Origin of the sequence: Microbulbifer sp. MCCC 1A16149, from assembly GCF_050368945.1 — a bacterium.
Classification (GTDB): domain Bacteria; phylum Pseudomonadota; class Gammaproteobacteria; order Pseudomonadales; family Cellvibrionaceae; genus Microbulbifer.
Map to the genome: position 1 here is coordinate 57672 of NZ_CP185959.1, position 57671 is coordinate 115342.

50 protein-coding genes (2 of these 50 cut by a window edge) are annotated in these 57671 nt (G+C 57.8%); 29 read left to right on the forward strand and 21 right to left on the reverse strand.

Features of this window, described 5'->3' with window-relative positions:
* On the forward strand, positions 1-789 hold the 3' portion of the coding sequence (locus ACONT6_RS00235) for a winged helix-turn-helix domain-containing tetratricopeptide repeat protein (protein WP_428819902.1). Its footprint begins 1065 nt before the window's first position; 789 of the gene's 1854 nt are visible here — the last part of the coding sequence; the start codon falls outside the window, past its left edge; its stop codon occupies positions 787-789.
* Between the two features lie 28 nt (positions 790-817).
* Here the strand turns inward: ACONT6_RS00235 and ACONT6_RS00240 are convergent, their stop codons facing one another.
* Positions 818-1963 (reverse strand): beta-ketoacyl-ACP synthase III, encoded by a 1146-nt coding sequence (locus ACONT6_RS00240; protein ID WP_428819903.1) that lies wholly within the window; start codon positions 1961-1963, stop codon positions 818-820.
* Between the two features lie 470 nt (positions 1964-2433).
* On the opposite strand from ACONT6_RS00240, the gene ACONT6_RS00245 reads away from it, so the two are divergent.
* On the forward strand, positions 2434-2976 hold the full coding sequence (locus ACONT6_RS00245) for a hypothetical protein (RefSeq protein ID WP_428819904.1): 543 nt from the start codon (positions 2434-2436) through the stop codon (positions 2974-2976).
* Entirely contained in the window at positions 2976-5915 is a 2940-nt protein-coding gene (locus ACONT6_RS00250) for a prolyl oligopeptidase family serine peptidase (RefSeq protein ID WP_428819905.1), read from the forward strand. Before ACONT6_RS00245 ends, ACONT6_RS00250 begins: the two co-directional genes overlap by 1 nt.
* 28 nt (positions 5916-5943) lie before the next feature.
* Here ACONT6_RS00250 and ACONT6_RS00255 read toward each other — a convergent pair whose 3' ends face one another.
* On the reverse strand, positions 5944-6645 hold the full coding sequence (locus ACONT6_RS00255) for a ComF family protein (RefSeq protein WP_428819906.1): 702 nt from the start codon (positions 6643-6645) through the stop codon (positions 5944-5946).
* A gap of 197 nt (positions 6646-6842) precedes the next feature.
* Here ACONT6_RS00255 and bioB point away from each other — a divergent pair, with 197 nt between their 5' ends.
* Genes bioB through bioC form a run of 3 tightly spaced genes read left to right on the forward strand, consistent with a single transcriptional unit; the run spans position 6843 to position 10699 of the window.
* Positions 6843-7910, forward strand: coding sequence for a biotin synthase BioB (bioB, locus tag ACONT6_RS00260; protein WP_428821531.1), 1068 nt, complete (start codon positions 6843-6845; stop codon positions 7908-7910).
* A gap of 15 nt (positions 7911-7925) precedes the next feature.
* Positions 7926-9128 carry an 8-amino-7-oxononanoate synthase gene (bioF, locus tag ACONT6_RS00265; protein ID WP_428819907.1) on the forward strand — a complete coding sequence of 401 codons (1203 nt, stop codon included), beginning with the start codon at positions 7926-7928 and terminating at the stop codon, positions 9126-9128.
* Complete coding sequence (gene bioC, locus ACONT6_RS00270) at positions 9125-10699, forward strand: malonyl-ACP O-methyltransferase BioC (protein WP_428819908.1); 1575 nt, start codon at positions 9125-9127, stop codon at positions 10697-10699. Before bioF ends, bioC begins: the two co-directional genes overlap by 4 nt.
* Before the next feature lie 43 nt (positions 10700-10742).
* Here the strand turns inward: bioC and ACONT6_RS00275 are convergent, their stop codons facing one another.
* Positions 10743-11558 (reverse strand): cyclase family protein, encoded by an 816-nt coding sequence (locus tag ACONT6_RS00275; RefSeq protein ID WP_428819909.1) that lies wholly within the window; start codon positions 11556-11558, stop codon positions 10743-10745.
* A gap of 135 nt (positions 11559-11693) precedes the next feature.
* Here ACONT6_RS00275 and ACONT6_RS00280 point away from each other — a divergent pair, with 135 nt between their 5' ends.
* Positions 11694-12800, forward strand: a complete 1107-nt coding sequence (locus tag ACONT6_RS00280) for a winged helix-turn-helix domain-containing protein (RefSeq protein WP_428819910.1) — start codon at positions 11694-11696, stop codon at positions 12798-12800.
* A gap of 17 nt (positions 12801-12817) precedes the next feature.
* On the opposite strand, the gene ACONT6_RS00285 is transcribed toward ACONT6_RS00280, so the two are convergent.
* From ACONT6_RS00285 to ACONT6_RS00310, 6 genes are all read right to left on the reverse strand, one after another.
* Positions 12818-13480 (reverse strand): DUF6515 family protein, encoded by a 663-nt coding sequence (locus ACONT6_RS00285; RefSeq protein ID WP_428819911.1) that lies wholly within the window; start codon positions 13478-13480, stop codon positions 12818-12820.
* Positions 13481-13670: 190 nt separating this feature from the next.
* The gene (gene speB, locus ACONT6_RS00290; RefSeq protein ID WP_428819912.1) at positions 13671-14675 is read right to left on the reverse strand and encodes an agmatinase; all 1005 of its coding nucleotides are present in this window, start codon (positions 14673-14675) and stop codon (positions 13671-13673) included.
* Positions 14676-14905: 230 nt separating this feature from the next.
* Positions 14906-16099: a carboxynorspermidine decarboxylase gene (nspC, locus tag ACONT6_RS00295; protein WP_428819913.1), complete on the reverse strand. Its 1194-nt coding sequence runs from the start codon at positions 16097-16099 to the stop codon at positions 14906-14908.
* A gap of 64 nt (positions 16100-16163) precedes the next feature.
* Complete coding sequence (locus ACONT6_RS00300; RefSeq protein WP_428819914.1) at positions 16164-17357, reverse strand: saccharopine dehydrogenase family protein; 1194 nt, start codon at positions 17355-17357, stop codon at positions 16164-16166.
* Between the two features lie 39 nt (positions 17358-17396).
* Positions 17397-19319, reverse strand: a complete 1923-nt coding sequence (speA, locus tag ACONT6_RS00305; protein WP_428819915.1) for a biosynthetic arginine decarboxylase — start codon at positions 19317-19319, stop codon at positions 17397-17399.
* 397 nt (positions 19320-19716) lie between these two features.
* Positions 19717-20463, reverse strand: coding sequence for a DUF6515 family protein (locus tag ACONT6_RS00310; protein WP_428819916.1), 747 nt, complete (start codon positions 20461-20463; stop codon positions 19717-19719).
* Between the two features lie 238 nt (positions 20464-20701).
* Here ACONT6_RS00310 and panC point away from each other — a divergent pair, with 238 nt between their 5' ends.
* The 8 genes from panC (at position 20702) to ACONT6_RS00350 (ending at position 30335) form a co-directional block, all read left to right on the forward strand.
* Positions 20702-21550 carry a pantoate--beta-alanine ligase gene (gene panC / locus ACONT6_RS00315; RefSeq protein ID WP_428819917.1) on the forward strand — a complete coding sequence of 283 codons (849 nt, stop codon included), beginning with the start codon at positions 20702-20704 and terminating at the stop codon, positions 21548-21550.
* Between the two features lie 12 nt (positions 21551-21562).
* Positions 21563-21949, forward strand: a complete 387-nt coding sequence (gene panD / locus ACONT6_RS00320; RefSeq protein ID WP_428819918.1) for an aspartate 1-decarboxylase — start codon at positions 21563-21565, stop codon at positions 21947-21949.
* A 201-nt stretch (positions 21950-22150) separates the two neighbouring features.
* Positions 22151-22846, forward strand: coding sequence for a Crp/Fnr family transcriptional regulator (locus tag ACONT6_RS00325; RefSeq protein WP_428819919.1), 696 nt, complete (start codon positions 22151-22153; stop codon positions 22844-22846).
* 132 nt (positions 22847-22978) lie between these two features.
* A complete protein-coding gene (locus tag ACONT6_RS00330; protein ID WP_428819920.1) occupies positions 22979-25201 on the forward strand; it encodes a TonB-dependent receptor in 2223 nt (740 codons plus the stop codon).
* A gap of 166 nt (positions 25202-25367) precedes the next feature.
* Positions 25368-26672 carry a serine hydrolase domain-containing protein gene (locus tag ACONT6_RS00335; RefSeq protein WP_428819921.1) on the forward strand — a complete coding sequence of 435 codons (1305 nt, stop codon included), beginning with the start codon at positions 25368-25370 and terminating at the stop codon, positions 26670-26672.
* A gap of 137 nt (positions 26673-26809) precedes the next feature.
* Positions 26810-28690, forward strand: coding sequence for a GNAT family N-acetyltransferase (locus tag ACONT6_RS00340; RefSeq protein WP_428819922.1), 1881 nt, complete (start codon positions 26810-26812; stop codon positions 28688-28690).
* A 3-nt stretch (positions 28691-28693) separates the two neighbouring features.
* Positions 28694-29620, forward strand: a complete 927-nt coding sequence (locus ACONT6_RS00345; protein ID WP_428819923.1) for a histone deacetylase family protein — start codon at positions 28694-28696, stop codon at positions 29618-29620.
* 148 nt (positions 29621-29768) lie between these two features.
* On the forward strand, positions 29769-30335 hold the full coding sequence (locus ACONT6_RS00350) for a hypothetical protein (protein WP_428819924.1): 567 nt from the start codon (positions 29769-29771) through the stop codon (positions 30333-30335).
* Between the two features lie 68 nt (positions 30336-30403).
* Here the strand turns inward: ACONT6_RS00350 and ACONT6_RS00355 are convergent, their stop codons facing one another.
* On the reverse strand, positions 30404-30757 hold the full coding sequence (locus ACONT6_RS00355; protein ID WP_428819925.1) for a cupin domain-containing protein: 354 nt from the start codon (positions 30755-30757) through the stop codon (positions 30404-30406).
* A 304-nt stretch (positions 30758-31061) separates the two neighbouring features.
* On the opposite strand from ACONT6_RS00355, the gene acs reads away from it, so the two are divergent.
* The 6 genes from acs to ACONT6_RS00385 all read left to right on the forward strand — a co-directional run bounded on the left by acs (position 31062) and on the right by ACONT6_RS00385 (position 36858).
* On the forward strand, positions 31062-32999 hold the full coding sequence (gene acs, locus ACONT6_RS00360) for an acetate--CoA ligase (RefSeq protein WP_428819926.1): 1938 nt from the start codon (positions 31062-31064) through the stop codon (positions 32997-32999).
* Between the two features lie 517 nt (positions 33000-33516).
* A complete protein-coding gene (locus ACONT6_RS00365) occupies positions 33517-34368 on the forward strand; it encodes a universal stress protein (protein ID WP_428819927.1) in 852 nt (283 codons plus the stop codon).
* 52 nt (positions 34369-34420) lie between these two features.
* Complete coding sequence (locus ACONT6_RS00370) at positions 34421-34918, forward strand: YciI family protein (protein ID WP_428819928.1); 498 nt, start codon at positions 34421-34423, stop codon at positions 34916-34918.
* 33 nt (positions 34919-34951) lie between these two features.
* Positions 34952-35368, forward strand: a complete 417-nt coding sequence (locus ACONT6_RS00375; protein WP_428819929.1) for a hypothetical protein — start codon at positions 34952-34954, stop codon at positions 35366-35368.
* Positions 35369-35472: 104 nt separating this feature from the next.
* Positions 35473-35847 carry a VOC family protein gene (locus tag ACONT6_RS00380; protein WP_428819930.1) on the forward strand — a complete coding sequence of 125 codons (375 nt, stop codon included), beginning with the start codon at positions 35473-35475 and terminating at the stop codon, positions 35845-35847.
* Positions 35848-35871: 24 nt separating this feature from the next.
* A complete protein-coding gene (locus ACONT6_RS00385; protein WP_428819931.1) occupies positions 35872-36858 on the forward strand; it encodes a TIGR00341 family protein in 987 nt (328 codons plus the stop codon).
* Here ACONT6_RS00385 and ACONT6_RS00390 read toward each other — a convergent pair.
* Positions 36845-37408 (reverse strand): PadR family transcriptional regulator, encoded by a 564-nt coding sequence (locus ACONT6_RS00390; RefSeq protein ID WP_428819932.1) that lies wholly within the window; start codon positions 37406-37408, stop codon positions 36845-36847. The genes ACONT6_RS00385 and ACONT6_RS00390 overlap by 14 nt on opposite strands.
* Before the next feature lie 321 nt (positions 37409-37729).
* On the opposite strand from ACONT6_RS00390, the gene alaE reads away from it, so the two are divergent.
* The 3 genes from alaE to ACONT6_RS00405 all read left to right on the forward strand — a co-directional run bounded on the left by alaE (position 37730) and on the right by ACONT6_RS00405 (position 40593).
* Positions 37730-38302 carry an L-alanine exporter AlaE gene (gene alaE / locus ACONT6_RS00395; RefSeq protein WP_428819933.1) on the forward strand — a complete coding sequence of 191 codons (573 nt, stop codon included), beginning with the start codon at positions 37730-37732 and terminating at the stop codon, positions 38300-38302.
* 388 nt (positions 38303-38690) lie between these two features.
* The gene (locus ACONT6_RS00400; RefSeq protein ID WP_428819934.1) at positions 38691-40133 is read left to right on the forward strand and encodes a hypothetical protein; all 1443 of its coding nucleotides are present in this window, start codon (positions 38691-38693) and stop codon (positions 40131-40133) included.
* A gap of 109 nt (positions 40134-40242) precedes the next feature.
* Positions 40243-40593 carry a DUF4870 family protein gene (locus tag ACONT6_RS00405; RefSeq protein ID WP_428819935.1) on the forward strand — a complete coding sequence of 117 codons (351 nt, stop codon included), beginning with the start codon at positions 40243-40245 and terminating at the stop codon, positions 40591-40593.
* 120 nt (positions 40594-40713) lie between these two features.
* Here the strand turns inward: ACONT6_RS00405 and ACONT6_RS00410 are convergent, their stop codons facing one another.
* From ACONT6_RS00410 to ACONT6_RS00440, 7 genes are all read right to left on the reverse strand, one after another.
* Positions 40714-41973 (reverse strand): DUF945 family protein, encoded by a 1260-nt coding sequence (locus ACONT6_RS00410; protein ID WP_428819936.1) that lies wholly within the window; start codon positions 41971-41973, stop codon positions 40714-40716.
* A gap of 112 nt (positions 41974-42085) precedes the next feature.
* Positions 42086-43006 carry a hydroxymethylglutaryl-CoA lyase gene (locus ACONT6_RS00415; RefSeq protein ID WP_428819937.1) on the reverse strand — a complete coding sequence of 307 codons (921 nt, stop codon included), beginning with the start codon at positions 43004-43006 and terminating at the stop codon, positions 42086-42088.
* Between the two features lie 2 nt (positions 43007-43008).
* On the reverse strand, positions 43009-45012 hold the full coding sequence (locus ACONT6_RS00420) for an acetyl-CoA carboxylase biotin carboxylase subunit (protein ID WP_428819938.1): 2004 nt from the start codon (positions 45010-45012) through the stop codon (positions 43009-43011).
* A 210-nt stretch (positions 45013-45222) separates the two neighbouring features.
* Positions 45223-46020: an enoyl-CoA hydratase/isomerase family protein gene (locus tag ACONT6_RS00425; RefSeq protein WP_428819939.1), complete on the reverse strand. Its 798-nt coding sequence runs from the start codon at positions 46018-46020 to the stop codon at positions 45223-45225.
* Positions 46021-46220: 200 nt separating this feature from the next.
* A complete protein-coding gene (locus ACONT6_RS00430) occupies positions 46221-47828 on the reverse strand; it encodes a carboxyl transferase domain-containing protein (protein WP_428819940.1) in 1608 nt (535 codons plus the stop codon).
* 197 nt (positions 47829-48025) lie between these two features.
* A complete protein-coding gene (locus tag ACONT6_RS00435; protein WP_428819941.1) occupies positions 48026-49195 on the reverse strand; it encodes an isovaleryl-CoA dehydrogenase in 1170 nt (389 codons plus the stop codon).
* A 51-nt stretch (positions 49196-49246) separates the two neighbouring features.
* On the reverse strand, positions 49247-49636 hold the full coding sequence (locus ACONT6_RS00440) for a MerR family transcriptional regulator (protein ID WP_428819942.1): 390 nt from the start codon (positions 49634-49636) through the stop codon (positions 49247-49249).
* A 239-nt stretch (positions 49637-49875) separates the two neighbouring features.
* On the opposite strand from ACONT6_RS00440, the gene ACONT6_RS00445 reads away from it, so the two are divergent.
* The 3 genes from ACONT6_RS00445 (at position 49876) to ACONT6_RS00455 (ending at position 51401) form a co-directional block, all read left to right on the forward strand.
* Positions 49876-50373: an RNA polymerase sigma factor gene (locus ACONT6_RS00445; RefSeq protein ID WP_428819943.1), complete on the forward strand. Its 498-nt coding sequence runs from the start codon at positions 49876-49878 to the stop codon at positions 50371-50373.
* Positions 50374-50378: 5 nt separating this feature from the next.
* Positions 50379-51017 (forward strand): hypothetical protein, encoded by a 639-nt coding sequence (locus ACONT6_RS00450; RefSeq protein WP_181254478.1) that lies wholly within the window; start codon positions 50379-50381, stop codon positions 51015-51017.
* Between the two features lie 81 nt (positions 51018-51098).
* A complete protein-coding gene (locus ACONT6_RS00455) occupies positions 51099-51401 on the forward strand; it encodes a superinfection immunity protein (protein WP_428819944.1) in 303 nt (100 codons plus the stop codon).
* Positions 51402-51480: 79 nt separating this feature from the next.
* Here the strand turns inward: ACONT6_RS00455 and hutH are convergent, their stop codons facing one another.
* The 3 genes from hutH to hutC form a co-directional block, all read right to left on the reverse strand.
* Positions 51481-53031 (reverse strand): histidine ammonia-lyase, encoded by a 1551-nt coding sequence (hutH, locus tag ACONT6_RS00460; RefSeq protein ID WP_428819945.1) that lies wholly within the window; start codon positions 53029-53031, stop codon positions 51481-51483.
* Positions 53032-53159: 128 nt separating this feature from the next.
* Positions 53160-54845 (reverse strand): urocanate hydratase, encoded by a 1686-nt coding sequence (gene hutU / locus ACONT6_RS00465; protein WP_428819946.1) that lies wholly within the window; start codon positions 54843-54845, stop codon positions 53160-53162.
* A gap of 238 nt (positions 54846-55083) precedes the next feature.
* A complete protein-coding gene (gene hutC / locus ACONT6_RS00470) occupies positions 55084-55821 on the reverse strand; it encodes a histidine utilization repressor (RefSeq protein ID WP_428819947.1) in 738 nt (245 codons plus the stop codon).
* 179 nt (positions 55822-56000) lie between these two features.
* On the opposite strand from hutC, the gene hutI reads away from it, so the two are divergent.
* Together hutI and hutG are read left to right on the forward strand one after the other, a co-directional pair.
* Complete coding sequence (hutI, locus tag ACONT6_RS00475) at positions 56001-57230, forward strand: imidazolonepropionase (RefSeq protein ID WP_428819948.1); 1230 nt, start codon at positions 56001-56003, stop codon at positions 57228-57230.
* On the forward strand, positions 57214-57671 hold the beginning of the coding sequence (gene hutG / locus ACONT6_RS00480; RefSeq protein WP_428819949.1) for a formimidoylglutamase. 496 nt of this gene lie beyond the right edge of the window; only the first 458 of its 954 coding nucleotides appear in the window; its start codon is at positions 57214-57216; its stop codon lies beyond the right edge, outside the window. Before hutI ends, hutG begins: the two co-directional genes overlap by 17 nt.

Here is a 57671-nt window from a genome sequence, read left to right on the forward strand (position 1 = left end):
GGTTTCTACGATTACCTGGCGCCGTCGGAGGCATTCACCCGCGCGCGCGGCGCAGCCCGCCGGACACTGCAGCTGGATCCCGCCAACGCGTCGGCAGAGGCCAACCTGGGCTACGTGGCCCTGTATTACGACTGGGACCTGGAACAGGCCGAATCCCATTTTCTGCAGGCGATAGCGTTCAAACCGGATTCCTCCAAAGCGCATCAATGGTATGCCAACCTGCTGGTGGCCGCCGGTCGTTTTGGCGAGGCGGAGCGGGAAATGCGCAGGGCCACGGAGCTCGATCCCCTGTCGTTGATTGCCAATGCCGCGCTGGGATGGGTGCTGTATCACGCGGGGCAATACCATATGGCACTGGAACAGCTGGCGCTGGCGCAGGAACTGGATCCGGATTTCGAGCTTGTTTACCTGTGGCGCGGCTGGACCCTGGAAGCCATGGGCGACCTCGATGGTGCCAAGGCTTCCCTGCAGGAAAATGTATCCCGCTCACAGGGGAGTGCGATCGGCGTGGCATCCCTGGCGCGGGTGCAGGCTCTCGGTGGCCAGGCCGCAGAGGCGCGCGCGCTGCTCGCTGGACTCGAGTCCGGGGACGGGTATATCCCATCCTATGAAATGGCAAAGGCCTATCTGGCCCTTGGGGATCTGTCGGCGGTAGCTCATTGGCTGCAGCGGGCGGCTGCGCAGAATTCCCATTCCATGGTATTTCTGAACGTGGACCCGCAGCTGGCGGACTTCCGCGAAACCGCTGCCTACACGCCGCTCGCCGAGCAGGTGGCCTCCGGCCATTGATCAGCCGGAGGCGAGAGGTTTACGGTTTTCAGACGGCGATCTTTTCCAGCGCCAGGCTGCCGATAGAGTAGCCTGCACCGAAAGAGCAGATCACACCCTTGCTGCCCACCGGCAGGTCATCGCTGTGCAGGTTGAACGCGATCACCGAGCCCGCTGAAGCGGTGTTGGCGTAACTGTCTAGAACCACTGGCGCGCGCTCTGCGGAGGCCTCGTCGCCCATCAGTTTCTTCGCGATCAGGTTGTTCATATTGATATTGGCCTGGTGCAGCCACCAGCGGTCGATCGCGGCGGGCTGCATGCCCAGCTCTTCAACCTGGGTCTCCAGGTGGGATGCCGCCATCGGGCAGACTTCCTTGAATACCTTGCGCCCGTTCTGGCGGAACAGTTTGCCGGGGCCGAAAGGGTCGCTGTCTTCGGCGCGGGCCACGTAGCCAAAGTTCGAGCGGATATTGTTGGAGAAGAGGGTCTTCGCCTTGGTGCCCAGCACTTCCCACGCGGATTCCGCATTGCAGGTATCGCGGCGTTCCACCACGCTGGCCACGGCCACATCGCCAAAAATGAAATGGCTGTCGCGATCGGTGTAATCCACCTGTGGCGAGGCCAGTTCCGGGTTGATCACCAGTACCGCTTTCGCCGAGCCGCCGCTGATGGTGTCGACCGCGCGCTGCAGAGAGAAAGTGGCCGAGGAGCAGGCGACTTCCATATCGAAAGCAAAGCCGTCGATGCCGAGCTGCGCCTGGATTTCGATGGCGATTGCCGGATAGGCGCGCTGCAGGTAGGAGGCGCCAACGATCACCGCATCGATGTCCTGCGGGCTCTTGTTGGCTTTTTCCAGCGCCAGCTTTGCCGCCTTCAGGCCCATTTCCGCCTGCAGACTCAGCTCGTCGTCACCGCGTGCCGGCAGGTAGGGGCGCATGCGTTCGGGATCGAGGATGCCTTCCTTGCTGACCACGTAGCGGCTTTTGATACCGGAGGCCTTCTCGATAAATTCGGCGGAGGAGTGGGGCTTGGCCTGCAGCTCACCGGATTCGATCGCGTCGGCATTTTCGCGGTTGTATTTGTCCGCGTAGGCGTTGAGCGCCTGTACCAGCTCTTCATTGCTGATGGCGTCCGGCGGCGTCCACAGTCCGGTGCCGCTGATCACGATGCCGCGGGGCATTTGGAATTCACTCATGTTCACTATCCCATCATCCTGTGCTGTACACCTGTGAGGGCGCGCGGCCGGATCAGGTGGACTTCTTTTATAACGTTAGCAGCCGGTGGATTTTTGCGCAGCCGCAGAAAAGGGCGACTATTGTGCCGATAGTGGTCATGCCGGTCTATAAACAGGCACGGCAGTACCGATCGGTCTCTCTGGTGTTTTGGCCGAAAATGTTGTTATTTTGGCCTGCTTCAGTTTTTGCTCCGTGGTCGTCTTTGGCTAACTGCTGTTTTTCACTGAAGTCCACCGGAATCCTTGCTTGACCACCTTTCTGTCTCAGAGGCCAAGCACCATCCGGCCATCGGAAGTGATTTAAGTGGGGCTATCAATATTTCCTGTATCAATTCATCATCATATAAATGGAAGTATTTACCTTCTCCTCTTATTTCCGCTTGCTACTAATGGCTGTCGTATAAAAAACCGCAATGGGTATAGGGATAAAAATGATAAGACTGATGTTTTTTGCTGCATTGGCAGTTTTTCTTGTCGGGTGCGTTACCCGCGTCGAATCAATCCAGAGAGATGTCGATTCTGGCCTGGAGTCAGAGCAGGGCTACCTTCTGATTGCAGTGGATACTAACCGCGAACTGAATGAAATCCATATCGATGGCCCCAGAAACCTTGTTTTGACCGCCGCCGACCTAGATCAGGACGAAAATTATATTTTGTTCAAGGCGCCTGCAGGGGAGTACGAGATAAAAAAAATCGATCTAAGTAAATACTTCGGTTTCCGTCTGCAACGTGGCGACTGGACATTTTCGGTACAGCCGGGAGTGATTAGTTATGTCGGCGATTTGAAAGTGCGACTTAATCGTTTTTCTTTCGGCGGATCTTTTGAGCTTGTCAATGAAGCATCTGAGGCTCAGGAGTTTCTGGAGCGAAAGTTCCCGTCGCTGATTTCTAGTCGCGAAGTCCATTATTTCGGGCCGGGAGAAGATGACTTCTTTCAGGCGGTAAAGCGCTATGACCGCGGGGAGGAAAAGTAATGAAAGCAATAGGCCTGTTTGCCATTCTCGCAATTACAGCTGTTCTTTCCGTAGCTGAAGCTAAAAGCATAGATCCTGAGCTTCTCTTCGATAATCCAAATATCGTTTCACTTGAAATGAGCCCTGATTCAGAACAGATCGCAGCCCATATCTTGGATGGGACGGAATCTCTCGGAATTTTCGATTACGAGACCTCAAAGTTTCTGGGGTTAATTAATTTCAACCGAAAAAAAATGAAGTTGGTGGGCTATGGATGGGTTGATAACGATACGCTACATTTTAATTACAAAAGTACCAGCAATGGGCATTCGAAGCATGCTTTTGTTGATCTGGTTTTCAATGGAGGAAAAACCGAGTTTGATGTCCGATATGTGGATCAGGAAGGCTATATTGTTGACTACCTTCCTGCTTCGGACGGGCAGTTGCTGTTCTCGGCTGTCTCCGGTAGAGCTCGGGAGCAGCGCGTCTACCTTCTCACAGTAGATCAATTAATTGAGCAGGATTTCAATAGAAAAAATCGTTTTCGACGACATTTGGAAGATGCTTTCTACTATGTTTGGGATGACGCTAGTGAGAGTCTGATTGCGCTTTCCAATACCGATGAGGCTATTGATATATGGTTGCTGAGAAAAAGAGCCGATGACTGGCAGAAAGTCTACGCCATAAAAGACTCCGTCGAAGAGTTTGTCCCCGTTGCAATGTTGAATTCGTCGATAATGGCTGTCCTCAGTAACAAAATCACGGACAAGGTCTCATTGGTTGCCTTTGATATCGAAAGTGGGGAATTTGAAAGCATCCTCTATCAGCACAAGCAGTATGACCTTATCGATGCGGATGTCGACACCGGGACTGGGGGGCGCGAATCGAAAATCAAATCTGTTACTTTCTATGATCACGGAAAGAGATCTGATCGATATTTCCAGAGTCATGATATAAGTGAGAATGAACGTCTAAAAAAGGCCTTTCCTGGCAAGGATGTGGCCATAGTTTCACAGGGTACTGACGTCCAAAAGAAGGTTGTTTTTGTTTCTTCCTCTGCCGATCCCGGCGCCTTCTACCTTTACGATGGTAAGTCGCTCGAAGCCAAGCTGATTAGCAACCGATTTCTCGATCTCGATATTTCAATTTTTTCAGAATCCGAAGTCCTGATTTCGGGTACGAAAGAAGGCAGCAGGATCGAGTCGATTTTGACGAAACCCCGCTTCCAATCCAATGGGGTACTTCTCGTGATGCCACATGGTGGCCCGGTGGGTGTAAGGGATGATATGCACTTTGATCCCCGGGTTCAGTACCTGGTTGGACGGGGATACTCGGTACTACAAGTCAATTTCCGTGGGTCTGCAGGCTTTGGCAAGGCGTTCGTTTCCAGCGGTAGAGGACAATGGGGCAAGGCGATTGAGCGGGATATATCTTGGGTTGTAGATCAGGTTAGGTCGAAGAGCGACTTTAAAAATATTTGTTCTATCGGTTCCAGCTATGGTGGTTACTCAGCGCTGATGTTGGCGATCGATAATCCCGGCGTTTACGATTGTGCAGTTGCAATGTATGGCGTTTTTGACCTTCCATTGCTGTTTAATTCCAGCAACCTTCGTATGGACGACGATTACCTTGAGGCGGTAGAGAAGGTGGTTGGCCCTCTCAGTGAAGATATGAAGGAGCGATCACCCTTCCGCCTAGCTGACAAGGTAAATGTTCCGGTACTTTTGCTGGCGGGTAAAGAGGATATGGTATCCGGCTTCGAGCAGAGTAATCGGATGAAATATGCGCTTCGACGTGCTGGCGCCGACATGGAATTTCTTGCCTACAACGGAGTCGGTCATGGCCATCAATTGTGGATTGGAGAGCGGCATCAGGCGGCGCTGGTCAATGATTTTTTGATGCGTAAGCTGGGTCTGCCCGAGCAAGATTTTGTGGACGCATCCATTCGCGCGAAAGAGTATTTGTTGCTAGCAGATACCTTTCGGTTTGGCCGTCTGGTCGACGAGGATCTGTCGCGCGCGGTTGCATTTTATCAAATGGCGGCAGACCTGGGCAGCGCTCGCGCGGTATATGACCTCGCCGAATATTATCGTCGGCCGGGCGACGACAATGATCTGGAGCTATCCCAACACTTGTATGAACAAGCTGCCACTCAAGGGTTCGGTGCAGCCTCGTATCGATTGGCGCAGCTTTCCGAAGACGGTATTTTTAAAAAGAGAAGTGATGCGGAGTTGTTGGCGCTTTATTCGCAGTCCGACGAACTTGGTTATGAGTATGCATTTTTGGATGTCGCACGCTTGAAGTGTCTTGGGATTGATGAGAGTGGTGGTCACTGGGATGGCTCGAATTGTTTAGAGCTACTGGCGCAAAAACACCCGACTGTCAAGCTGGATAAAAAGCAAGACGCCGATGTGTTGGCGGCTGAAATTTTGAAGCGCAAGAGAACAATACTGGCAGAAATTGCCAGCTCTCCGCATTTGAATGCACAGTCTTTAATGGCAGTAAAAGAGGTGCTGAAAGACAGTTTTTCGGTCAACCTGTTCGATTTTTCCGTGGAGCTTGAAGACTATGGCGATGTCTCAACGGGATTCAACCGTAGGGGAAAATCACCTTATATTGCTTCTACCCTGGATTCGTTAGATTTAAACCAGCATTCGAAATTTGGGGTGAAAATCCGTATCGAGGATCTGCCGGAAGACATTAGTGAAGAATCCAAGGCGGCGATGGTGGTGAAATGGAGCTTTCCACCACAGACCGATAAGTACGGTAATATTTACACCCATGACCAGAATGTTGTTTTCCCTTCTCTGAAAGGGGGCCGCATTTACTACTACCAGATTCAAAGTGACTGGGAGAGGGTGCCTGGTATCTGGAAGATTGAAATCCTGGCGGTAGATGGTACTCGACTGGCGGCAAAGGAGTTTGTGCTTGGGTCGTTCGACGGAACAGCGTCCGATTAAGTGCCTGTGTCCGGAAATTGCATGATATTTAGGGGGTTCTGGCCAGCGCGTAAGCGCTTACCCGGATTGCCCCCGCTGCAAGCAGAGCTCGGCAGGCGACTTCCAGGGTTGCCCCGGTGGTGATTACATCATCCACCAGGCCGATATGCAGGCCGTTTACGTGCGGGTTGCAGGCAAAACTGTCGGAAAGGTTCTTCAGGCGCTCGCTGCGGCGCAATTCCTGCTGGCTGTCGGTGGGGGTGACCTTGCGCAGGGCGCGGTTATCTACAGGGATACGCCAAGAGTGACCCAGGGTCTCGGCGATCAGCTGCGCCTGGTTGTAACCCCGGGAGAGCTGCTTGCGCCAGTGCAGCGGCACGGCTACCAGCAGGTCTGGCCGCTCTGACCCCGGATCTAGCCGCTGCGCCGCCAGTTCCGCGAGGGTGCGCCCGGCGGCGAGGTCCCGCTGGTATTTGAAGCGCTGGATCAGTTGTGCCACCGGGTAGGCGTAATACCAGCAGGTGCGGCTGGAGGATTGTGGCGGTGGCTTTTGCAGGCATCGGGGGCAGTGGCGATCGGCGGGATTCGGCAGGGGTAGGGCACAGCTGGCACAGGCGTGGCCAAGGGCTGGTAGATCCCCGCGGCACGGGGCGCAGACCCCGGATTCAATATCGGTGCCGCTGCGGCACAGGACGCACACCGCCAGATGGCGGTCGATCGAGCGCTCCAGCAGCTGTCCCAGCAGACGCATGACCATTCTTCTCTTCCCTGATTCTCCCGGTCCTCGGGACTTGTAAACCTGAAACGGTTCTGTTGGTTGACAGCCAGGTGGCCCCCGCTAAACTGGCTGCCTTGATGGAAACCCGGTTGTACAACCGATCCCGGCGCCGCAACCAATCCGTTCCCGCGCCCCCGAGGAGAATAATTCCTGTGACTGCCAACCCGCAAATGCCCCAAGCCACCGCCGTTTACGGTGAGGTGCGCCACGACTGGAGCCGCCAGCAGGTCCTGGACCTGTTCGCGCTGCCGTTCAATGACCTGCTGTTTACTGCCCAGCAGGTGCACCGCCAGCACTTTGACGCCAACCGGGTACAGGTGAGCACTCTCTGCTCCATCAAGACCGGCGCTTGCCCGGAAGATTGTACCTATTGTCCGCAGAGTGCCCGCTACGACACCGGTCTCGAGCGCGAAAAGCTGATGAAGGTGGAAAAGGTGGTGGAAGAAGCCCGCGCGGCCAAGGCCGGTGGCGCCACCCGCTTCTGCATGGGCGCCGCCTGGCGCTCACCGAAGAAAAAAGACATGCCCTATGTCACCCAGATGGTAAAAGAGGTCAAGGCGCTGGGCCTGGAGACCTGTATGACCCTGGGGATGCTCACCGACGAGCAGGCCAAGGACCTGGCGGACGCAGGTCTGGACTACTACAACCACAACCTCGATACCTCCCCGGAATACTACGGCGAGATCATTACCACCCGCACCTATGAAGATCGCCTGACTACCCTCGGCAATGTGCGCGCGGCGGGCATGAAGGTGTGTGCCGGTGGCATCATCGGCCTGGGTGAAGGAGAGAAGGATCGCGCCGGGCTGCTGATGCAGCTGGCAAATCTGCCGGACCATCCGGAATCCGTGCCCATCAACATGCTGGTGAAAGTGGCCGGTACTCCGCTGGCAGAAAACGAAGACCTGGACCCGTTCGAGTTTATCCGCTGTATTGCCGTGGCCCGCATCATGATGCCGAAATCCCATGTGCGCCTGTCCGCCGGTCGCGAGTCCATGAACGACGAGATGCAATCTCTCGCATTCCTCGCCGGTGCCAACTCCATTTTTTACGGGGAAAAACTGCTCACCACCGGCAACCCGGAAGCCAACAAGGACATGCAGTTGTTTGCGCGCCTCGGTATCAAGCCGGAGGAATACCAGCAGTATCAGGACGAAGCTTCGGTAGAGGCGGACCTGCAGGCGCAGATCACCGAGCAGCAGAACGATCCCTTCTTCTACGACGCCGCCAAGGCGTAACCCCGGTCAGCGGTTTTGACCACGAGTCTCCAATCCTACGTACAGCAGCGCCTCGACGAGCGTCGGGCGCAGCAGCTGTATCGCGAGCACAAGATCCTCGCCGCGGCACCCAATCCGGCCGCAGTGGTGGATGGCCGTGAACTGATTACCTTCAGCAGCAACGATTACCTGGGCCTCGCAGCGCACCCGGAGGTCATCCGTGCGCAGCAGCGCGGCGCCGAGCTCGGTGCCGGTGCCACCGCCTCCCACCTGGTGAATGGCCACCTAGAGATCCACCAGCAGCTGCAGCAGAAAATTGCCGAGCTCACCGGCCGCGAAGCGGCGCTGTTGTTTGGCAGTGGCTATATGGCCAATGTGGGGGTAATCGGTGCGCTGGTGGGGCGCGGTGATTTTGTGGTGCAGGATCGGTTGAATCACGCGTCGCTGATCGATGGCGGCCGCCTGTGCGGCGCGCAGTATCTGCGCTTTGCCCACAACGACCTCGATGCCCTGGAGCGTCAGTTACAGCGCGCCCGTTCACAGTGTGGTGACGACGGAAAAATCCTGCTCGCGGTGGACGGGGTTTACAGCATGGACGGTGACACGGCGCCTCTCGCCGCAATGGCTGCCCTGTGCGAGACCTACGACGCCTGGTTGATGGTGGACGAGGCTCACGGGTTTGGCGCCATGGGCAGTGTGCAATTCCCCAGTGCCGGCAGCGTTGCCGCCGCCGGACTGGATCAGGATGCCGCGCCGGTGGTGATGGGCACGCTCGGCAAGTCGGCGGGTAATGGCGGCGCCTTTGTTGCCGGTTCCCGCGAACTGATCGATTACCTGGCCCAGTTTGCCCGCACCTACGTGTACACCACTGGCATGCCGCCGGCAGTGGCGGCGGGCAGCCTGCGCGCACTGGAACTGATGCAGGAACTGCCGCTGCAGCTGACCCTGAACGAGCGCATCGCCTATTTTCGTGCGCGCGCCGCAACACTTGGCCTGTCTCTGGAAGCTTCCACTAGCGGGATTCAACCGCTGGTGCTCGGTTGCGAGAAGACCGTGCTGCTGGTTGCGGAGCGGTTGCGACAGGCGGGGTTTCTGGTCGGCGCCATACGCCCACCCACGGTGCCGGTGGGCACCGCGCGTTTGCGGATCACGCTTTCGGCGGCGCACTCGGAATCCCAGATTGACGCATTGCTGGCTGCGCTGATGGCGGCACTGGAAAGCGTGGAGTTACCCGCATGAGTGCCATCCGGAATATCGCGCTGATACACGGCTGGGGAGGGGACTCCCGCTGCTGGGAGCCGCTGCTTGAAGCCATGGGCACAATGACGCAAGCGGTGCACTGTATTGACCTGCCGGGTTTCGGCGAGCGCGCGGCACAACCGTGGCCGCAGACCGAACAGCTTGTGGCAGAGCTCGAGGCGCAGCTGCCACAAGACTGCCTGTTAGTGGGCTGGTCCCTGGGCGGTATGCTGGCGGTGCAACTGGCCGCGCGCTCGCGCAAAGTGCGCGCGCTGGTGACCATCGCCGCGAACGCCAGTTTCAGCGAGCGCGACCAGTGGCCCGGCATGCCGCAAGCCGTATTTGAAAATTTCTGTGTAGCGCAGCAACAGCAACCGGAAAAAAACTGGCAGCGCTTCTGCGGACTGGAGGCGCGCGGCGATAGTGAAATGCGCGGCCTTCTGAAAACCCTGAAAAGCTGGCAGCCCACCGAATTTCCGCTGAGCTGGAATCGCTCGCTGACCTGTCTGGGAGAAATCGACAACCGTCATCTGCTGCCGGCACTGGAAATACCCGCATTACATATCTTCGGCGAACAGGATGCACTGGTGCCGGCTGCCGCCGCACAACAGCTGCGCAACCTGAAGTGTCCGGTAACCATGGTGCAAGGCGCGGGGCATTGCCCGCACCTGAGCCGCCCGGCGGAAGTGGCAGCGCTGGTTAAAGGTGTGCTCGACGAAGGCGAATCTGTCCCGCTGGATAAATCCGCGGTAGCCCGGGCATTCGGGCGCGCAGCCCACAGCTATGACGCTGCAGCGCATTTGCAGCGCGCGGTATGTCGCGCGCTGCTTAATCGCGTTGACGAACACTGCAAACCGAAGCGAATTCTCGACCTCGGCAGTGGCACCGGTTATGGCAGCGCCCTGTTGCGCAAGCGCTTCCCCGATGCGGAAATCATTGCTCTGGACATTGCGCCGGCCATGCTCGCGTTTGCGCGGGAAAATCGCCCCCAGGCCAACGCATATATTGCGGCCGATGCGGAACAGTTACCGCTGCAGGATGGCTGTATCGATCTGGTGTTTTCCAGTTTCGCGTTGCAGTGGTGCTACAAGCTGCCGCAGCTGTTTGCCGAGATACAGCGTATTCTTGCCGACGACGCGCGGGTGCTGATTTCCACGCTGGTCCCGGGCACACTGCAGGAACTTGAGGACAGCTGGTCCGCGGTGGATGGGGATATGCACGTGAACCGTTTTCTGCCCGCCGGAGATTGGCAGCAGGCCTGCGCGAGCAATCAGCTGGGCGGCCTGTTGCATACGGAGCAGCGGGTACTGCACTTCGATACGGTAACCACGCTGATGCGGGAGCTGAAGAGTATCGGTGCGCACAACGTGAACCGCGCTGCGGGCAAGGGGTTGCTCAGTCGGGCGCGCCTGCGCCAATTGACCGAGGCCTACGAAGCAAAACGCACCGATTCGGGGCTGCCGGCGACGTATCAGGTGTTGTATCTCAATCTCGCCCGGTCGGTTAATGGCGCCACCGCACAGCCGGAACTCGGCAACCTGCACGTGGCAACGGGATCGGATCCCGCCTGAATTATTTCCTTTCAACGTTCATTTTCTGGCGCTGGCAGTAAGCTCAGTCTTCCGGCACAAATGCCACCACGCGGGTGGGGCCGCCGCTGCCACCACGGATCTTCATCGGCAGTGCGATCACGGTAAATCCCCGGTCCGGTAGTGCCTCCAGGTTTGCCACATTCTCCAGCGCCGGGATATTGTGCCGGAACAGTATCCGGTGGGTTTTAAACAGGCGCGAAGCGCCGTAATCAATACTCGGGGTGTCCAGCCCCACGGCCTTGATCTTGCGTTTTTCCGCGAGGAATTCTGCGGCCTCTGGTGCCAGCCCGGGGAACTGCAATTTTTCCACTGCCGCCTCGCCCCGCTCCGCGGTACCCATATATTTCATCGGATCCGGCCAGTAGCGGGCGCTGCCGGTATCCAGCAGCACGATACTGTCCACGGGAATTTTTCCGTGCGTTTTTTCCCAGCGTTCAATATCCGCAATGGAAACCAGGTAGTTGCGATTTTCGCCGATGCGGTCCGCCACGCGGATCACGATTGCGGGACCGATCAACTGTTCCAGCGGCAGCTTGTCCACACTGAGCTTGCCGCGGGCGAAATGTACCGGTGCGTCCACGTGAGTGCCGCCGTGTTCCGCTGCTGCGAGGTTATAGGCGGAGTAGAAATATCCCTTGTCGGTTTCACCGTCGAAAACCGTGGACTTGGCAAACTTGTCCGCGGTGGGCCAGTAAATGGTGTCGTCGGCAAAGTCGTGGGAGAGGTCCACCCAGCGTCCATTGCCAAACAGTTCCGGCTGCGCCTGTGCGGGGAGATTCCATCCGAGCAAGAGTATTAACAGTGACACTGTATGCAGCAGGCGTTGCAAAGCAGGCATGAAAATCTCCCTGTTTTCTGTGCATTGCGTATTCGGTGGCAGGTGCTTGAACCCGGGCGCCCAGCGGTGGATAGTAGTCCGCCGGAAGCAAGGCAGACTTCCGCGCAAACCCGCCATCCACGGAAGCCTCGATACTTGAAAGCCTATACCAAAGCGAAGCCGCTGCCAGCGGATTTTATCCGCGCACTGGTGCTGTCACGCCAACAGGTACAGCACCCCTGGACTGGAGATGTGGCCGGTCTGGTGGAACATCTTGGCGCGTTACAGCTGGACGCCATACAGGTGATCACCCGTGCCCATCACCATCAATTATTCACCCGCCTGCCGGGATACCGCGAGGCGCAGCTGGCGGATGCAGAGCAGGCGCGACAGGTCTTCGAATACTGGTCTCACGCGGCTGCCTACCTGCCGATGAATCACTATCGGTTCGCGCGGGTCCGCATGGACAGAATCCGCGAAGGCCAGAAACACTGGTTTGAGAAAAACGACCGGCTCTGCCGCTTTGTGCTCGATCGTATCCGCGCCGAGGGACCGCTCACCGCCAGTGATTTTGTGCGCGCCAAGGGTGGCTGGTGGACGTGGTCCGATGAGAAAAAGGCACTGGAGCAGCTGTTCCACGAAGGCGAGCTGATGGTCAGCCGCCGCGAGGGATTCCAGAAGGTGTTCGATCTGCCGGAGCGGTTGTTGCCATCGGATGTAGAGGCCTCTGCCGCAACGGAACGGGAATACGGAGAACAGCTGGTCCGGGGATTTCTGCGTGCCCACGGCGTAGGGCGGGTGGAGGAAATGCACTACCTGCGTCGCCCGGACAGGGAGCTGGTAAAGAGCGCGGTGGCGGCAATGCTGAAAAGCGGTGAGCTTGTCCCCGCTGGCGATGAGTTGATCCTGGCGGTGGACCGGAAGGCGGATGTGCCGACGCCGCGGCGTATGGTGCGCTTGCTGTCACCATTTGATCCGGTGGTAATACAGCGCAAAAGACTGAAGCGCCTGTTTGATTTTGAATACCAGCTGGAGTGCTACGTGCCCGAGGCAAAGCGTCGCTTCGGCTACTTCTGTCTGCCGATTCTTTACCGGGATCGGTTTGTCGGGGTGGTGGATTTGAAAGCGGATCGCGCTGCCGGCGTATTGCGGATCAAGGCGCTGCACTGGCAGGCGCCGCCCACAAGCGGCCTGGAGACAGGGTTCAACAAGGCGCTCGGCGACTTTGCCCGTTTTCACGGGCTGATCGCCGAGCCGGTATAGGTCTTATACCTGAACGTTTACACCTGAACCACTACGTACACTTCACGGCCGTCGCGCTGGGTGGGCATAAAGTAGTGGCCGCCGTAGCGGTAGTACTGGATGCCGTTGATCACTTCAGCGGTGTAGCCGGCGGGCAGTTCATTGACCACCTGGCCGGGGGAGTAGGCCGGCTGGGTCGCGCCGACCACGGGGGCACTCGCCACCACGGTATTAGCCGGCGGCGGTACCACCACATAGCGGTTTACCCGCGGCTGCCACTGGTAGTAGGAGCTGCCGTACTGGTAGTAAGTGAGCCCGCCGATCTGCACGCGCACTGCACTGCCGGGCAGGGTGAGCACGGCGGCACCCAGGGGAGCCTCCACAACCACGTAGCCGGTGGGTGCCGGGCGGTAGTAATAGCCACCGTGGTAGTAATAGGGGTTACCACCCACGGCCATGGTCATATAGCCGGCAGGCAGAATGGGTACGGTGAAGCCAATGCCGATACGCGGCCCATGGAAGCGCGGTCCCCAATAGCCACGGTGGCGGTAGCCGTGACGGTATCCGTGACGATATACGGGTTTGTGGCCGTGATGGTGACCGCGATGCCCCGAATGCGCGTCAGCCGGAGCTGCAAACGCAAAGGACAGCAGTGCGGCGAGGCCTGTGCTGAACAAAAGGAATTTGAACGTGTTTCTCATGGATCCCCCGCGAGCGAGTACTTACTATCTGTGCAAATAATAACCGTAATCGCCAATCTGCGCTACGCAATCCCCCCGGTTCACCGTTAAGAATTGTCAGCTGGTCGCTCCAGTTATCCACAGAACCTGGGCTATGGATAACTGGACGGGCGCCCAGTAGGTTGTGTGGCGCCCCTGTACAGCCTTGCTACTAGGGATGACGGTTGCGCTGCACGATACCCATGAGCTTGTAGAGCAGCTGCGCGGCGCCAAATTCGTAGGCGTGGAAGCCCTCGATGGGGGCGAACTCGAGCAGGTCAAAGCCGATGATTTCCCGCTGTTTTGCCACGGACTCAAACAGGTTGAGCGTCTGGTACCAGCCGAGACCGCCGGGTACCGGGGTGCCGGTGGAGGGGAAGACTGACGGGTCCATGCCATCGATATCCAGGGTAAAAAACACCTGCCTGGGGAAGTCGTCCGGCAACTGGATGGACTGTACCTGGTTGGGCACCAGCTGGTGGGCATCCATATAGCGCACGTTGTACTCGCGGCGTGCTTGCACCTCTTCTTCACAGTAGGCGCGGATACCCAGCTGGTAGAGGGGCACGCCGGCCTCGCACACCAGACGCATGACGCTGGCGTGACTGTGCCGGTGACCTTCGTAGCGATCGCGCAGGTCGGCATGGGCGTCGATCTGCACTACGCCGAAGTCGGTATAACCGGCATCCAGATAGCCCTTGATGATGCCCCAGGTGACGGAGTGTTCACCGCCAATACCCACGGGCATTTTTCCCAGGGTGAGTACTTCACGGGTGGCGTTGGCGATATTGTCCATCACCTGTTCGGCCGGCCCGCTTACGTCCACGGCTTCCCGGGTGTAGATGCCGAGGTCGCAGGGGGTGGAGAAGTTGTCGAAGGTTTCCAGCTGGTGGGAAGCTTCGATGATGGATGACGGTCCCTTGCCGGTGCCGCCGCCGTAGGAGACGGTTTCCTCGTAGGGGATCGGGATAATATGGAACAGGGCGTCCTCGGGCTGGGGCTGCTCGATTTCGGAGCCGAGGAAAATGTTGGGGTCTTCGGTATGCATGGGTTCTTTATAACCGTTTGTGGCGGCGGAGTGACGGGTGCAGGTTTTCAGGACCGCGGTAAACCCATCCCTGGCCGCTGCGTCGCAAACATCCTGTTTGCGACGCTCCTGAAAACCTGCACCCGCCACTCCACCTTCGCTTCATGTTTTCAGCTTCGTAGCATTTGAGTACGCATCCATCTCAAGTGGCTTACGAAGCAATAAGGCCAGATATTAAGGTGAAGTAGCGGGGGAAAGGTTTCAAAAGCGTCGGCGACAGGGACGTATTCCCAGGGGGGCGCCTAGCTCGGTTTTGAAACCTTTCCCCCGGTGCTTTACCGCCACCGCAACTGCTTCAGAGGTCCTGCGGTGGGCTGGCGTCACGAGAGACGAGTTTTAAAGTCCTCGTATCCAAATTCTTTAATCATACGCAACTCATCGGTATCCGAATTCCACAACGCAATCGAAGGCAGTGGAATCCCGTTGAATGTGTTGGTTTTGACCATGGTGTAGTAGGCCATTTCCTCAAACACAATCCGATCACCGATATGCAGCGGCTCGGGAAAGCTGTATTCGCCAATCCTGTCACCGGCCAGGCAACTTTGACCGCCCAACTGGTAGCTGTGCGGCAGTTCTTCCGGCAGCGAGGCACCGGTGATCTCCGGGCGATACGGCATCTCGATTACGTCCGGCATATGGCAGGTGGCGGATACATCCAGAATTGCCTGCTGCTTTCCGTTCCATGTCAGGTCAACTACTTCGCCCACGAGTACACCGCAAAAGAGTGCAACCGCCTCGCCCGGCTCGAGATACACCTGAACATCGTGTTTCTCGGAAAACGCCTTCACCGCGGTAATAAGCTCTTCCACCTGATAGTCGCAGCGGGTGATATGGTGGCCACCACCAAAATTGATCCATTCCAGCTGTGGAATCAGGTCGCCGAACTTTTCCTCTACTGCTTTGATCGTGCGTTCAAGAGGTTTGAAATCCTGCTCACACAGGGTGTGAAAGTGCAGGCCGCTGATACCCGTCAGGTCTTCGCCTTCAAACAGCGAGCGCACGATACCCAGACGCGAACAGGGTGCGCAGGGGTCGTAAATTGCGGTGTGCCCCTCGGAGTGCTCGGGATTAATACGCAGGCCAAACCGCAGTTCCGGACGTTTCTTTTGCGCTTCCAGACAGGTCTGTTTGTAACGCTTCCACTGTGAAAATGAATTGAAAATCACATGGTGTGCGAAGCCCAGGATTTCTTTCAGCTCCTGTTCTTTATAACCGGCACTGAATACATGGACTTCTTTATCGAGGTCTTTTCCTCCGTACTCCTCGAAACCCAGCCTTGCCTCGTTGATCCCACTGGCACAAGTTCCAGAAAGGTATTCGGCAACGATGTGACCGACACTGAACATGGAAAATGCCTTGAGCGCCGCCAGCACTTTTGCACCGCTGCGTTTCTGGACATCCGCCAACACTTCGAGATTGTCGCGCAGGGCAATCTCGTCCACCACGAAACAGGGCGTGGGAACGCGGCTTGGGTCAAAATCACCGAAATAATCTTTGCGGGGCGTCAGATCCATTTAACAATCATCGCTTCTTATATTTGCAAAAATCCCGGATCTCGCGATCCGGGATTGATGGGCATTACACGAAAGGCTTATCCAGCCAGGTTTCCTGCCAGGGCAGGCCGTACTTGTTCAGGTCATCCATAAACGGATCCGGGTCCAGCTGTTCCATATTCCACACGCCGGGTTTCATCCACTTGCCTTCCATCATCATCTTCGCGCCGATCATGGCGGGCACGCCGGTGGTGTAGGAAATGGCCTGGGACTGGACTTCCTTATAGGCTGCCTGGTGGTCGCAGATGTTGTAGACGTAGTAAATCTTGTCTTCTCCGTCTTTGACACCCTTGATAATGTTGCCGATACAGGTCTTGCCCTTGGTCAGCGGGCCCAGGCTTGCCGGGTCTGGCAGCAGCGCCTTCAGGAACTGGATGGGTATAATTTCCTGTCCCTGGAATTCGATCGGTTCGATACTGGTCATGCCGACATTCTGCAGCACCTCAAGGTGCTTGAGGTAGCTGGCGCCGAAGGTCATCCAGAAGCGCGCGCGCTCGATTTCCGGGAAGTGCTTGGACAGGGATTCCAGCTCTTCGTGGTACAGCAGATACAGATCCTTTTCACCAATGCCTTCCGGGAATTCGAATACCCGCTTTTCTTCCATGGGCTTGGTGGTGACCCATTTGCCATCTTCCCAGTAACGGCCATTCGCGGTGATTTCGCGGATGTTGATTTCCGGGTTGAAATTGGTGGCAAACGGCAGGCCGTGATCACCGGCATTGCAGTCAAGAATGTCCAGGGTCTTGATGCGGTCAAAGTGGTGCTTCTTCGCATACGCGGTAAATACACTGGTTACACCGGGGTCAAAACCGCTGCCCAGCAGTGCCATCAGCCCCGCTTTCTCGAACTTGTCCTGGTAGGCCCACTGCCAGCTGTACTCGAACTTGGCCTCTTCCGGCGGTTCGTAGTTGGCGGTATCCAGGTAGTGCACGCCGGTTTCCAGGCAGGCATCCATGATGTGCAGATCCTGGTAGGGCAGGGCCACGTTGATGACCATGTCCGGCTTGACCTTTTCGATCAGCGCGACCATTTCCCCGACGTTATCGGCATCCACTTCCGCGGTGTTGATTTTGCGCGGCAGCATATCGGCGATTTTGTCGCATTTCGATTTGGTGCGGCTGGCGAGGGTAATATTTTCGAAAACTTCCTCAACCTGCGCGCACTTGTGTGCAACCACCTGACCGACGCCACCGGCGCCTACTATCAGAACGTTGGCCATTTTTTTCTCCCTGATCCTGATATTGGGGAAACCAATACATTATTTCTCGAAGTAGGTGTACCCACTCATGCTCGCAGTGTAGGTGTGCAAAATATCCTTACGCTGCTGCGCGGTAATGCGCTTTTCCTTCACTGCCTTTTCTGCCAGCTTGCGGAAACGCTCGAACAGATCCTGCGGTGAGTACTCCACGTAACTCAACACATCGGCAATACTGTCGCCGTGAATTTCGCGACTGTAATCCACTTGTCCCTCATCGTCGATACGCACGCTCACCACATTAGTATCGCCAAACAGGTTGTGCAGATCTCCCAGGGTTTCCTGATAAGCGCCCACCAGGAAGGTACCCAGGATATATTCTTCGCCTTCCTTCAGCGGGTGCAGCGGCAAGGTCTTGCGCACGTCCTGTCGATCGATAAACCGGTCGATCTTGCCGTCGCAGTCGCAGGTGATGTCCGCAATGATCGCCGAGCGGGTCGGCGCTTCGTCCAGACGGTGCACCGGCAGCAGCGGGAACAGCTGATCGATTGCCCAGATATCCGGTAGCGACTGGAACACACTCACATTCGCGTAGTAAATATCGGACAGCACCTCCGGCAGTGCCTGCAGGTCCACCGGAATCTGATCCACTTCGTCCAGCAGTTTGCGGATGCGCTGTGCGCACTGCAAAAACAGGTTCTCCGCCAGTGCGCGATCTCGCAGGCTCACCTGGCCGTGCAGGTAGAGCGCGCGAATCTCATCGCGGTAGTAAAGACCGTCGTTGTAGCTCTCCTGCAGATTCTTCGGTGTCACACTCTGCAACGCATCCTGCAGGTTCTTCAGCATCGGGTGTGCGTCGTCACCGATACTGTCTTCTTCCAGCTCGATCGGCTCGAAACTGGTGGTATCCAGAATGTTGAACAGCAACACCGACGAATAGGCTACCGTGGCGCGGCCGGACTCGGTAATGATCACCGGGTGCTCCACGCCCTCGCTATCCAGGGTACCCATAATGGCCTCGACCACATCCACGCAGTACTCGTCCAGCGAGTAGTTTTTGGAGTGGGTGTAGTTGGTCTTGGAGCCATCGTAATCCACCGCCAGGCCGCCACCCAAGTCCAGATAGCCCATGGCGGCGCCTTCTTCTACCAGATCGGCATAGTAGCGACAGGCTTCGAGAACCCCGGTGCGGATGTCGCGAATATTCGGTACCTGCGAGCCCAGGTGGTAGTGCAGCAGTTTCAGGCAGTGCAGCATCTTGTGGTCGCGCAGCTTGTCGACCATCGCAATCAGGTCGTTACTGCCGAGACCGAAGATGCTGCGGTCGCCGCTGGTGGCATTCCAGTACCCGCCCACTTTACTGGCGAGTTTGACCCGCACACCAATATTGGGCTCTACCTGCTCGCGCTCGGCACAGTGGATGATGGTGTCCACTTCCGACGGAGTTTCCACCACAAAGAAAACCTGCACGCCAAGGCGCTGGGCCTGCAGGCCCAGGTTGATGAACTCTTCATCCTTGTAGCCGTTGCACACGATCAGCGCGTCGGTATTGTCGAGAATCGACAGCGCCGCGATCAACTCCGCCTTGCTGCCGGCTTCCAGACCATGGCCGAACTGGCGACCGGCGCGGGCAATCTCTTCGATTACCTGGCACTGCTGGTTCACCTTGATCGGGAAAACGCCGCGGAATACGTTCTTGTAACCGCTGCTCTCAATCGCGCTGCGGAAAGAGTTGTTGATGCGCGCCACCTGCGCGTCCAGCAAATTCTCAAAACGCACCAGCAGCGGCATGCCGAGGCCGCGTTCGGTAGCACCGTGGGCAATGTCCAGCAGGGAAACAGCATGCAGATCACCGGCGTCGTTTTTTACCTCAACCGTGATCTCACCAGACTGGTTCAAATTGAAATAACCAGCACCCCAATTGCGGATGCCGTAGAGCTCTGCGGAGTCTTCGCAGGTCCAGTTTTCGATCTGTTGTTGTTTCATGGCGCCTTTTTAAGTTGGGGAATCCTTGGGTGCTCTGAGAGTGTATTCCGGAAACAGTTCCCGGGGTGCGTCAGGGGCGCGAATCTTGGGGCCAGTCTTAGTTGAAAGCAATAACTATAGAAAAGAAATTTTGCCTTTTTTAAAAGGTAAAAATTAAATTTTTATTCGGTTTTGTGCTCTGTTTATTTATGCGCAACTTACTGGCGTATAAATTGCCAAGTCTGACTGGAATGGCAGGGTGGGGGTCGGTTGGGAAGTTGGCGTGTGGGGTGGTTGAAAGGCGGGAATAAAAAAAGCGACTCCGGAGAGTCGCCAGGGGTAATAACCGAATTTTCATTCGGTTGTTGGGGTTGGGAGAAATACGATTCCTGTGAGAACGGTTTGCTGCGCTTCCGGTTTAGAAAAATCCGGGGTTGGCGACGACCATATAGCCGCGGCGACGATGATCCCAGCGGTAGTAAGTGTCGTAGGCCACGTAATAACTCAGGCCGTTAAAACTCACACTCATGGCTGCGCCGGGCAGGGTGCGAACAAAGGCGCCGATCGGGGCCTCGGCGACCACATAGCCTGCGCCGTAGGGGCGGTAGAAGATGCCATCGCTGAAGTAGTAACCGAGACCGCCGAAGGTCAGGCTGATATAACTTGTGGGCAGGCGCTTCCAGCGATAGCCGTAGCCGTAGTGTGCCGGACGCCAGCGGTGCTTGTGCGGACGATGGTGCGGACGGTGCGGTCTGTGATGGCCGTAATCTCCCCCCCTGTAACCGTGATCGTGCCCCCGCCCATGTTTGCGATCATGTTTACGATCGTGACGGTTTTTGTCGTAGCGGCGGTCGTAGCCCACGTACTTCAGGTATTTGTGATCATCTTTGCCACGGTGATGGTCGCGGTTGCCACCCTGTCGGTTCTGGTTTTGGCGGCGGTCGTCACGGGCATGGGCGCGGTCCTGGCGACGGTTGCGTTCATCCCGGCGCTTGTTCTCGATATCCCGGATCTTGTTGTGGTGCCGCTCGTTGCGGTCCCGCTGTTGCTGAACGAACTTGCGGCTGTGGTCATTCTTGTGGTGGCGATCGTCCCTGTCCGCCAGTACCGGCCCGGCGGTCAGCAGCAGGCTGGCGGTGGTGATGGCAGTTATCAGTGTTTTCATGGTCGCTCTCCGCAGCCGCTGGGGCGGCTTTCAGGCCCGTTGCCGGGGCTTTCTGTGAATATGGGAGCCAGTTTGCCCTGTGTACACTGAATCCTTCCTGAACCGGATAGAGCGAATTGTTAACTGCGTCGCGAAAACCGAATCTGACCAATGTTTTCAGCGGCAGTCATGCAATTTGTTCCCGCTGGCGGCGGGAGGTAATATGCCGCCCGTGTAAACCTCTGGCGGAACCCCGGCAATGCAAGTCTTTCACCATGTGGCCAGCCTGCGCGATGCGCTGGGTCAGGCCCGCCGCGATGGCAAGACCATCGGTTTCGTGCCCACCATGGGCAACCTCCATGCCGCGCATATCGAGCTGGTTAACCTGGCCCGGCAGCAGTGCGACGTGGTGGTCGTGTCTATCTTCGTCAACCGTCTCCAGTTCGGCCTGAACGAGGACTGGGATACCTATCCCCGCACCATGCAGGAAGATATGGCAAAGCTCCGCGCCGCGGATTGTGACTTCCTGTTCCACCCGGAAGAGAGTGAGATCTACCCCAACGGCATGGATCAGCAGACCCGTGTGGTGTGCCCGGCCATGACCGACGTGCTGTGCGGAGCCAGTCGCCCGGGGCACTTCGAGGGCGTGACCACGGTGGTGGCAAAGCTGTTCAATATTGTGCAGCCGGACAAAGCGGTATTCGGCATCAAGGATTTTCAGCAGCTGGCGGTGATCCGCCGTATGGTGGAAGACCTGTGTATTCCGGTGGAGATTGTTGCGGCGCCGGTACATCGGGAAGACGATGGCCTGGCGATGAGTTCGCGCAATGGCTATCTCACCGAGGAGGAGCGTCCGAAGGTGGCGATACTCAACCAGTCGCTGAACTGGGCGCGTACTGAAATCGAAAATGGCCGCCGGGATTTTTCCGCGCTGGAAGATGCGGCGAAAGCGCGGATCGAGGATGCAGGTTTCAAGGTCGATTACTTCTCTATCTGTAACAGCAAAGATCTGCAGCCAGCGGCACACGATGATCGTGAGATTACGCTGCTGGGCGCCATGTATACCAGCGGCGCGCGTCTGATCGATAACGTTTCTTTGAGTATGTGAGGGCATTCCGTTATGCAAATTGAGATGCTGAAAGGCAAGCTGCACATGGCTGCGGTGACTCAGGCAGAGCTGTGGTATGACGGTTCCTGCGCAATCGATGAAGATCTGGTTGAACTGGCGGGTTTACGCGAGTTCGAGAAAATCGATATCTACAATGTTTCCAACGGCGAGCGTTTTCACACCTATGTGATTCTGGCGGAGCGCGGCTCCGGCATCATTTCCATGAACGGGGCAGCCGCGCGGCGGGTACAGGTTGGCGACCGGATTATCATCGCGGCTTACGCGCAGATGTCCGAGTCCGAGGCGGATGCCTTCAGGCCGAAGCTGGTTTACCTGGATGAACAGAACCGGGTTGAGCGCAGTACCAATACCATTCCGGTGCAGATGGCCGAAGCCTGATCGCGTTCAAGTACCACACCCTCCGGAGCGGCGGCTGTCTGCCGCTGCTCCAAATACCCAGTCCACTGTTTCCCCGACAACCTGATTCGCCATGCCGAAACGTGACCGTTGCAGCCAATTCAGTGCAGGTATCGCTATCCCGGCAGTTTTGTTGCAAGCGACGGTAAGATAGAACACCTCAATACCCATGGAGCGCAGTTTGTGGAACGCGAACGCATAAAACAAACCTTGCTGGATAGTCACTGGTTTCAGGGCCTGCCGGACGATGTGATTGAGCGGATGATTTCTGACGCAAAAGTAAAAACCTATGCAGACGGACAGTACCTGTATAGCAAGGGCGATGAACCCGATGGCTTGTACGCGATCTTGCAGGGCGCGGTCGTGGCGGAAATCAACAGCAAAGAGGGCAAGTGCGCGGTACTGGGGATTCTGGAGAAGGGCAGCTGGCTGGGGGAGATTTCGGTCTTCGATGACAGCCCCAGACCCAGTGACGCGGTGGCCAGGGGGAGCGCCCAGCTGCTGTTTATTCCCCGAGACAAGTTCCAGGGATTACTGGATGCCCAGCCGCAGCTATACAGTCATTTTATGAAACAGGTGTGCAAGCGCTATCGCAGTGCGCTGCGTATGCTTGAGGCCAGCCTGATACGTTCACTACCGGAGCGACTGGCCTTACGGCTTCTGGATCTGGCTACCGGCTACAGCGAGTACCGCGCCGGTGTTGCGGGCGTCACCCTGAGTGTCTCCCAGGAGGAGCTGGCGCTACTGGCCGGCACAACGCGGCAGCGGATTAACCAGGAGCTGAAAATCTGGGAGAAGGCCGGCTGGGTCAGCCTGGGTTACGGCAGCTTAACCATCCATGATTGCGAGGCTCTGGAGAACCTGTTGTCCACGAGCTGAGGTGGATCTTTCTGGAGTGTCCGAATTGGGACAGTTACGCCCGGAACGGGCGTATTAGCATCGAGCACATTGTCGGGCTGCGCCCTGACAAAATTCTACAGATAACAATAAATTAGCTGAGAGAAAGTGCCGATGAAAACCCGTTTAGCTATTTCCCCGTCTCCTCGCCTGCTGGCATTGGCGATTGGCGGCGCCACACTGATACCGTCACTGTCGTCGGTCGCGCAGAATGCGGCACTCGAGGAAGTCACGGTCACCGCACAGAAGCGCCAGGAGCGCGCACTGGAAGTGCCAATCTCCATTGCCGCACTGAGCGCCAACGCCATGGAGCAGAGCGGTATCAAGGAGGTTAAAGACCTCGGTGAGATGGCCCCCAATATCCAGATTAGCCAGGACAGTGACTTCTCTTCCCGCATAACCATTCGCGGTGTCGGCGCCAACAGCCGCAACATCGGTTTCGATACGCGTGTGGGGGTATACCTGGATGGCATTTATCTGGGGCAATCGCCGGCGGTCAACCAGGGACTGCTCGATCTGGAGCGAGTGGAAGTTCTGCGCGGCCCACAGGGCACCCTGTTTGGGAAAAACACTGTGGCTGGCGCCGTGAACCTGATTTCCCGCAAACCGGGCAATGAAAAGGCGCTGGATCTCGGTATCAATATCGGTAACTTCAATAACCGCGAAGTACAGCTGCGCGGCAATATGCCATTGACCGATGACACCGCCCTGTCACTCAGTCTGAACAAGACAGACCGCGATGGCTACATTAAAAACCTGTACAACGGTGACGAAGTCAATGGCCGTGATGCCACTTCCGGACGCGTTATGCTGCGCTCGGACCTTGCCGATAACCTGACACTCAACCTCGCCGCCGATTACATGACCCAGGATCGCTGGGGATTCAATGGCGAGCCGGTTACCTACGTATTTGCTTCGGGTTATCCCGTCGAGGGCAACGACAAATACGAGATGTACCAGAACCGCACCGTTCCAGAGGACAAAGAACTCTGGGGCACGTCGGCGACAGTCGATTACGACATGGACAACGGTTTTTCCCTCAAGTCGATTACCGCCTTTCGCAGCACCGATATGGTCTACGGGACCGATGTGGATTTCACCGAGCTGGACCTGGTGAACACTGCCTATCACGACACCTACGACCAGATTACCCAGGAGTTTCAGCTCACCTCACCGGCGGATTCGGCGCTGTCCTACGTAGTGGGCTTTTACTACTTTTCCCAGGATAGTGACACCGAGCGCTATGCGCTGGCCGGGGAGCATGCGGGCATGCTGGGATTAACCCCGTTTTCTACCGCAGTTGCCTACGGCGGAACCGTCGATACGGAAAGTTTCGCTGTATTTGCCAATGGTAACTATGACCTCACCGACCGCCTGAACCTGGGCTTTGGTGTCCGCTATTCCCTGGAGACCAAAGACGTCGACTGGGCAATCGATGGCAGCGCGTCCGGTGTCTTCAATATTGCTACAGGCGAGGTAAAGGATTCTCGCAGTGACCGGGATTTCTCCCCAACCATCAGCCTGAATTACTCGATGGATGACAACAACTTTATCTACACTCGCGCCTCAACCGGCATCAAGAGCGGCGGCTACAACCTCGATTTTATCAACGCCAATCAGTTTACCGGTAGCCCTGAGGATATCGAGTTCGATACCGAGTCGGTGCTGAGCTACGAGCTGGGCTACAAGGCGGAACTGCTCGATCGTCGCCTGCGACTGAATGCGGCGCTGTTCCACTCTACCTTTGATGACTATCAGGTAAACCAGTACATCGAGCTGGGTGGCGGTGGCACCGCGTTGACGATTACCAACGCGGCAGAGGTAGAGAGCAAGGGCGCAGAACTGGAGGCCACCTATGTGGCGACCGACAACCTGCAACTGACCGCTGCGCTGGGCCTGCTGGATGCACGCTTCACACACTTCCCCGGTGGCGGTGATAACGGCGCTGACGCGACGGGTAACGACCTGCCTTATGCCCCGGAGGTGACCGCTTCCCTGGGGGTTCAGTATTACGTTCCCGTGCCCGCACTGGCGGCTACTGTGCTGCTGCGCACCGATTACAGCTATACCTCGGAGCGCTACATCAACCCCAGCAATAATGACGGTTTCAGTAACGGCGTAGTGGATGTCGAATTCGATCGTATGGAGAGCTTCGACCTGATTAATGCCCGTGTTGGCCTGCTGGACGATGCCGATAAATGGGAAGTGTACCTTTGGGGCCGCAATCTGGCGGACAGTGATCACATGAATTACAGCTTCCGCGATTTCCTCGGCACCTATGTGGCCGGTTACGCGATGCCGAGAACCTATGGTGTGGAAGCGAAGTATCGCTTTTAAAAAGTACCGCTTTTAAATCGACGCTGCGCGTGGCGACTAAATGGAAAAGGGCTGTTGATCTGCGTCGGATCAATGGCCCTTTTATTGCCAGCGTTGTGCGTCGCCAGGAAAACACAACCTACTTTTCGCTATCTCTATATAAGTTGTTTGGGAGAGGGGAAAAATCATGAAGAAAATTTTACACGGCTGTTGCGCAGGGTTATTGCTTGCGATGAGTGCCGCATCGGCAGAAAGCAGCAATACCTATCTGCGTGCGGTTGCCGGCGGCTATGCTGCGGATACCGCTTACCAGTTACGCGCAGACTGGAGCCTGCCGAAGTTCCTGACCGTGACACCGGCCGGAGCCTATTCCTATCTGCACCTGGCGGAAAGCTTTCCCCACGCGACCATCTATCGAGCGGGGCCTGTGGTGGAGTTGCCGCGAGAGCCCGCAACCTGGCTCAACTCATTTGAAGTCAACTGGCAGGACAAAACCCGGAATTTTAACGATCTGGTTACTGCACAGGACTCTCCACTGCAGGGTGTAATGGTGGTTCACCGCGGCAAGGTGATCTATGAAGAATACCCGGGCATGCGCCCGTTCGATAACCATGTGTGGATGTCCAATGCGAAACCCGTGGCCAGCCTGCTGATTGCGCAGCTTGAAGAGCAGGGGCTGGTCGACGTGCACAAGACCGTGGCGGACTATGTGCCGGCCGCGAAGGGGACCGCCTGGGAAGGCATCAAGCTGATCGATGTACTGAATATGCAGACCGGTCTGGACCTGGAAGAGGGGCCGGAACAGCGGGCCAACCCGAATTCCAGCTTTGCCCGTTTTATGGTGGCCGAGGCGGGTCTGCCCAACGCGGATGGCGAGTTGCAAACCCATAACCAGGCTTTACTGGCCATCGAAAAGCTGCACCAGCCCGGCAAGGCCTTTGAGTACTCATCGGCAAATACGCAAATGCTTGGGTTGATCATCGAGGCGGTGACCGGGCAGCGTCTTGCGGATGTGATTGCCGAGCGTATCTGGATGAAGGTGGGGATGGAAGGCGACGCACAGATTGGCCTTTCGCCGCAGGGGAACGCCATTATCCACGGCCTGATTTCCTCGCGCCTGATCGACATGGCCAAGTTTGGCATGTTGTATACCCCGAGCTGGAGTGAGGTGTCCGAGACGCGGCTGGTCTCGGCTGCGATGTTGAAGGATATCCAGACTGCGGGACAGCCGGGAAATTATCTCAAGGGCGACATTGGTCCGAAGCTGAAGCGGCTATTTGATGAGATCCCACGCGCCAACGCTTACCAGTGGGACGCAGTATTTCACGATGGCGATCTGTACAAGGGCGGCATGAACGGTCAGGGCCTTTATGTCTCTCCCGACAACGACCTGGTGGTTGCCTGGTTCGGCAACGGATTTTCTTCGGTGCCCATGGAGAGGGCTGCCCGCGCCGTCGCCAATGCGGTAGAAAGCAGGCTGGCGCAAAACTAGTAGCTTTGGGTTGCTGAGCCCGTCCGGATTCCAGCCTCGAATACAGGGCTGGTTCCCGGGTAAAAGTTGCACTCGCTGGTGGCTCCTGCGAGTCTTGCATACTATTGCGAGATTCGACAGGAGGCACCATTTCCCGCATGTCATCCCTGACCCACCCCAAGACCGGAGAGCCGCGGAGTTGGGACAAGCTGCTGAAAAGCGGCTGTCGCATATTCCTCGGTTCCCACGCCGCCGTGCCCGATGCGCTGATGGCAGACCTGGTGGCCAACTGTCGCGGCCTCAATGATATTGAGGTGACGCATGTATTTACCCTGTCCGACAATTTCTGGGCCGAGCGCAAATACGCCGAGCTATTTACCGTCAATGCGCTGTACATCGGCGGTACCGCAGTGCGTAATGCCGTGGCGGAGGGGCGCGCGGACTACACGCCCACCTTTCTCTCCGAAGTGCCGAAACTGTTCAGCGATCATGTACTGCCACTGGACGCGGCGCTGATCATGGTCAGTCCACCCGATGAGATGGGTTACTGTTCCCTCGGTGTGAGCGTCGATGTGGTGTCATCCGCAGTAAAACATGCCACCACTGTGATCGCCCAGATCAATCCGAGCATGCCGCGCACCAACGGACATACCTTTATCCACCGCGACCAGATTCACGCCTGGATGGCCGCCGACGCTCCCATCCCGGAATCACCACCACCGGAGATGGACCAGGCGGTGGAGCAGATCGGGCAGTATGTGTCGGTACTGGTGGAAAATGGTTCCACTCTGCAGATCGGTATGGGGAAAGTGCACGATGCCGTGCTGCGCTACCTGGGAAACCACAAAGATCTGGGCGTGCACTCGGAAATGATTTCCGATGGGGTTGCCCAGTTGATGAAAAGTGGTGTGATCAATAACCGCAAGAAAACCTTTCACCAGGGCAAGACCATCACCAGCTACTGTATGGGATCGAAAATGTTGTACGACTTTGTCGACGGTAATCCCCATGTGGAGTTGTATCCGGCAGAGCACGTAAGCTCGCCGGTGAAAATTGCCCGCAACGACAAGATGGTCGCCATCAATAGTGCCATTGAAGTGGATCTAACAGGGCAGGTCGTTTCCGATTCCATCGGCAGTGTGCTGTACAGCGGCATCGGCGGTCAGGTGGATTTTATTCGCGGCGCAGCGCTCAGCAAGGGCGGCAAGCCGATCATCGCACTGCCGTCGACCGCGCGGGATAAAACTGGCAAGTTGATCTCCCGCATTGTCGCCTCGCTTACTCCTGGAGGTGGCGTTGTCACTTCTCGCGCCCATGTGCACTATGTGGTGACCGAATACGGTATCGCCTCCCTGCGCGGAAAAAGTGTACGTGAGCGAACCCTGGAAATGATCCGTATCGCCCATCCCGATTTTCGTCGTGAACTGCTGGAAAAAGTCCGTGAGTTTTACTGGGTGCCGGAGTATCAGGAACAGGCGCCGACCCGGGTACCCGAGCTGGGTCCTCTGGAGCAGAAGCGCTATACGTTTGGCGGTATCCGTTATACATTGCGTCCCCTGCGCCCCGCGGACGAGCGTCGCCTGCAGGAATTCTTTTACACCCACAACAAAGAAACCCTGATGATGCGTTACAACCACCATGTAACGCAGATGTCGCGGGAAAAGTCCTGCAGCCTGGTGAGTGTGGATCAGCAGCGTGATCTGGCGCTGTGTTTTATCGACAACGATGGCGGCCGCGAAGTGATTCAGGGGGTCGGGCGCTATTATTTTTACGAAGCGGATAACAGCTGTGAAGTGGCTTTTGTCATCAAGGAAAGCCGCCGCGGCAAAGGCATCGCCACCACCCTGCTGAAAGAGATGGAAGCCATCGCGCGCGCGCGGGGGATCGGCAAAATGTTTGCCTGTGTGCGTCGGGATAACAAGCCCATGCTAGCAATTTTTGAAAACAACGGCTTTGTTGCCCGCAGGGGAGATAGCATGGACGAACTCTATCTGGAGCTGGATCTCACCGACGCTTCCATTGGTGACTTAAAGGATTGAACAATGCCTATCGTCGGATTTATTACCAGCCCCGCCTGCGGCCTGCACGACATGGGTGCAGATCACCCGGAAAGCCCGGCGAGGCTCGATGCCATTCAGGATCAGTTGCTGTCCAGCGGCATGGAATACGTACTGCGTTTTTACGACGCGCCCAAGGCAACGCGCAGCCAGCTGGTGCTGGTACATACCCCGGATTACGTGGATTCGATTTTCGCCCGCGCGCCCAGCGAAGGCTTCGAAGTGCTCGATGAAGATACCCGTATGTGCCCCGAATCACTGGACGCGGCCCTGCACGCCGCGGGGGCGGCCGTGGATGCGGTGGACAGGGTGATCGCGGGCGAAGTGAATTCCGCCTTCTGCTCCGTGCGCCCCCCGGGCCACCACGCCGAACGCGATAAGGCCATGGGCTTCTGCCTGTTCAACAACATCGCTATCGCCGCCGCCCACGCCCGCGCGCAACACGGACTGGAGCGCGTTGCCATTCTTGACTTCGATGTACACCACGGGAACGGCACGGAGGATTTTGTTGCCGGTCGCGAGGGCTACCTGCTGTGTTCCAGTTTCCAGTCTCCCTATTACCCGTTCAGCGGCACCGGTGAATTGCCGGATAACATCGTAAATACACCGCTGGAAGCGGGTGCCGAGGGCGATGCGCTAAGAGATCTGGTGACTAACCAGTGGCTACCGGCACTGGAAAAATTCAAGCCACAGATGCTGTTTATCTCCGCAGGCTTCGACGGACATATCGAAGATACGATGGCGCAGCTGCGCTTTCGCGAAGACGACTACCAGTGGGTGACCGAAAGGCTGCGAGAGTTTGCCGATGAGCATTGTAACGGCCGTATAGTTTCCGCGCTGGAAGGCGGCTACGCGCTATCTGCGTTGGGGCGCAGTGTGGTGGCGCACCTCAGAGGAATGATTGGTGGTTGAGTACGGCCCTTTTGATCGATAGCTCTTGCTGTCTCCTGACGGCAAAGCTTCACTTGCCGTTTGTTTTTATACTTAATCCGTTTCCGGTATGGTATTTGCCTGAAGAATGGAATTCTCAATAAAAACAAAGTTTGGTTAAGGTCTCGGTATGAAAAAATTTCTTTTTGCTTGCGGAATGCTTTTGGGGGCAGTGAATTGTTGGGGGCAAAGTATTCTGGAAGTCACGAACTTCCAGGTCGATCCGAGCATCGCGGAAAGCCCGTGGGATATGACCGGCTATTCTCGCACCCGTAATTTGATCAGTGACGCGATCACCAAGGATGTGACGGTAACGAAAGAAGTTGAGGATACGCTGATACGGTTGATTGCGTCTTCAGAAGGCCAGGAGAAATCTGAAATCCGGGTATGGGCCGAATTTAGCGATGGCGGTCGGGCTCAGTTCAAGCTCGCTTACGTGAATATACTCGGTGGTGAATACGGATATTCATATGCCGCAGGCACCGGGGTAGACGGAAATGGCAATAGGGTACCTGATTCACCTGTCGAATTTTCCAGGCGTTTTTCTTTCAGGGGGGATACTGGAAAGAAGGCTGTAGAGGCAGCGGCCCGGTTTGGAAGCGACATTGAGATTCCCTTGAACTGCGAGACCGTGGATACACAATGTGATGTGGTAGAGGGCGATATCCACTGCACTAGCACTTCCCTGATTTGCTAGTGCATATGAGATCTATCCCGGCTTTGTATCGGTCGGGGTAGATTGATTTCTGGTTTTACGGAACGGGATTACTCCTCGTAAATCGCATAAAACTTCTTCACCGAACCGATGGTCTCCCAGGTTCCCTCAAATCCTGCCGGAATACAGAACGCGTCTCCCTTTGACACCTTTTCACTGGTACCTTCGGCATCGGTAATGATCGCTTCGCCGTCGATGATGTAGCAGAACTCATCTTCACTGTAAGTAAGCGTCCACTTGCCCGCATCCGAAGACCAGACACCGCAAAAGAAATTTTCCTTCGCATTGGTAAAGAAATGCTCGGTCAATTGCTGGGGCGCGCCCGCCAGTACTTTTTCCTGGGCGACAGGACCCGCATCCCGCTCACCCTTGCCTTCCTGGATACGCAACAGTTTTACCGCCATAAAATGCACTCCTGAAAATGTGATCACTTTTTGCTGGGTGGTATTTTGCACCGCTCTGATAAAAAAGGCACGGGATTCCGGGTGCGGACTGGGAATCTGCAAACTTCGCAGGCTATGATGGGGTAATCGAAGTGGTGACAGCGTTGTCATTTATTGTCTGCGAATGGTATAACTTATCGGGATAAATGCCCCCAGGCAGCCGCCGGGGCGCAACTGCGATGAAAGCGCCATAGTGACTACTCACCTACAAGAGTCGCTAATAAGTAGGCGCAGCAGCCCGATAATTCTAATAAGGGAGAAAACAATGTCTGAAGTGCACCTACACCCAGTGCCGGAAAAATTCGCTGCTGATGCCCTCGTTCGCAACGAGGACTATCAGCGCATGTACCAGCAGTCGGTAGAAGACCCCGAGGGATTCTGGTCCCAGCAGGCCAAGGATTTCCTGCAGTGGAGCAAGCCCTTTACCAAGGTGGTCGAGGAAGACCTGGCCAAGGGCCACGCGGCCTGGTTTGCCGATGGTGAACTGAATGTCTCCGTCAACTGTATCGACCGCCACCTGCCCGCACGGGCCCAGCAGACCGCGTTTATCTGGGAAGGTGACGACCCCACCGACAGCAAAACCATCACCTACAGCGAGCTGCACGAACAGGTCTGTCGCCTGGCCAACTTGCTCAAGGCGCGCGGTGTGGAAAAGGGCGATCGCGTCTGTATCTACATGCCGATGATTCCGGAAGCAGCCTACGCCATGCTCGCCTGTAGCCGGATTGGTGCAGTGCACTCCGTGGTATTCGGCGGCTTCTCGCCGGACTCCCTCAAGGACCGAATTCTTGACTCCGACTGCCGCCTGGTGATCACCGCTGACGAAGGCGTGCGCGGTGGTCGCAAGGTGCCCCTGAAAGCCAACGTGGACAAGGCCCTGGCCAAATGCCCGGACGTGCACACCGCCATCGTGGTGAAACGCACCGGCGCCAATGTCGACTGGGACAGCAAACGCGACATCTGGTACGCCGAGTCCGTTGCCGAGCAGAGCACCGAATGCGCGCCGGAGCCGATGAGCGCGGAAGACCCGCTGTTTATCCTCTACACCTCCGGCTCCACAGGTAAACCCAAGGGGGTGCTGCACACCACCGCTGGTTACCTGCTGATGTCCACCATGACCTTCAAATACGCCTTCGATTACAAAGAGGGCGACGTATTCTGGTGTACCGCGGATGTGGGCTGGATCACCGGCCACAGCTACATCGTGTACGGCCCGCTGGCAGCCGGTGCCATCTCGCTGATGTTTGAAGGTGTGCCTACTTATCCTGACGCGTCCCGCTGCTGGCAGGTGGTGGAAAAGCACAAGGTGAATACCTTCTACACCGCCCCCACCGCGATCCGCGCATTAATGGGTGCCGGCGACGATTACGTTACCCAATGCGACCGCAGTTCCCTGAAACTGCTGGGTACTGTGGGTGAACCGATCAACCCGGAAGCCTGGGAGTGGTACTTCAAGGTAGTTGGCGAGGAGCGTTGCCCGATTGTGGATACCTGGTGGCAGACCGAAACCGGCGCCCACTTGATCACCCCGCTGCCCGGCGCCACGGATCTCAAACCCGGGTCCGCCACTTGGCCGTTCTTTGGAGTGCAGCCTGCGCTGCTGGATGAAAAAGGGCAGGAAATCGACGGTGAAGGCGAGGGCGCTCTGGTGATGAAGGCCAGCTGGCCGAGCATGATCCGCAGTGTATTTGGCGATCATCAGCGAATGATCGACACCTATTTCTCCACCTTCCCCGGTTACTACTTTACCGGTGACGGCGCGCGCCGCGATGCCGATGGTTATTACTGGATTACCGGGCGTATCGACGATGTGCTTAACGTCTCCGGCCATCGCCTCGGTACCGCGGAGATCGAGAGTGCAATCGTGTTGCACGAGGATACCGCCGAGGCCGCTGTGGTGGGTTACCCCCACGATATCAAGGGGCAGGGTATTTACTGCTATGTCACCCTGAAAAACGGTCGCGAGCCCTCCGAGGAATTGCGCAAGGAGCTGATCGACCTGTGTGTGCAGGAAATTGGCCCTATCGCCAAACCCGATATCATCCAGTGGGCCCCGGGGCTACCCAAAACCCGCTCCGGCAAAATCATGCGGCGTATTCTGCGCAAAATTGCCTGTAACGAGCTGGATTCGCTCGGCGATACTTCTACGCTCGCCGACCCTTCTGTGGTTGAAGAGCTCGTGGATCATCGGGCTAATAAGTAAACTCTGCACCCCGCTGTCAATGAGAGTTCTGTTTTGAGCTTGATGGCGGAAAAGCACTGGGGACGGGGTTTCAGGACCGGGCTAGGCGCCCCCCTGTGAACCCGTCCCTGGGCGCTGCGGCGCAAAGTATCCGGCCGCTTCAACGCGGCGCCTTCGGCCCTGTTTGCGACGCTCCTGAAACCCCGTCCCCAGCACTTTTCCTTCAGTTCCGGCTTCTCGCTTTCTTTAGAACGTTTCCGAATTTCGTCCGAAGTGGTTTAGTCGGAATTGAAGGTGGGGTGCCGGGTATGGCTTTTCGAAAGCGTCGGCGACAGGGATGTCGCCGACGCAGCGTACAGGGACGTATTCACAGCGGTTTCGAAAAGCCATACCCGGTGCTCTGCCGCCACAGAGCGAGAACAATTTGTACCTCGGACTAAACTTCACCGCACTTGATCTGAAACCAAGACAAAACCAGACGCTGGTGATTTAATTGCCCGAAAGGTAATGAAATAATTTCAGCAGCACCGGAGGCCGCATGCAGAATATTCTTGTCATTCTCGACAAGCCCAAACACGAACAGATCGCCCTGGAACGCGCCCTTGAACTGGCGCAGAAGTCCGGTGCCAAGTTGCAGCTTGTCAGTTTTGTGTACGAGCCCGTGGTGTCTATTCCCATGCTGTCCGGGTCTATTCTCAATATTACCGATCAGATACAGAAAGAGCGTGGACGGTGGCTGGACGCACTGAAACAGGAGTACACCTTCCCTGAAGGCTCCAGTGCCGAAGTCATCTGGCACCACGATATCCCCTCCTGGACTCTCGAATACCTCGCCGACAATCAGATCGACCTGGTAGTGAAAACTGCCCAGAAACAGTATGGCCGCGGCGGCTTTGGTTCTATTGACTGGCGCCTGATCGAAAGCCTGCCCACACCACTGTGGCTCGCCGTCAGCACCCACTGGATCAAGCGTGATCGCATTGTGGCTGCGCTGGACCCCGCCGTGGAAAATACCCTGCACGTAGAACTTAACCAGCGCGCGCTCAAGCTCGGCGAGCAATTCGGCAAGCTGCTCGAAGCCGAACTCGAAGCTGTAGCCTGTGTGCCAGCCACGGACGAGATCAAGGACCTGGATAAATTTCGCGAGCAGGCCGGTGCCCTGTTGCAAGCGGTCGACAAGGTGATCGCCGACAGTGGCGTAGACTGCAAGAAAACCCATTTCGTTACCGGCAAGCCCGCCGCCGAGGTCAATCGCGTGGTCGACCGCAACAAGGCGCGTATGATCCTGGTCGGGCGCGGGGTGCGCAAAGGGCCAAAAGGTTTCCTGCTTGGCAATACCGCCGAGCGTATTCTCGGGCGCGCGAATACCGACATACTTATTGTCCCCTGATATCGGTTCGTTTTAGACGTCTAGCCAGATCAAAAAAATAGTGAGAAAAATAATGAGCACCAAAAATGCCCGCTATTCCCTGGGCTTTATTTTGAGCCTGGGTATGCTGTTTAACGCTGCCAGCACCACTGCCAGTGAAACCGGTACTGCCGCCGTCGACAGCGCCACCTACGATGCCGAGCTGGCGAACAGCCTGGGCGCAGATGATTACGGTATGCATCGGTATGTCATGGCGTTACTTAAAGCGGGCCCAAACCGAGATCGCGATGCAAAAGCTGCTGCGGAATTGCAGCGTGCGCACATGGCAAATATCCGGCGTCTAGCCGATGAGGGCGTACTGGTGCTCGCGGGGCCGTTCTTTGGCGGCAGCGAGCTGCGTGGTATCTACGTTTTTGACGTGGATTCTGTGGAAGAGGCGCGCAAACTGGTTGAGAGCGATCCTGCGGTAAAAGCCGGTAGCCTGGTGATGGAGCTGCATCCTTGGTACGGTTCTGCCGCCGTTAAATCCATCAACGATGTCCATAAACGTATCGCCAAGCAAGCACCGTGATGCGGTACTTCCTGGAGGAGAAGGAATTCCAGTGTGAATGAACAGCAGTACCTCTGTGACCACTACCGTTTCAATGCCGAGCAGCGCCTCAAAGCATTCAACTTTTTTGTCGTGTTATCGATGTTCGCTGACGGTGGTGTATTTACTGCCGTGGAAAAAGGCTTCCATCCGCTGATTCTGGTTTTGCTGGGCGGGTTTGTGGTGATTGTCTCTGCGGTTTTCTGGGTGATGGATCTGCGTAGCCGGGCACTGTTGAATCTCGCAGTACCGGGTTTGCGGGCCATAGAGCAGACGCTACCGGAAACCGCGCGCGTCTTCAGTCGTGATCTGCAAAGTCAGCACCGTTTTATCCGCTACACCTTTGCCATCCGCGCCTTGATCTTGGGGCAGTTTATCTGCGGCACCGCGGTCGTCATATATGGCGCGCTTTCCTTTTTCGGGATGGTTTGAGACTTTCTGTCCAGGCTTGCTCCTGTCCTACCCTCCTGTGTTGGGCCTTCTATACTGGTTTTCCGGATATGGGATCGGATTTTGTCGCGGCAGGGAGAGAAAGCATGCTGGATCATATTGGGCTGACGGTGCACGACTACCAACGCAGCAAGGTGTTTTACCAGTCCGCGCTGGCTCCGCTCGGTTACGAGCTGGTGTCAGAAATCGCCGGGTGGGCGGGCTTCGGATGGGGCGGAAAACCGCAGTTGTTGATTAAAGGCGGCTCCACCACGGCGCCCGCCGTACATATCGCATTCAGTGCCGAAGACCGGGAAACGGTACAGGCGTTTTACGATGCTGCAGTGCAGGCCGGGGGCAAGGACAACGGTGCGCCAGGGTTGCGCCCGGAATATCACGATCACTACTTCAGCGCCTACGTACTGGACCCCGATGGGCACAATATTGAAGTGGTGTGCCATATTCCCGCCGACGCGTTTTGACGATGGCATCCGCTGGGACGCGCAATGAAGTTACTCTCGATTCTCGCCGATGCGAAAGATGCTGATCGCATAGCCGCTATTGCAGAATCCTGTGCCGCTGAAGAATTCCGCCTGGATGCCCACGTGCCCAGTGGGCACCAGAGCATGCGTATGCTGGTGAGTGACGACAAGGTTCAGTCGGCACTGGACCTGCTTGCGCCCCTGGTGGAAAGCGTCGCCGGTGCGCGGGTACTGGTGGTCCCGGTGGAGGTCTCGCTGCCGCAGCAGAGCGAGGAGGAGCGCAAGAAAGAAGATGCGGCGCTGGCCGCGCGTGAGGCCCTCTACGCCAGCGCGGAGAAAAGCGCGCGTTTGGATCGGGATTATCTGGTGCTGGTAGTGCTTTCCACCCTTGTCGCCGCTATCGGGTTGCTGGAGGACAATGTGGCGGTGATCATCGGCGCCATGGTGATTGCCCCGCTGCTGGGGCCCAATATGGCGTTTGGACTGGGCACGGCGCTGGGGGATACGGCTCTGATGCGCAGTGCGCTGGCGTCGCTGTCGGTGGGTGTGCTGGTTGCCGCCGGTATTTCAGTAGTGATCGGGCTGGTTTGGCCCTGGGGGACCTACAGTGAGGAATTGTTGGCGCGAACCAATGTAGGGTGGGATTCGGTGGCTCTGGCCCTCGCCTCCGGCGCCGCGGCAGCACTTTCCATGACCACAGGATTATCGAGTGTTCTGGTAGGCGTGATGGTCGCGGTGGCCCTGCTGCCGCCGGCCGCCACGTTCGGCATGATGATCGGTGCGGGCAAGTGGCAGTTGGCTGCCGGGGCGGGCTTATTGCTGGCAGTGAACGTGGTGTGTGTGAACCTGGCCTGCAAACTGGTGTTCCTCATGAAGGGCATAGAGCCGCGCACCTGGTGGCAAAAAAAATCCGCTCATCGCTCCATGAAGATCTACATCACCGTGTGGGTGGTCACCCTGTTGTTACTCTCCCTGGCGATCCACCTGCGCAACCAATTCAATCTCCAGTAGCGGGTGTATCCCCGTCCATTTCTTCAAGCCGCGCTAGCAGTTGCTCAGCCCAGCGTATCCAGGTTTTCTCGGTCTCAATGCCCAGCAGCAGTGGCTGATGGGCGAGCCACAGTCGCTGCTGCTGTTCCGGTGGGCGGTTGTAGAAGCGCGCGTTCTGCGCCTCGTAGGTGACCAGAAGGGCCCGGTGTTCCAGCAGGTGGCGCTCCAGTTCCTCGCGCAGCTGCGCCCCGCTCAGATGGTGGCCGGCGAACAGCTGGATCAGAAAGGGGTCGCGGATCTTCTGCACTGCCGCGGGCTTGGCTGCCCACTCTGCAAGTGCACGCCGTCCGGAATCGGTCAGGCGGTAGACCTTCTTGTCCGGACGCCCCTCCTGGGACTGCTCCGTACAGTCCAGTAATCCCTCGCCCTGGAGCTTGTGTAGCTCCCGGTACATCTGCTGGTGACTGGCACTCCAGAAATGACTGATGCTGCGCTCGAAGCGGCGCTTCAGGTCGTAGCCACTGCCGGGTTCGATATCCAGCAGGGTGAGGACGGCAAATCGCAATGACATGTGGGGCTTTCTGGCTGTCTCAAATTCGATATGCACGAAGTTGCATAGCATGGTCAGTGTAATGGGTTGCGGCCAGCAGGGCAGTAACTGATTTGGTAAGAGGACAATACTGTTTGGAACCTCCCTTGGTTGTTATGCATGTCCTGATAACGCTATTTATTTAGGATGGTAATATAGGTATTCGCAAAAGTTTAACTGTCTGGACCTAGTATTTACGAAATATGTGGATATAATCGCCGGCGCCATCAAAAGTGGCTGAATAATGTCCAATAGCAATTTCGACGGGTTACCCTCCTGTCGTATATCGGGTCAGTAGTCACCATGTCTCCGCAATCCCTGTCACAGGCCACCGATGCCATCCCCGTATCCCCACCGGTACTGGTGCTGGAAGATGAGCATCCGGTAGAGACCAGCCAGTCCACCAATGCCCAGCGCAATGAGCGGTGCAACCGTCGCACTCGCCGCGAGGAATGGTTGCTGGATGTGTTTGCCATGAACAGCTTTTCCTGGGCGATTGCGATCCCCATCGAACTGCTGCTGGCCGGGATGAGCTGGCGCGAGCACATCAAGGTGCGGCTGCTGGCGGTACTGTTCAATACGGTCATCGCTCGTCCGTTCAGTGTGTATCGCAACTGGGTGGTAACGCGCTTTGGTCGCGGTGGCGGCCTGCACAACTACGCGGTGGATACCTTCGTATTCCTCAGTTTCCAGCTGCCCCTGTATACCCTCAACATGATGCTGGGGGGCGCGTCGATGCCGGAGATTGTTACCGCCTGTCTTACCTTCGTACTGATCGCCGGCGCTCTCGGACGCCCTTATGGCATGTACCTGGATTGTCTGCGTCGATTGTGGTTCGGCAGACGCGAAACTCAGGAGAGTGTTTCCGCCGGTTGATTTGAGCTGTGTCGCGTGGCTGACGGCGGCGCGGCTTTTGCGGAATCCCCGTGTTTGGTCTACTTTCAAATATCCGGTTGTCAGTCGATTGGCGCTGCATCCCCCGTTGCTGAGTGGCCGGAAAAGCTTGAATAACAGGGCATTCAGGCCATCCCCTGTCCCGAGGGGAATCTATGGCGTAAAATAGACTTGTGTGCGCTGTGACTTTGCGTTAAAAGCGGAACGTTGAGTGACGTATCCGCCAGAAATAGAAAAACTGTTCTAATCGTCACATATGACAGGCTAAGAGCCCAATAAAACGGCACCAGGAATCGGTGCAATAACGTAGGGCTCACACCGGGTTGCAGGATTAACCCGTAATTTCATGTGGTTACAAGGATGAATGACCATGACCTACTGCCGTTCGGCGAGTAGCAGCTGTTCCAATGTCAGCTCGAATACACGCGTAAGTACACGTATAAACCCCGGAAGCGCTTTTTTCCGTCGTACCGGCGTACTGTACGCGACACTCCTTTCTATCTGTCCCGCACTGGCGGTGGCGTTCCCCGGCGAGTCCCTGCTGATGGATACCCGACTGTCTCTGGTCTGGGTGATTCCCGTAGCGCTGATCGCGCTTGTCTGTACTGCACTCCTGTTACGCGCCCGGGCTCAGTTGCAGGCGACGGAAGAGGCGGCGGCGACCCGCGCGGCGGACCTGCAGGCGGAGAATGCCAAGCTGTTTCGCCAGGTACAGGCGCGGGTAAACGAGCTGATGGAGCGCGACAAACAGCTGGACGAGGCGCGGGTGGCCGCGGAGCAGATGCAGGAAGAGCACCGAGACTTTCTTTCCATCACCGGCCACCGCATGCGCCAACCTCTGGAAACCCTGGTCAGCACCATGAGTCTGCTGGCCCGCGGTGGTGACGAAGAGACCCGTCACCTGGCGGAGGCGGCGCTGGGGCAGTGCCGCACTCTGCGCAGTAATATCGAGGAGATTCAGCGTGCGGGCCAGGGCACTTCAGCGGAAGCGCCCGGCGCGAGTTCGCTGCGCGGAGCTCTGGGCGATGACGACAACCTGCGTGAGCTGCAGATTCTGCTGGTGGAGAACGACTCGCATCCTAGTCTGCGCACACGTCTCGAGGCGTGCGGGCACAAGGTTCGGCGCGAGACCAATGGTGTCGACGGCGCTGAAGCGGCGTTGAAGGGTAATTTTGACCTGGTACTGATCGACGTGCGTTTGCCGCTGATCGACGGGGTCGAAACCGCACGCAAGATCCGGGGAGATTTCGCCAAAGATGGCCTGCTGATTTTCGGCATGCTGGATAGCGTGGGCAAAGATGACAGGAACCGCTATGCGGGCCGCGGTCTGAGCGGAGTACTGCCGTCGCAACCGAGCGACAGCCAGTTGCTGCAATTATTGAGCTGGGTGGAGCAGAAGACCCGCGGCAACAAACCGGCCAATGGCAAGTCCACGCGCGCGGCAAAGGTATTGAACCCCAGTACCCTGGAGCGCCAGCGGGATACCCTCGGTCATTTGGCTTTCGCGGAGCTGCTCGGCGATCGCGTCGCCAGCCTGCCCAAGAAAATCACCGCTTTTACCAGTTCACTGACCGGCCGCCACTGGCTGGATGCGCAACACCAGGCCCAGGCGATAGCGGCCGAGGCGGAGAGCGTGGGCCTGGAAGTGGTGGCCAGCCGCCTCAAGGCGCTGTCGGCGCGGCTATCAATCGATAGCGAGCGGGACTACTGCCGTCACCAGCGCACCGAGATCCTGGGCCTGATGCGCAGCTCGATACAGCAATTGAAGTCCTGGCGGGAGAAAAATGTACACACCGAGTGGGCTCTGAGATAAACACCGGAACTGCCGCGGCAGGATGCGGCAGAACGTAGTTATCGCCAGCGTGATTTGCGCATACACTAGCGGCTGAACTTTTGAACGTCTTGAATGGAACAGCGAGCCCATGTCTGAGCAGTACCCCGCCCCCCAGCAGGCCGAGCGCGAACGCTCGGCGCGCGATGTTGCCACCCTGGTATACCTGATCCAGGCCATTAGCCTGTTTACCGCGGTACCATTTTTTGTCGGTGTGTTGATCAACTACGCCAAGCGCGGCGATGCGCGCGGTACCCTGGCGGAATCCCATTTCCGCTGGCAGATCCGCACCTTCTGGTACAGCCTGCTGTGGTTTGTGGTGGGCTGGGCAACGGTGTGGATTCTGGTGGGCTTCGTCGTTTGGGGAATCAGCTGGGTATGGATGGTCTACCGGGTGATTCGCGGCTGGCTGGCGTTGTCGGACAACCGCCCGGCTTACTAATCATGGCTGACCGCGACGGAAGTCATACAGTTTGAGGTAGTACCGGTAAACGGTGAGAGAAGTTCGAGCGGCCTTTTGGCCGCTCTTTTTTTGCTTGCGGAAAACTGCCTGGTGCGGGCTTCAGATGCCGCCCAGTATGGCCAGCACGAACAGGTCGGCGGGCAGCATCTGGCCGTTGACCTCGAGATTGCCCTGTTCCAGTTGCAGGTGCATGGACAGCTCGCCATTGTTCTCCTTCAGGAAGCCGTACTGCTTCAGGGCGCTGGCCTGCATGATAAGCGGGGACTGCATCAGCGCCTGCTCCGCGGCGGTAATATTGGCGCTGCCGTTCAGGTGGTCGAGCCAGAACAGCCTGTCGTTCTCTACCTGCCGGTTTCTCGGCATTCCCTTCCAGTCCACATCCAGCTGCAGCTGCATGGGCCCGTTGGCACTTTCGATATCCAGTTGCTGCTGCATTTTCAGTGGGCGGTCGAAGACCTGGGGCCAGCTGCGCTGGGCTGCCGGGGTGAGCACTGCGGTGTACAGGTAGTGGTGCAGGTCATCGTAGCTGATTGCCGGCAGGTTTATCTGCTGGGTCAGGGCGCTGGCCGGGGTGGAGGACTGGATCTCCGGCAGCTGGATTTCAGTCTGTACGTTCAGGGTGCGGGCGGCGACCAGCTTGCCGGTGTAATCGAACTCCACATCGCGCAGCTCAAGCGGACCGGAATCGTTGTTGGTGCGTACCAGGGGCAGTTTGGCATGCAGGGTACCGGCGCCGCTGGGGGCCAGTTCAAAGTTGCCCTTAGCGGACTCGAGGTACAGGGATTCGCGGTGGCCGTCCATGCGCACGAATTCGCCCAGTTCAAAATGGCTGTTCTGCTGTTTTCCCTGGTAATCGGTGACCCACTGGATGCGCGCGCCGGCAAACTGGATCTGCTGATCGGCTTCGTTGCGATCGATGGGCAGCAGGTGCAGGGTATTCGTTACCCGGTTGTTGGTGCCTACGACGGTTTCCAGAACGACCGGAGTGTCTTCGCCACTGGTCGGAATAGGGCCGTAGTAGGCTTCCAGCTGACGGCGCAGGGCCGGTTCCAGTTCTTCCCCGGTAAGGCGGGTTTCTCCGTAGATCACGCCAATGCGCGGACCGCTGCGGGTAAACAGTACCGGACCGTGCTGGATGTCGGTGCGGGTTTCCGATGCGCCGTCCTTGCCCTTCAGTCGGGCAATGGCCTCGGCGCCGAACCAGCCGCGCTGATAGCCGGTAAGCTCGATATTGGGCTGGTTGGCCAGTTGTTGCTGGAGGACTTCCTCTACCTTGGGACCGATCAGTCCGGGGGCTGCTAGGGCGACCAGCAGCAACAGGGCGGAGAGGGTGATCAGGATAAAACGTAAGGCTTTCATGCGGTCAATTTTCAGGCGTTTGGGTCGAAGCGGCTGATGTTAGCAGATCGGGATGAATCCCGTGACCGCAATCTCTTTCCATCCCGATCAGAACCGTCTGAGCAGCGGGGACTCAATCCCCCTCGATCACCCCGCCCTCGCCGGCGATGGCGCGTGCTACCTTGGAGCCGCTTTCGCGTCCCAGGGCACTGGAGATGAAGTTGCCGGCCTTTGCCAGCCGTGCCAGGTCCACCCCGGTGTGTATGCCGAGTCCGTCGAGCATGTACAGCACATCCTCGCTTGCCACATTGCCGGAAGCGCCACGGGCGTAGGGGCAGCCGCCGAGGCCGGCTACCGCGGAGTCCACCACGGCGACACCCGCCTGCAACGCGGCATAGATGTTCGCCAGCGCCTGGCCGTAGGTGTCGTGGAAGTGGACCGCGAGCTGCTTCAGGGGTACCTGCTGGGCCACGGTTTCGATCATCGCGCGGGCCTTTTCCGGGGTGCCGACCCCGATGGTGTCGCCGAGGCTGATTTCATAGCAGCCCATATCCAGCAGCGCGCGACTGACTTCCGCAACCTTTTGCGGCTTGATGTCACCCTCGTAGGGGCAGCCGAGCACGCAGGACACATAACCGCGCACCGGGATACCATCGGCGCGGGCCTGCTCCGCCAGCGGGCGGAAGCGCTCGAGGCTCTCCTCGATGGAGCAGTTGATGTTCTTGCGGGTAAAGCTTTCGGAAGCCGCCCCAAACACCGCTACCTCGTCTGCCTTAGCATCGCGCGCCCGCTCGTAGCCCACCATATTGGGGGTGAGTGCGCTGTAGGTGACACCGGGGCGACGCTGGATACCCGCGAGTACTTCCTCGCTGGCGGCCATTTGCGGTACCCACTTGGGGCTCACGAAACTACCGGCTTCGATCACCTGCAATCCCGATTCACTGAGCAGGTCGATCAGCCGTACCCGGGTCTCCACGGAGATGGGTTGCTTTTCATTCTGCAGCCCATCGCGGGGGCCGACTTCTACAATCTTGACGCGTTCTGGCAGTGTCATATTCAGGCCTCTGCATTTTCGGCAGTAAAGTCGACCAGCAGGCTGCCGCCATCCACCAGTTCCCCGGCTGCGCACAGGTACTGGTTGACGGTGCCGTCTTTGGGCGCGCGCAGGGTGTGTTCCATTTTCATGGCTTCCATCACCAGCAGGGGTTGATCCTTGCTGACGGTTTCTCCTGGCTCTGCGAGGAGGGCGACAATGGTGCCGTTCATGGGCGCTTCCAGGCCGTGGCCTGCTTCGCTGGCTTCGCCGGTATCCGGCGGCAGTATGCGGAAGTCCACCTGCTCACCGCTGACAAATACAGTGCCCTCATTCTCCTGGGCCACGCTGGTGTAACTCACACGGCGTCCATCGAGGATAGCCACGCTGTGTCCGTGGGGGCAAACCACGTCGCCGCGCTGGGCGTCCACGGCCGCGTCGCAGCGCCACTGCAAGCTTTCATCACTGCCGCAGAAATGTATTTCGATATCGCGACCGTGCACTTCGACTTTCTGGCTGCGCCACAGGGTGAGCCCGTTGCGCCAGTTGCTGCCGCTGTGCCAGGGCGAGAAAGGATCCGCTTTGGGTGCGCTGCGGTGTTGTGCGCGGGTTTCCCTATGGTGCAGGAAGGCGGCGATGGCGGCACATTGCTGTGCGCGCAGTTGCTGTTCCTGCTGCAGGATTTCCTGCTCGTGGTCTTCGATAAAGTGAGTGGTCACACGACCGTTAACAAAGGCGGTGTGATTGACCACCCGACGCAGGAATTCGATGTTGTGGCGCAGGCCGGCGATTTGATATTGCTGCAGGGCGCGGTCGAGTTTGACCAGGGCTTCGCGACGATTGCGGCCGTGCACGATCAACTTGGAAATCATCGGGTCGTAGTGCACGCTGATTTCATCGCCGGTCTGCACACCGGTATCAACGCGCACCGCACTGTCTTCGCGCGGGGGTTGGTGACGCAGTAGCTTGCCGGTCGCGGGCAGGAAGTCGTTGTCCGGGTCTTCTGCGTAAATACGCACTTCAAATGCATGGCCGACGATATGCAGGTCGTCTTGCTCAAGTGGCAGTGGTTCGCCGGCGCCAACTGCGAGCTGCCAGGCGACGAGGTCCTGGCCGGTGATCATTTCTGTTACCGGATGCTCCACCTGCAAGCGGGTGTTCATTTCCATAAAGTAGAAGGCACCGCTGGCGTCGAGCAGGAATTCGACGGTGCCGGCACCGACATAGCCGATGGCATGGGCGGCGCGCAGCGCAGCTTCGCCCATCTTTTTACGGGTTTCGGCGGAGAGACCGGGTGCCGGTGCTTCTTCTACGACTTTCTGGTGGCGGCGCTGTACCGAGCAGTCCCGCTCAAAAAGGTAAACGCCATTGCCCTGCTTGTCGCAGAACACCTGAATCTCGACGTGACGAGGGTTGACCACGTAACGCTCGATCAGCATGAGGTCGTCGCTGAAGGCGTTTTGCGCTTCGCGTTTGGCGGCGTCTAGGGCTGCGTGGAAGTCGTCGGCTTTGTCGACACGGCGCATACCTTTACCACCGCCACCGGCGGCGGCTTTGAGCAGTACGGGGTAGCCGATGCGATTGGCGTGGCCTTCGAGAATGCCGGGATCCTGGTTGGTGCCGTGGTAGCCGGGTACCAGCGGTACGTTGGCATCTTCCATGATCCGCTTGGCGGCGGATTTGGAGCCCATGGCTTCAATGGCCGCGGCGGGTGGGCCGACAAAGATGATGCCGGCTTCTTCGCAGGCGCGACAGAAGTGGGCGTTCTCAGACAGGAATCCGTAGCCGGGGTGGATGGCGTCGGCACCGGTCTGTTTGGCGGCGGCGAGGACTTTATCGATGTCCAGGTAGGATTCCCGGGCCGGTGCGGGGCCGAGATGCACGGCTTCGTCGGCCTGCTGGACGTGCAGGGCATTGGCATCTGCGTCTGAGTAAACCGCTACAGTGGCGACGCCGAGGCGACGTGCGGTGCGGATAATACGACAGGCAATTTCGCCGCGGTTGGCGATCAGCAGTTTGCGAATCATAACTGGCTCTGTGGTCTGGTGCTTTGATGCTGTTTTGTGGCGGCAAAGCACTGGGTGCTGGTTTTTGAAACCGCTATGAATACATCCCTGTAAGCTGCGTCGGCGACGTCCATGTCGCCGACGCTTTCAAAAACCAGCACCCAGCACTTTGCCTTCAGTTCAAAATTTTGTGCTCCGTAAGCATGACATTCGTCATTACTTAAGAAGTTGTCATTCGTCGCTGGTGTTCATCCAGCTCGGTGCGCGTTTTTCCAGAAACGCGCTCAATCCTTCCTGGCCTTCCGGTGAAACCCGAACGGCCGCAATCAGCGCACTGGTCTGTCCCTGTAATTCTTCGTTGATCACACGATTGGACATGGACATGGCCAGTTGCTTGGCCATGGTGACGGCGTTCGGGCCGTTATCGATGATGCTGTTGACGAACTTCTGTACTTTCAGGTCCAGCTCGCCCTCGGGCACGACTTCAGAAACCAGTCCAATTTCCATTGCGCGTTCTGCGGAGAAGCGCTCAGCGGTCACAAAGTAGCGACGTGCCTGGCGCGCGCCGATGGCGTTGATCACATAAGGGCTGATGGTGGCAGGTAGCAGGCCGATTTTTACTTCACTCAGGCAGAAACTTGCGCGCTCGGCGGCGACGGCGATGTCGCAACAGCTGACGAGGCCGACAGCGCCACCAAACGCAGCGCCCTGCACCCGGGCGATGGTGGGCGCGGGGAAGTTGTCGAGTTTGTGCAGCATGGCGGCCAGGGTCGCGGCGTCGGTGCGATTCTGTTCTTCGCTGTAATCCGCCATGCGCTTCATCCAGTTGAGATCAGCACCGGCGGAGAAGTTTTTGCCATTCGAGGCGAGCACCAGCGCACGGATGCCTCCGCTGCGGGCGAGATTGTCGAAGGTTTCGCCCAGCTGGCGAATCAGGTCGTCGTCGAAGGCGTTGTGAATTTCCGGGCGGTTGAGGGTAACCGTGGCAACGCCTTCGTTGTCGATTTCGCACAGCATTTTTTCGGTCATGGTGTTCTCGCTCAAAATAGTTCTTTGGTTCTGGGCTTTGGCGCAGGTCCTGTGGCGGTCCTGCTAGCGTGGCTACTTTGCGGGACACGCTGTGAATACATCCCTGTAAGCTCTGCACCGGCATCCATGCCGGTGAAGGTCCCGCAAAGTAGCCACGCTATCAGAACCTTCGCTTCGAGTGTTTTGCCCCGACACAGCAATTACATCCGGAATATCCCGAACTTGGTTTCCTCGGGCTCTTTGTGTGTTGCCGCGGCAAGACACAGTCCCAGCACGGTGCGGGTGTCTTTCGGATCGATCACACCGTCGTCCCACAGGCGTGCAGAGGCGTAGTAGGGGTGGCCCTGGTGTTCGTAGTCGTCGATGATCGGTTGCTTGAACTTGGCGATTTCTTCCTCGCTCCAGTCCTCACCTCTTGCCGCCATCTGGTCTTTCTTCACCTGCGCCAGTACCCCGGCCGCCTGCTCGCCACCCATCACGGAGATACGCGCATTCGGCCACATAAACAGGAAGTTGGGATCGTAGGCGCGTCCGCACATGCCGTAGTTGCCGGCACCGAAGGAACCGCCGATCAGGATGGTGAACTTGGGTACTTTTGCGGTGGCGACCGCGGTCACCATTTTCGCTCCGTGCTTGGCGATACCGCCGGCTTCGTACTGCTTGCCCACCATAAAACCGGTGATGTTCTGCAGGAATACCAGCGGAATATTGCGCTGTGCGCACAGCTCGATGAAGTGCGCACCTTTCTGTGCACTCTCGGCAAACAGGATGCCATTGTTGGCCACGATGCCCACCGGGTAACCGTGAATGCGGGCAAAGCCGGTCACCAGGGTGGTTCCGTACATCGCCTTGAATTCATCGAACTCGGAACCGTCCACCACCCGCGCGATAATCTCGCGTACATCAAACGGCTGGCGGGAATCCTTGGGCACAATGCCGTAGATCTCTTCCGGCGGATAAATCGGCTCCACCGGCTTCTGGATATCCAGACCCGGGTTCTTGATCCGATTCAGGCGCGCAACGGACTTGCGTGCCAACTCAAGCGCATGGGTATCGTTATTCGCAAAGTGGTCGGAAACGCCGGACGTCTTGCAGTGCACTTCTGCACCGCCAAGCTCCTCGGCAGAAACTTCTTCACCGGTAGCCGCTTTTACCAGCGGCGGGCCCGCGAGGAAAATCGTAGCTTGCTCCTTCACCATGATGGACTCATCCGCCATGGCCGGCACATAGGCACCACCGGCAGTACAGCTGCCCATCACCACCGCGATCTGCGGGATATTCTTCGCGGACAGATTTGCCTGGTTGAAGAAGATACGACCGAAATGCTCACGATCCGGGAACACCTCATCCTGACGTGGCAGGTTGGCACCGCCAGAGTCCACCAGGTAAATACACGGCAGATTGTTCTGCTCCGCAATTGCCTGCGCTCGCAGGTGTTTTTTCGCCGTCAGCGGATAGTAAGTGCCGCCTTTTACCGTGGCATCGTTGGCAACGATCACACAGGGCTGGCCGGCGACAGTACCGATACCGGTCAGGATGCCCGCAGCAGGTACGTCTTCACCGTACACGTCATAGGCTGCCAGCTGGGAAAACTCCAGAAACGGACTGCCCGGGTCGAGCAGGGTGTCGATACGGTCGCGGGGTAGCAGTTTACCGCGGGAAACGTGCTTCTCCCGCGCGCGCTCACTGCCGCCCTTGGAAATGGTTTCCAGCTTTTCCCGCAGGTCGTCGACGATTTTCTGCATCTGTTCGCGGTTTTCCGCAAACGCTGGATCTCGGGAATTAATCTTGCTCTGAATCTGATTCATAAAGTCTTACGAAGTTGATTCGTGATCAGCGCCAAAAGTGAAGGCGCTGATGCCGGTATTGGTTTGCAGGACCTTCAAAAACAGGATGTTTTTGCAGAGCCCCCATGGATGGGTTCACGGCGTGTCCTGCAAGCCAATACCGGCAGCAGGGCCGCCCAGGAGCTCGCTACGAAGCTCACGTGGACCCAATAATGAACTTAGCGAGTCTCGTTAAACAGCTCGCGACCAATCAACATGCGACGGATCTCGGAAGTACCCGCGCCGATTTCGTACAGCTTGGCATCGCGCAGCAGGCGGCCAGTGGCGTACTCATTGATATAGCCATTGCCGCCCAGGGTCTGGATCGCCTGCAGTGCCATCTGGGTGGCACGCTCTGCGGTAAACAGGATCACCGCCGCGGAATCCTTACGGGAGTCCTCACCGCGATCACAGGCTTTCGCCACCGAGTACAGGTATGCGCGGCTCGCATTCAGATCCGCGTACATATCCGCAACCTTGCCCTGCATCAGCTGGAATTCGCCGATCGCCTTGCCAAACTGTTTGCGATCGTGAATATATGGCACCACGATATCCATGCACGCCTGCATGATACCTACCGGGCCACCGGAAAGAATGGTGCGCTCGTAATCCAGACCGCTCATCAGCACACGCACACCGCCGTTCAGCTGGCCCAGAATATTCTCTTCCGGTACCTCGCAGTCCTCGAACACCAGCTCACAGGTGTTGGAACCGCGCATGCCCAGCTTGTCCAGCTTCTGTGCCTGGGTGAAGCCCTTGAATCCGCGCTCGACGATAAAGGCGGTAATGCCGCCAGAGCTGATACCCGGCTCGGTGCGCGCATAGATTACATAAGTGTTCGCATCCGGACCGTTGGTGATCCACATCTTGTTGCCGTTCAGGATAAAACGATCGCCTTTCTTCTCCGCTTTCAGCTGCAGGCTCACTACATCGGAACCGGAATTGGGCTCACTCATCGCCAGCGCGCCGATATGCTCGCCGGAACACAGCTTTGGCAGATACTTCGCCTTCTGCTCCGGAGTGCCATTTTTGCGGATCTGGTTTACACACAGGTTGGAATGGGCGCCATAGGAGAGGCCGACCGACGCGGACGCGCGGGAAATCTCCTCCATCGCCACCGCGTGGGCCAGGTAACCCATATTGGAACCGCCGTACTCCTCCTCCACGGTCATACCCAGCAGGCCCAGTTCACCGAACTTCTTCCACATATCGGCGGGGAACAGGTTGTCCTCATCGATCTGCGCTGCACGCGGGGCCAGTTCTGCCTGGCAGAACTTGTAGACCATATCGCGCAGCATATCGATGTCTTCGCCGAGGTCGAAATTGAGGGTTGGGTATGGAGTATTCATCGCGTGCTCCGCTTTGGATCCGTCAGAGTTATTTGTGAAATCAGGTTTGGTTCAGTCTGTTTGTTCTTTCAGCGCCGCCACTGTGCGGGCGGTCGCATCGTCCAGCTGGGCGAGCATCTTCTCGATGTCCCGCTGCTGCTGTCGCAGCTGCTGGCGCTTGGCGTCGATACGGTCGAGGAGGCGATTGAGCTGGTCCACATTGCCGTGGGCCGGATCGTACATATCGATGATTTCCCGGCTCTCATCCAGCGAGAAACCCAGACGCTTGCCCCGCAGGATCAGCTTCAGGCGCACCCGGTCTTCCGGCGTATACACCCGTGTCTGCCCCCGCCGCTCCGGGCTGATCAGCCCCTTGTCTTCATAGAAGCGGATGGTGCGGGTAGTGATCCCGAATTCCTGGGCCAGCTCGGAAATGCTGTAGCTGTCGGCGATATTGCTCATTAGGCAGGGGCGCTCATGGGATAGTCCTCAGATCTGTCCGAAGTCTAGTTGACGTTTACGTTAACGTAAACGTCAATCTGAGCCAAATCGTGACCGAAGGGGTGTTGTCAGTTCCGGGTGTTTTGAAAGATGGCGGGGCGGGCGGGGTGAAAATTTATGTAAGGTTCTGAGTGCGCTGGGTACAGTACGAGGCATTACCCGCTTCCTGCGGCCCCAGAATACGGACAGAAGAGCATAGCTTGGACGCGCGCGAACAGATCTTTAACCAGTTAATCGAGGACTGCGGTGGTGGCATTGCGCGCCTGGCCAGCAGCTACGTGCGCAACCGGGCGGAGCGGGAAGACCTGGTGCAGGAAATATGGCTGGCCATCTGGCGCGCGTTGCCGGCGTTCCGGGGGGAATCGAGCCTGCGCACCTTTGTCTACCGGATCGCCCACAACCGCAGTGTCACCCAGCTCGCCCGCCGGCGAGATACCCACGGCGATGAGCTGCTGGAAGATCTTCAGGACGAACGCCCAGGCCCGGAAGCGCAGTTGCTACAGAACCGGGATGCCGAGCGGCTGGTGCGCGCAGTGTCACTGCTGCCCCTGGGGATGCGTCAGGTACTTACATTGCGTTTCGAGGGGCTGAGTTACAGCGAAATTTCCGAAGTGCTGGGTATCAGTGAGTCCAATGTCGCGGTGCGCCTGAATCGCGCCCGCGAGCGCTTGAACACAAAACTGGGTAATGCGGTGTGATGAGCATGAGCAACGAAAATAACGGTAAGTCCAAAGTGGGCCGCCACGGTGACGACGGGCTACAGGAGCTGGCGAATATCTGGCAGCAGGCCCCTTGCGAGATGCCGGTGCCTAATGCCATCCGCGAAAATATCCGGCGACAAGAACGACGTATACGTATGACTGCCCTGCTCGAATGGGCCGGTTCAATTGCGGTGGGCATCGGCGGTGTTTACCTGACATTGGCCAGCGAGATGCGAGATGCTCCCTGGCGCGCGCTGTTGGTACTGGTATTGCTGACCTGGGCCATGGCATTTTCCGTATCCAATCGCCGGGGAGTGTGGGATCCACTGGAGGAGTCCACCCGTGGCTATCTGGACCTTGCGCGGCTGAGACTCGAGCGCAAACGACGCATGCTGCGCTTTACCTGGATTCTGTTGATTGTGGAACTGGGTATTTTTGCAGTCTGGCAGGGGGTGTCATATTTCGGCTGGCTGGAGCCCATCTTTACGAAAGACATCGGGTTTGTCATCGGATGGCTTCTCACATTTACAGTAGGCTTGGGCATCTGGAGCGTGTGGTATTCGCGTCGCATAAAAAAGAGCGAGATACAGATCGATACGTGGCAGCAAGAAAATTTCGAAACGACGAAAAATAAATTGTAAGAAATTGGATTTCGCCGGTACTACAGAAGTGTCGATCGAATATTCAATGAAAAAATCAAATCAATGGAAGGAATTCTTATTATGCTGTCGAATCTTGAAGAAAAATTTTCGGGTTTCCTCGACCTGTTTGCACAAATGGATACGCTTCAGGCTGTCATTTTTGTCGTGTTCTTTTTTGCCGTGTGGTTTTTGCCAAGCGTGATTGCGGTTTTTTTCAATCGCGCGCACCTAGGGAAGATTTTTCTCGCCAATGTGCCAGCGGGGCTTTCGTGGATTGCCTGGGTGGCGCTGCTGGTGTGGGCCTCCACCGGAAAGATGAGTGGGAGGCTGGCAGAAAAGTACGGCTCTGCTTCCGCGCAGAAAATGGTAAAAGCCGAAAGCTAATTGGTGGGGGGATACAACTGTTGAACCCACCTTCGCCCAGCGTATTCACCGGGCTGAGCGAAGGCGGTTCATCGGGGGTTTAGTGGTTGCTGGGCAGCATTTCAGTGGCCAGATACTCGCGGTAATAGGCGCTCGCCAGTAACTGCTTGGCCTCCTCGATATCCGGTGCGAAGTAGCGGTCCTTGTCGTAGAAGGAGACGCGCTCGCGCAGGGCAGCCTTGGCGTTTTCCAATTTTTCGGTGGTCTTCAGCGGCGCGCGGAAGTCCAGACCCTGGCAGGCGGCCAGCAGTTCCACCGCGAGAATGCCGCAGGTGTTGTCGGCCATGTCGCGCAGGCGACGACCGGCGAAGGTGGCCATGGAAACGTGGTCTTCCTGGTTCGCAGACGTCGGCAGGGAGTCGACGCTCGCCGGGTGGGCGAAGGTCTTGTTCTCGCTGGCCAGTGCCGCAGAGGTCACCTGCGCGATCATAAAGCCGGAGTTCACCCCGCCGTTGTCCACGAGGAACGGCGGTAGGCCGGAAAGGTTGGAGTCGATCAGCAGCGCCATACGGCGCTCGGACAGGGAGCCGATTTCCGCAATCGCCAAGGCCAGGTTATCGGCCACCATCGCCACCGGTTCCGCATGGAAGTTACCACCGGAGATGATGTCGGAGTTTTCCGGGTTTTCCACATCGGTAAACACCAGCGGGTTATCGGAAACACCGTTGGCTTCCGCCAGCAGGATTTCGGCGGCGAAGCGGATCTGCTGCAGGCAGGCTCCCATCACCTGGGGCTGGCAGCGCAGGGAGTAGGGGTCCTGTACCTTTTCGCAGTCCTCGTGGGATTCGCCAATTTCACTCTGTTCACCCAGCAGGTCGCGGTAGCTCGCGGCTACATCGCGCTGCGCCTGCTGGCCGCGCACCATGTGGATACGGTCGTCGAACGGACGGCGTGAGCCCTTGGCCGCTTCCAGGGTCAGCGCGCCGGTTACTACCGCACCGGCGAACATGTCTTCCGCAGAGAAGAGGCCCTGCAGGGCAAAAGCGGTGGAGGCCTGGGTGCCGTTCAGCAGCGCGAGGCCTTCCTTCGGTGCCAGTACTACCGGGCGCATTTCCGCAAAGCGCATGCCTTCAGACGCGGGCTTGCGTTCGCCGTTGATAAAGCATTCGCCTTCGCCCAGCAGTACCACGCTCATATGCGCGAGCGGTGCCAGGTCGCCGGAGGCGCCCACGGAGCCTTTTTCCGGAATCGCGGGATACACACCCGCGTTGACCAGTTTGATCAGGGCTTCGATCACTTCCAGACGGATGCCGGAAAAACCGCGGGCCAGGGAATTGATCTTCAGCACCATCAGCAGGCGCACGGTGTCTTCGCTCATGAAGTTGCCGGTGCCGGCGGCATGGGACAGGACGATGGCGCGCTGCAGGGTTTCCAGGTCTTCTTTCTTGATACTGGTGTTTGCCAGCAGGCCGAAGCCGGTGTTGATGCCGTAGACGGTGCGACCCTGTTCCAGTACATCGGCGACAGTTTTAGCGGACGCATTGATGGCTGCGTGGGCGTCTTTGTTCAGGGTCAGCTTTACCGGCTCGCGGGCAACGCGGCGCAGTTGTTCCAGGCTCAGTTGGCCGGGGGTGATTTCCAGTTGGTACATGATGTCTTTCACCAAAAATTTGGGTTCTTGCCTGTAGGAGCCTGACTTGCAGGCGAATCAGGTCGGAGTGCTCTTCTGTTCGCCTGCAAGGCAGGCTCCTACGGCGTGGATATGTTCAGGCTCTGGAATTAATCCTTGAGCATCGGCAGATCGAGGCCTTGCTCTTTTGCACATTTCTTGGCGATGTCGTAGCCCGCATCCGCATGGCGCATCACACCGGTAGCCGGGTCGTTCCACAGCACGCGCTCGACGCGCTTTTTCGCCGCTTCGGTGCCGTCACACACAATCACTACACCAGAGTGCTGGGAGAAGCCCATGCCCACGCCGCCGCCGTGGTGCAGGGACACCCAGGTGGCGCCAGAGGCGGTGTTCAACAGCGCGTTCAGTAGCGGCCAGTCAGAAACCGCATCGGAACCGTCCATCATGGACTCGGTTTCGCGGTTGGGGCTAGCCACGGAGCCGGAGTCGAGGTGGTCGCGGCCGATCACCACCGGCGCTTCCAGTTCGCCGTTGGCGACCATCTCGTTGAACGCCAGCGCCAGGCGCGCGCGGTCTTTCAGGCCGACCCAGCAGATACGCGCGGGCAGGCCCTGGAACTGGATGCGCTCGCGGGCCATATCCAGCCAGTTGTGCAGCTGCGGATTGTCCGGGATCAGCTCTTTTACCTTGGCGTCGGTTTTGTAGATGTCTTCCGGGTTGCCGCTCAGGGCCGCCCAGCGGAAGGGACCGATGCCTTCGCAGAACAACGGACGGATGTACGCGGGAACGAAGCCGGGGAAATCAAACGCGTTTTTGACACCTTCTTCGAACGCCATCTGGCGGATGTTGTTACCGTAGTCGAGGGTGGCGGCACCGCGCTCCTGCAGGGTGAGCATGGCCTGCACCTGAATCGCCATGGATTTCTTGGCTTCCTTCACCACCAGGGCTTCGTCGGCTTTACGCCCAGTGTTTCTTAAGAGGGCCGCCTGCTGCATGGTCCAGCCTTTTGGCAGGTAGCCGTTCAGCGGGTCGTGGGCGGAGGTCTGGTCGGTAACGCAGTCGGGCAGGATGCTGCGCTCGACAATTTCAGGGAATACGTCGGCGGCGTTGCCGAGCAGGCCGACGGAAATGGCTTCGCCGTTTTCCATGGCTTCGTTGATCATCGCCAGGGCTTCGTCGAGGCTGGTGGCTTTTTTGTCCACGTAGCCGGTGCGCAGGCGGAAGTCGATGCGGGTTTCATCGCACTCGACGGCGATCATGCAGAAGCCGGCCATGGTGGCGGCAAGAGGCTGGGCGCCGCCCATGCCGCCGAGGCCGCCGGTGAGTACCCACTTTCCTTTGGCTTCGCCGTCGAAGTGTTTGCGCGCAACTGCGGCAAAGGTTTCGTAGGTGCCCTGGACGATGCCCTGGGAGCCGATGTAGATCCAGGAGCCGGCGGTCATCTGGCCATACATGGCTAGGCCTTTCTTATCAAGCTCGTTGAAGTGTTCCCAGTTGGCCCAGTGGGGGACGAGGTTGGAGTTGGCGATGAGTACGCGCGGAGCGTCGGCGTGGGTTTTGAATACGCCGACGGGTTTGCCGGATTGAACCAATAAAGTTTCGTCGTCTTCCAAGCGCTGCAGGACTTCGACGATTTTGTCGTAGCACTCCCAGTCGCGCGCGGCGCGGCCGATACCACCGTATACAACAAGGTCTTCCGGACGTTCGGCGACGTCCGGGTGCAGGTTGTTCATCAGCATGCGCAGCGGCGCTTCGGTGAGCCAGCTCTTTGCGTTGAGCTTGGTGCCGGTGGGGGCGGCAATTTTACGGCTGGGGTCGTGGCGTTTATCGGTCATGGTTGCCTCGTCTTTTCCAAATTCTGTGGATAAGTTTGGATCTGTGTTTTGTGGGCTTTTGGCCCGGAGCTCTAAAGCTGGTGCTGTGGCGGCGTAGCGCCGGATGGAGGTTTTCAGGACCGCTGCGAGTACATCCATGTACGCTTCGGCGCAAACATCCTGTTTGCGACGATCCTGAAAACCTCCACCCGGCACTCCGCCTTCAATTCAAATTTCTTTACTTCGTCGTGTCTCTTTTTCAAAAACGCAGCTGTGCGCCCAATCGGTAGCGGTTCCCCGGGTGCACCAGTCGCGCGAAGCTGACGGTGCCTGCACTACTTTTTGTGCGCCGCCAGATCTGCAGGCAGGCGGTGCCAGGCTGGATCTCCAGCGCACGTGCGACAGTCTCGTCTGCGCCAATGGCCTCTACCGTGGTATCCACTTCGGTAAGTGGCGCCACACGGGTTAGATATTCGTTGGGTGTGGCCGCGCTGAAGTCCTGTTGCAGGTAGTCCGGCACCAAAGTGGGGTTGGTATAGCGTTCCTCGAACTGGATCGGCAGATCGTTATCCAGGTGCACGATGATGGAGTGGTATACCGCGGCGCCTTCGGCAAGGCCGAGGGCGACGGCGACTTCGGTGCTGGCGGTTGTCTGTTCGAGTTTGAGAATGCGGTTGGCGTAGCTATGACCGCGCGCGGCAATTTCGTCGGCTATGTTGCGTACTTCCAGCAGGGAGCCTGCGGGTACCGGTTCGGCGACGAAGGTGCCGAGGCCCTGGGAGCGGATGAGTACGCCTTCATCTGTAAGCTCCGAGAGGGCCCGGCGGGCGGTCATGCGGCTGACGCTGAAGTCCTGGGATAGCTGGTTTTCCGAAGGCACGCGGAAGTGTGCGGGCCACTCGCCGCATTCGATCTGGGCGCGGATATGGGCCTTGATCGCGGCGTAGCGCGGCTGGCTGCCGGTTTCCGTGGTGGTAGTGGGATTCTGACTACTCATACTTGTGTGCTCTTCGCCTGCTCGGGTAAAGTGCTTATCAGGTTGTACATTCTTGTATATACAAGCTTGTGTATGGGGCAACTATGGATTTGATGGGGTTTTCTGTCAATAGTGAGAATCTGCGCCAAATCACCCCAACAGGGCTATCGTTACAAATAACGCCAATTCAGTGAGCGACTATGACTGAACGCTGTGATCTGCTGATTACCAATATCAACGCGGCCACCATGGACCCGGCAATGCCCGGCGCCTACGGTGCGGTGGAGGATGCCGCGGTGGCGGTGACCGGCAACAAGATTGTCTGGATCGGCCCGCGCCGCGAGCTGCCCGATGCGATTGCGGACACCGTGATCGATGGGGAAGGACAGTGGTTGACGCCCGGGTTGATCGATTGCCACACCCACCTTGTCTACGGCGGCCACCGCGCCGGTGAATTCGCCCGTCGTCTCGGCGGCGAGAGTTATGAGGAGGTTGCCCGTTCCGGGGGCGGTATTCTGTCCACCGTACGCGCCACCCGCGGTGCTACTGCCGACGAACTCTACCGGGATGCGGAACCGCGCTTGCGCGCCCTGCTCGCGGAGGGTGTCACCACCATTGAAATCAAATCCGGTTACGGCCTGGAGCTGGATACCGAGCTCAAGCAACTGCGGGTAGCCCGTCGCCTGGCTCAGCATTACCCGGTGAATATTCTCACCACCTGTCTCGCCGCCCATGCCCTGCCGCCGGAATACGATGGCCGCGCCGACGACTATATCGATCTGGTGTGCAACGAAATTTTGCCCGCGGTTGCCAAGGAGCAGCTGGCGGATGCGGTGGATATGTTCTGTGAAACCATCGCCTTCTCTGTGGAGCAGTGTCAGAAAGTGATCGCCGCCGCGCAAAAGCTCGACCTGCCGGTAAAGGTCCATGCAGAACAGCTCGCCGCCACCGGCGCCACCCGCATGGCTGCCCGCGCCGGCGCCCTTTCGGTGGAGCATATTGAATATATTACCGACGAAGATGTAGCGGCCATGGCCGAGAGCGGTACCGCTGCGGTACTGCTGCCGGGTGCCTTCTATACCCTGAAGGAAACCCGCGTTCCGCCTGTGGATAAACTCCGCGCTGCGGGGATCCCCATGGCCATTTCCACGGATCTCAACCCTGGCAGTTGTCCCATCGCATCACTGCGACTGATGATGAATATGAGCTGTAACCTGTTTGGGCTCACCCCCGCTGAAGCCCTGGCCGGTGTCACCCGCGCCGCGGCGCGCGCCCTGGGTGTGTGTTGTTCCCGCGGTGTGTTGCGCGCCGGGTTGCGTGCGGATATGGCACTGTGGCCGATGGAGACGCCGGACCAGCTCGCCTACGAGGTGGGTGCGCTGAAACCCAAAGACATTTTTGTTGGGGGGCAACATGTTACAGCTGGCTGATATGCGCCTGTGGAGCGGGCGAGTAGACAGTGAAGATGGCAAGGCCGGAAAGCGCTGGCACCAGGATATCGTCCCGCTGCACCTGGACAGCCCGCCCGGCTTGGCGATTCTAGGTTTCGCCAGCGATGAGGGCGTGCGCCGCAACAAGGGGCGCATCGGCGCCGCCAAGGGCCCGCGGATCCTGCGCCTGGCGCTGGCGAACCTGCCCAAGACCTTTGCCGCACCGCTGTACGATGCCGGCAATGTGCGGGTGGAAAAAGACGACCTGGAATCCGGTCAGTCCATGCTCGGCGCACGTATTACCGACCTGATGACCGGCGGGCATTTCCCGCTGGTACTGGGGGGTGGCCACGAGATTGCCTTCGGCAGTTATCAGGGCATCGCCCGCTGGATGCGCGAGCAGCACCGCGACAAGTCCCTCGGCATCATCAATTTCGACGC

Bases quoted from the DNA above. Each gene is read 5' to 3' on its own strand.
- ACONT6_RS00380 (WP_428819930.1), top strand. From the start codon at position 35,473: ATGCTGGATCATATTGGGCTGACGGTGCACGACTACCAACGCAGCAAG.
- ACONT6_RS00340 (WP_428819922.1), top strand. From the start codon at position 26,810: ATGTCATCCCTGACCCACCCCAAGACCGGAGAGCCGCGGAGTTGGGAC.
- alaE (WP_428819933.1), top strand. From the start codon at position 37,730: ATGTCTCCGCAATCCCTGTCACAGGCCACCGATGCCATCCCCGTATCC.
- ACONT6_RS00255 (WP_428819906.1), bottom strand. From the start codon at position 6,645: ATGCGTCTGCTGGGACAGCTGCTGGAGCGCTCGATCGACCGCCATCTG.
- ACONT6_RS00285 (WP_428819911.1), bottom strand. From the start codon at position 13,480: ATGAGAAACACGTTCAAATTCCTTTTGTTCAGCACAGGCCTCGCCGCA.
- hutU (WP_428819946.1), bottom strand. From the start codon at position 54,845: ATGACCGATAAACGCCACGACCCCAGCCGTAAAATTGCCGCCCCCACC.
- ACONT6_RS00335 (WP_428819921.1), top strand. From the start codon at position 25,368: ATGAAGAAAATTTTACACGGCTGTTGCGCAGGGTTATTGCTTGCGATG.
- panD (WP_428819918.1), top strand. From the start codon at position 21,563: ATGCAAATTGAGATGCTGAAAGGCAAGCTGCACATGGCTGCGGTGACT.
- ACONT6_RS00310 (WP_428819916.1), bottom strand. From the start codon at position 20,463: ATGAAAACACTGATAACTGCCATCACCACCGCCAGCCTGCTGCTGACC.
- ACONT6_RS00370 (WP_428819928.1), top strand. From the start codon at position 34,421: ATGAGCACCAAAAATGCCCGCTATTCCCTGGGCTTTATTTTGAGCCTG.
- ACONT6_RS00420 (WP_428819938.1), bottom strand. From the start codon at position 45,012: ATGATTCGCAAACTGCTGATCGCCAACCGCGGCGAAATTGCCTGTCGT.
- ACONT6_RS00435 (WP_428819941.1), bottom strand. From the start codon at position 49,195: ATGAATACTCCATACCCAACCCTCAATTTCGACCTCGGCGAAGACATC.
- ACONT6_RS00440 (WP_428819942.1), bottom strand. From the start codon at position 49,636: ATGAGCAATATCGCCGACAGCTACAGCATTTCCGAGCTGGCCCAGGAA.
- ACONT6_RS00430 (WP_428819940.1), bottom strand. From the start codon at position 47,828: ATGAATCAGATTCAGAGCAAGATTAATTCCCGAGATCCAGCGTTTGCG.
- ACONT6_RS00385 (WP_428819931.1), top strand. From the start codon at position 35,872: ATGAAGTTACTCTCGATTCTCGCCGATGCGAAAGATGCTGATCGCATA.
- ACONT6_RS00405 (WP_428819935.1), top strand. From the start codon at position 40,243: ATGTCTGAGCAGTACCCCGCCCCCCAGCAGGCCGAGCGCGAACGCTCG.
- ACONT6_RS00400 (WP_428819934.1), top strand. From the start codon at position 38,691: ATGACCTACTGCCGTTCGGCGAGTAGCAGCTGTTCCAATGTCAGCTCG.
- ACONT6_RS00240 (WP_428819903.1), bottom strand. From the start codon at position 1,963: ATGAGTGAATTCCAAATGCCCCGCGGCATCGTGATCAGCGGCACCGGA.
- ACONT6_RS00350 (WP_428819924.1), top strand. From the start codon at position 29,769: ATGAAAAAATTTCTTTTTGCTTGCGGAATGCTTTTGGGGGCAGTGAAT.
- ACONT6_RS00345 (WP_428819923.1), top strand. From the start codon at position 28,694: ATGCCTATCGTCGGATTTATTACCAGCCCCGCCTGCGGCCTGCACGAC.
- hutH (WP_428819945.1), bottom strand. From the start codon at position 53,031: ATGTACCAACTGGAAATCACCCCCGGCCAACTGAGCCTGGAACAACTG.
- acs (WP_428819926.1), top strand. From the start codon at position 31,062: ATGTCTGAAGTGCACCTACACCCAGTGCCGGAAAAATTCGCTGCTGAT.
- speA (WP_428819915.1), bottom strand. From the start codon at position 19,319: ATGAAACAACAACAGATCGAAAACTGGACCTGCGAAGACTCCGCAGAG.
- bioC (WP_428819908.1), top strand. From the start codon at position 9,125: ATGAGTGCCATCCGGAATATCGCGCTGATACACGGCTGGGGAGGGGAC.
- panC (WP_428819917.1), top strand. From the start codon at position 20,702: ATGCAAGTCTTTCACCATGTGGCCAGCCTGCGCGATGCGCTGGGTCAG.
- ACONT6_RS00425 (WP_428819939.1), bottom strand. From the start codon at position 46,020: ATGACCGAAAAAATGCTGTGCGAAATCGACAACGAAGGCGTTGCCACG.
- ACONT6_RS00390 (WP_428819932.1), bottom strand. From the start codon at position 37,408: ATGTCATTGCGATTTGCCGTCCTCACCCTGCTGGATATCGAACCCGGC.
- ACONT6_RS00245 (WP_428819904.1), top strand. From the start codon at position 2,434: ATGATAAGACTGATGTTTTTTGCTGCATTGGCAGTTTTTCTTGTCGGG.
- bioB (WP_428821531.1), top strand. From the start codon at position 6,843: ATGCCCCAAGCCACCGCCGTTTACGGTGAGGTGCGCCACGACTGGAGC.
- ACONT6_RS00410 (WP_428819936.1), bottom strand. From the start codon at position 41,973: ATGAAAGCCTTACGTTTTATCCTGATCACCCTCTCCGCCCTGTTGCTG.
- ACONT6_RS00455 (WP_428819944.1), top strand. From the start codon at position 51,099: ATGCTGTCGAATCTTGAAGAAAAATTTTCGGGTTTCCTCGACCTGTTT.
- hutI (WP_428819948.1), top strand. From the start codon at position 56,001: ATGACTGAACGCTGTGATCTGCTGATTACCAATATCAACGCGGCCACC.
- ACONT6_RS00275 (WP_428819909.1), bottom strand. From the start codon at position 11,558: ATGCCTGCTTTGCAACGCCTGCTGCATACAGTGTCACTGTTAATACTC.
- hutC (WP_428819947.1), bottom strand. From the start codon at position 55,821: ATGAGTAGTCAGAATCCCACTACCACCACGGAAACCGGCAGCCAGCCG.
- ACONT6_RS00330 (WP_428819920.1), top strand. From the start codon at position 22,979: ATGAAAACCCGTTTAGCTATTTCCCCGTCTCCTCGCCTGCTGGCATTG.
- ACONT6_RS00300 (WP_428819914.1), bottom strand. From the start codon at position 17,357: ATGGCCAACGTTCTGATAGTAGGCGCCGGTGGCGTCGGTCAGGTGGTT.
- ACONT6_RS00250 (WP_428819905.1), top strand. From the start codon at position 2,976: ATGAAAGCAATAGGCCTGTTTGCCATTCTCGCAATTACAGCTGTTCTT.
- ACONT6_RS00415 (WP_428819937.1), bottom strand. From the start codon at position 43,006: ATGACACTGCCAGAACGCGTCAAGATTGTAGAAGTCGGCCCCCGCGAT.
- ACONT6_RS00355 (WP_428819925.1), bottom strand. From the start codon at position 30,757: ATGGCGGTAAAACTGTTGCGTATCCAGGAAGGCAAGGGTGAGCGGGAT.
- ACONT6_RS00365 (WP_428819927.1), top strand. From the start codon at position 33,517: ATGCAGAATATTCTTGTCATTCTCGACAAGCCCAAACACGAACAGATC.
- ACONT6_RS00450 (WP_181254478.1), top strand. From the start codon at position 50,379: ATGAGCAACGAAAATAACGGTAAGTCCAAAGTGGGCCGCCACGGTGAC.
- nspC (WP_428819913.1), bottom strand. From the start codon at position 16,099: ATGGATCTGACGCCCCGCAAAGATTATTTCGGTGATTTTGACCCAAGC.